Source organism: Paraburkholderia dipogonis (genome assembly GCF_046027395.1).
In the GTDB taxonomy this organism is placed as follows: Bacteria; Pseudomonadota; Gammaproteobacteria; order Burkholderiales; family Burkholderiaceae; genus Paraburkholderia; species Paraburkholderia dipogonis_A.
The window spans coordinates 1-56163 of the sequence record NZ_JAQQEG010000024.1; the positions used below are offsets into that span (position 1 = coordinate 1).

Annotated in this window: 54 protein-coding genes; 28 read left to right on the top strand and 26 right to left on the bottom strand. The window is 62.2% G+C overall.

The window, feature by feature from the left end:
- Positions 1-95: 95 nt before the first annotated feature.
- Entirely contained in the window at positions 96-701 is a 606-nt protein-coding gene (locus PQR32_RS24130; protein WP_132383355.1) for an MlaC/ttg2D family ABC transporter substrate-binding protein, read from the bottom strand.
- Positions 702-914: 213 nt separating this feature from the next.
- On the opposite strand from PQR32_RS24130, the gene hpnN reads away from it, so the two are divergent.
- Together hpnN and PQR32_RS24140 are read left to right on the top strand one after the other, a co-directional pair.
- Positions 915-3530, top strand: coding sequence for a hopanoid transporter HpnN (hpnN, locus tag PQR32_RS24135; protein WP_408232592.1), 2616 nt, complete (start codon positions 915-917; stop codon positions 3528-3530).
- 2 nt (positions 3531-3532) lie between these two features.
- A complete protein-coding gene (locus PQR32_RS24140) occupies positions 3533-4591 on the top strand; it encodes an MlaA family lipoprotein (protein WP_408232595.1) in 1059 nt (352 codons plus the stop codon).
- 140 nt (positions 4592-4731) lie between these two features.
- Here the strand turns inward: PQR32_RS24140 and PQR32_RS24145 are convergent, their stop codons facing one another.
- The 8 genes from PQR32_RS24145 to PQR32_RS24180 form a co-directional block, all read right to left on the bottom strand.
- A complete protein-coding gene (locus tag PQR32_RS24145; RefSeq protein WP_408232598.1) occupies positions 4732-5211 on the bottom strand; it encodes an acyl-CoA thioesterase in 480 nt (159 codons plus the stop codon).
- Between the two features lie 145 nt (positions 5212-5356).
- A complete protein-coding gene (locus PQR32_RS24150; protein WP_408232601.1) occupies positions 5357-6088 on the bottom strand; it encodes a phosphorylase in 732 nt (243 codons plus the stop codon).
- Positions 6089-6091: 3 nt separating this feature from the next.
- Positions 6092-8122 carry a squalene--hopene cyclase gene (gene shc / locus PQR32_RS24155; protein ID WP_408232603.1) on the bottom strand — a complete coding sequence of 677 codons (2031 nt, stop codon included), beginning with the start codon at positions 8120-8122 and terminating at the stop codon, positions 6092-6094.
- Positions 8119-9387, bottom strand: coding sequence for a hydroxysqualene dehydroxylase HpnE (gene hpnE, locus PQR32_RS24160; RefSeq protein WP_408232606.1), 1269 nt, complete (start codon positions 9385-9387; stop codon positions 8119-8121). Before hpnE ends, shc begins: the two co-directional genes overlap by 4 nt.
- 4 nt (positions 9388-9391) lie before the next feature.
- Positions 9392-10240 carry a presqualene diphosphate synthase HpnD gene (gene hpnD / locus PQR32_RS24165; protein WP_408232609.1) on the bottom strand — a complete coding sequence of 283 codons (849 nt, stop codon included), beginning with the start codon at positions 10238-10240 and terminating at the stop codon, positions 9392-9394.
- A 278-nt stretch (positions 10241-10518) separates the two neighbouring features.
- Positions 10519-11457 carry a sensor domain-containing diguanylate cyclase gene (locus PQR32_RS24170; RefSeq protein ID WP_408232612.1) on the bottom strand — a complete coding sequence of 313 codons (939 nt, stop codon included), beginning with the start codon at positions 11455-11457 and terminating at the stop codon, positions 10519-10521.
- Positions 11454-12077: a chemotaxis protein CheC gene (locus tag PQR32_RS24175; RefSeq protein WP_168789145.1), complete on the bottom strand. Its 624-nt coding sequence runs from the start codon at positions 12075-12077 to the stop codon at positions 11454-11456. The genes PQR32_RS24170 and PQR32_RS24175 overlap by 4 nt, the downstream gene beginning before the upstream one ends.
- Entirely contained in the window at positions 12070-12438 is a 369-nt protein-coding gene (locus PQR32_RS24180) for a response regulator (RefSeq protein WP_132383375.1), read from the bottom strand. The genes PQR32_RS24175 and PQR32_RS24180 overlap by 8 nt, the downstream gene beginning before the upstream one ends.
- A 207-nt stretch (positions 12439-12645) precedes the next feature.
- Between PQR32_RS24180 and PQR32_RS24185 the strand changes: the two genes are divergently transcribed.
- The 3 genes from PQR32_RS24185 (at position 12646) to PQR32_RS24195 (ending at position 16655) form a co-directional block, all read left to right on the top strand.
- Positions 12646-12897 carry a hypothetical protein gene (locus tag PQR32_RS24185; RefSeq protein ID WP_408232615.1) on the top strand — a complete coding sequence of 84 codons (252 nt, stop codon included), beginning with the start codon at positions 12646-12648 and terminating at the stop codon, positions 12895-12897.
- A gap of 231 nt (positions 12898-13128) precedes the next feature.
- Complete coding sequence (locus PQR32_RS24190; protein ID WP_408232618.1) at positions 13129-15414, top strand: hybrid sensor histidine kinase/response regulator family protein; 2286 nt, start codon at positions 13129-13131, stop codon at positions 15412-15414.
- Between the two features lie 224 nt (positions 15415-15638).
- Positions 15639-16655 carry a hypothetical protein gene (locus PQR32_RS24195; RefSeq protein ID WP_408232621.1) on the top strand — a complete coding sequence of 339 codons (1017 nt, stop codon included), beginning with the start codon at positions 15639-15641 and terminating at the stop codon, positions 16653-16655.
- Positions 16656-16750: 95 nt separating this feature from the next.
- Here the strand turns inward: PQR32_RS24195 and PQR32_RS24200 are convergent, their stop codons facing one another.
- Positions 16751-17305, bottom strand: coding sequence for an NADPH-dependent FMN reductase (locus tag PQR32_RS24200; RefSeq protein ID WP_408232624.1), 555 nt, complete (start codon positions 17303-17305; stop codon positions 16751-16753).
- A 364-nt stretch (positions 17306-17669) separates the two neighbouring features.
- Between PQR32_RS24200 and PQR32_RS24205 the strand changes: the two genes are divergently transcribed.
- Positions 17670-17876 (top strand): hypothetical protein, encoded by a 207-nt coding sequence (locus PQR32_RS24205; RefSeq protein WP_408177584.1) that lies wholly within the window; start codon positions 17670-17672, stop codon positions 17874-17876.
- 152 nt (positions 17877-18028) lie between these two features.
- Here PQR32_RS24205 and PQR32_RS24210 read toward each other — a convergent pair whose 3' ends face one another.
- The 3 genes from PQR32_RS24210 to PQR32_RS24220 form a co-directional block, all read right to left on the bottom strand.
- On the bottom strand, positions 18029-18298 hold the full coding sequence (locus PQR32_RS24210) for a DUF6723 family protein (protein ID WP_243658573.1): 270 nt from the start codon (positions 18296-18298) through the stop codon (positions 18029-18031).
- 11 nt (positions 18299-18309) lie between these two features.
- Positions 18310-18594 (bottom strand): hypothetical protein, encoded by a 285-nt coding sequence (locus PQR32_RS24215; protein WP_408232627.1) that lies wholly within the window; start codon positions 18592-18594, stop codon positions 18310-18312.
- 581 nt (positions 18595-19175) lie between these two features.
- Positions 19176-19307 carry a hypothetical protein gene (locus tag PQR32_RS24220; protein WP_013341997.1) on the bottom strand — a complete coding sequence of 44 codons (132 nt, stop codon included), beginning with the start codon at positions 19305-19307 and terminating at the stop codon, positions 19176-19178.
- Between the two features lie 446 nt (positions 19308-19753).
- Here PQR32_RS24220 and PQR32_RS24225 point away from each other — a divergent pair, with 446 nt between their 5' ends.
- The gene (locus tag PQR32_RS24225; protein WP_408232630.1) at positions 19754-20362 is read left to right on the top strand and encodes an RNA polymerase factor sigma-70; all 609 of its coding nucleotides are present in this window, start codon (positions 19754-19756) and stop codon (positions 20360-20362) included.
- Positions 20349-20552, top strand: a complete 204-nt coding sequence (locus tag PQR32_RS24230; protein WP_408232633.1) for a zf-HC2 domain-containing protein — start codon at positions 20349-20351, stop codon at positions 20550-20552. Before PQR32_RS24225 ends, PQR32_RS24230 begins: the two co-directional genes overlap by 14 nt.
- 26 nt (positions 20553-20578) lie before the next feature.
- Here PQR32_RS24230 and PQR32_RS24235 read toward each other — a convergent pair whose 3' ends face one another.
- Both PQR32_RS24235 and PQR32_RS24240 read right to left on the bottom strand, forming a co-directional pair.
- Positions 20579-20869 carry a DUF1272 domain-containing protein gene (locus PQR32_RS24235; RefSeq protein WP_408232636.1) on the bottom strand — a complete coding sequence of 97 codons (291 nt, stop codon included), beginning with the start codon at positions 20867-20869 and terminating at the stop codon, positions 20579-20581.
- Positions 20870-21003: 134 nt separating this feature from the next.
- Positions 21004-22380 (bottom strand): GntT/GntP/DsdX family permease, encoded by a 1377-nt coding sequence (locus PQR32_RS24240; protein ID WP_408232639.1) that lies wholly within the window; start codon positions 22378-22380, stop codon positions 21004-21006.
- Positions 22381-22607: 227 nt separating this feature from the next.
- Here PQR32_RS24240 and PQR32_RS24245 point away from each other — a divergent pair, with 227 nt between their 5' ends.
- Positions 22608-23594, top strand: coding sequence for a sulfonate ABC transporter substrate-binding protein (locus PQR32_RS24245; RefSeq protein WP_408232642.1), 987 nt, complete (start codon positions 22608-22610; stop codon positions 23592-23594).
- Between the two features lie 55 nt (positions 23595-23649).
- Here PQR32_RS24245 and arsC read toward each other — a convergent pair whose 3' ends face one another.
- The gene (arsC, locus tag PQR32_RS24250) at positions 23650-24009 is read right to left on the bottom strand and encodes an arsenate reductase (glutaredoxin) (protein ID WP_408232645.1); all 360 of its coding nucleotides are present in this window, start codon (positions 24007-24009) and stop codon (positions 23650-23652) included.
- 224 nt (positions 24010-24233) lie between these two features.
- Here arsC and PQR32_RS24255 point away from each other — a divergent pair, with 224 nt between their 5' ends.
- The 3 genes from PQR32_RS24255 (at position 24234) to PQR32_RS24265 (ending at position 27114) form a co-directional block, all read left to right on the top strand.
- Complete coding sequence (locus PQR32_RS24255) at positions 24234-24410, top strand: hypothetical protein (protein ID WP_408232648.1); 177 nt, start codon at positions 24234-24236, stop codon at positions 24408-24410.
- Positions 24411-25367: 957 nt separating this feature from the next.
- On the top strand, positions 25368-26030 hold the full coding sequence (gene parA, locus PQR32_RS24260; protein WP_012428795.1) for a ParA family partition ATPase: 663 nt from the start codon (positions 25368-25370) through the stop codon (positions 26028-26030).
- Positions 26031-26055: 25 nt separating this feature from the next.
- Positions 26056-27114, top strand: coding sequence for a ParB/RepB/Spo0J family partition protein (locus PQR32_RS24265; protein WP_408232650.1), 1059 nt, complete (start codon positions 26056-26058; stop codon positions 27112-27114).
- Between the two features lie 60 nt (positions 27115-27174).
- On the opposite strand, the gene PQR32_RS24270 is transcribed toward PQR32_RS24265, so the two are convergent.
- Positions 27175-28524: a replication initiation protein gene (locus tag PQR32_RS24270; RefSeq protein ID WP_408232653.1), complete on the bottom strand. Its 1350-nt coding sequence runs from the start codon at positions 28522-28524 to the stop codon at positions 27175-27177.
- A 2110-nt stretch (positions 28525-30634) separates the two neighbouring features.
- On the opposite strand from PQR32_RS24270, the gene PQR32_RS24275 reads away from it, so the two are divergent.
- Positions 30635-31840: a DNA-binding protein gene (locus PQR32_RS24275; RefSeq protein WP_408232656.1), complete on the top strand. Its 1206-nt coding sequence runs from the start codon at positions 30635-30637 to the stop codon at positions 31838-31840.
- Positions 31841-31911: 71 nt separating this feature from the next.
- Here the strand turns inward: PQR32_RS24275 and PQR32_RS24280 are convergent, their stop codons facing one another.
- The 3 genes from PQR32_RS24280 to PQR32_RS24290 all read right to left on the bottom strand — a co-directional run bounded on the left by PQR32_RS24280 (position 31912) and on the right by PQR32_RS24290 (position 34199).
- Entirely contained in the window at positions 31912-32994 is a 1083-nt protein-coding gene (locus tag PQR32_RS24280) for a tyrosine-type recombinase/integrase (RefSeq protein WP_408232659.1), read from the bottom strand.
- 62 nt (positions 32995-33056) lie between these two features.
- Positions 33057-33455 (bottom strand): DUF2471 family protein, encoded by a 399-nt coding sequence (locus PQR32_RS24285; protein ID WP_408232662.1) that lies wholly within the window; start codon positions 33453-33455, stop codon positions 33057-33059.
- A 105-nt stretch (positions 33456-33560) separates the two neighbouring features.
- The gene (locus tag PQR32_RS24290; RefSeq protein WP_408232665.1) at positions 33561-34199 is read right to left on the bottom strand and encodes a helix-turn-helix domain-containing protein; all 639 of its coding nucleotides are present in this window, start codon (positions 34197-34199) and stop codon (positions 33561-33563) included.
- 148 nt (positions 34200-34347) lie between these two features.
- Between PQR32_RS24290 and PQR32_RS24295 the strand changes: the two genes are divergently transcribed.
- Both PQR32_RS24295 and tdh read left to right on the top strand, forming a co-directional pair.
- Positions 34348-35547, top strand: a complete 1200-nt coding sequence (locus PQR32_RS24295) for a glycine C-acetyltransferase (protein WP_408232668.1) — start codon at positions 34348-34350, stop codon at positions 35545-35547.
- A 13-nt stretch (positions 35548-35560) separates the two neighbouring features.
- Positions 35561-36592, top strand: a complete 1032-nt coding sequence (gene tdh, locus PQR32_RS24300; RefSeq protein ID WP_408232671.1) for an L-threonine 3-dehydrogenase — start codon at positions 35561-35563, stop codon at positions 36590-36592.
- Between the two features lie 87 nt (positions 36593-36679).
- Here the strand turns inward: tdh and PQR32_RS24305 are convergent, their stop codons facing one another.
- Positions 36680-37330, bottom strand: coding sequence for a YceI family protein (locus tag PQR32_RS24305; RefSeq protein ID WP_408232674.1), 651 nt, complete (start codon positions 37328-37330; stop codon positions 36680-36682).
- A 108-nt stretch (positions 37331-37438) separates the two neighbouring features.
- Here PQR32_RS24305 and PQR32_RS24310 point away from each other — a divergent pair, with 108 nt between their 5' ends.
- The 4 genes from PQR32_RS24310 (at position 37439) to PQR32_RS24325 (ending at position 43755) form a co-directional block, all read left to right on the top strand.
- A complete protein-coding gene (locus PQR32_RS24310) occupies positions 37439-38104 on the top strand; it encodes a TetR/AcrR family transcriptional regulator (protein ID WP_408232677.1) in 666 nt (221 codons plus the stop codon).
- A 13-nt stretch (positions 38105-38117) separates the two neighbouring features.
- Positions 38118-38597, top strand: coding sequence for a nuclear transport factor 2 family protein (locus PQR32_RS24315; RefSeq protein ID WP_106281526.1), 480 nt, complete (start codon positions 38118-38120; stop codon positions 38595-38597).
- A gap of 213 nt (positions 38598-38810) precedes the next feature.
- Complete coding sequence (locus PQR32_RS24320) at positions 38811-39329, top strand: hypothetical protein (RefSeq protein WP_408232680.1); 519 nt, start codon at positions 38811-38813, stop codon at positions 39327-39329.
- A gap of 655 nt (positions 39330-39984) precedes the next feature.
- Positions 39985-43755: an enterotoxin A family protein gene (locus PQR32_RS24325; protein WP_408232683.1), complete on the top strand. Its 3771-nt coding sequence runs from the start codon at positions 39985-39987 to the stop codon at positions 43753-43755.
- Positions 43756-44243: 488 nt separating this feature from the next.
- On the opposite strand, the gene PQR32_RS24330 is transcribed toward PQR32_RS24325, so the two are convergent.
- From PQR32_RS24330 to PQR32_RS24340, 3 genes are all read right to left on the bottom strand, one after another.
- Positions 44244-44600 (bottom strand): superinfection immunity protein, encoded by a 357-nt coding sequence (locus PQR32_RS24330; RefSeq protein WP_408232686.1) that lies wholly within the window; start codon positions 44598-44600, stop codon positions 44244-44246.
- A gap of 43 nt (positions 44601-44643) precedes the next feature.
- On the bottom strand, positions 44644-44919 hold the full coding sequence (locus PQR32_RS24335) for a hypothetical protein (protein ID WP_408232689.1): 276 nt from the start codon (positions 44917-44919) through the stop codon (positions 44644-44646).
- A 71-nt stretch (positions 44920-44990) separates the two neighbouring features.
- On the bottom strand, positions 44991-45323 hold the full coding sequence (locus PQR32_RS24340) for a hypothetical protein (protein ID WP_408232691.1): 333 nt from the start codon (positions 45321-45323) through the stop codon (positions 44991-44993).
- A 287-nt stretch (positions 45324-45610) separates the two neighbouring features.
- Here PQR32_RS24340 and PQR32_RS24345 point away from each other — a divergent pair, with 287 nt between their 5' ends.
- The 9 genes from PQR32_RS24345 (at position 45611) to PQR32_RS24385 (ending at position 54178) form a co-directional block, all read left to right on the top strand.
- Positions 45611-45772: a hypothetical protein gene (locus PQR32_RS24345; protein WP_408232694.1), complete on the top strand. Its 162-nt coding sequence runs from the start codon at positions 45611-45613 to the stop codon at positions 45770-45772.
- 370 nt (positions 45773-46142) lie between these two features.
- A complete protein-coding gene (locus PQR32_RS24350; RefSeq protein ID WP_408232697.1) occupies positions 46143-46550 on the top strand; it encodes a DUF1398 domain-containing protein in 408 nt (135 codons plus the stop codon).
- A complete protein-coding gene (locus PQR32_RS24355) occupies positions 46547-47242 on the top strand; it encodes a DNA alkylation repair protein (protein ID WP_408232699.1) in 696 nt (231 codons plus the stop codon). The genes PQR32_RS24350 and PQR32_RS24355 overlap by 4 nt, the downstream gene beginning before the upstream one ends.
- 208 nt (positions 47243-47450) lie before the next feature.
- Complete coding sequence (locus PQR32_RS24360; RefSeq protein WP_408232702.1) at positions 47451-49841, top strand: HAMP domain-containing protein; 2391 nt, start codon at positions 47451-47453, stop codon at positions 49839-49841.
- A 45-nt stretch (positions 49842-49886) separates the two neighbouring features.
- Entirely contained in the window at positions 49887-50621 is a 735-nt protein-coding gene (locus PQR32_RS24365; protein WP_408232705.1) for a methyl-accepting chemotaxis protein, read from the top strand.
- Positions 50618-51160 carry a hypothetical protein gene (locus PQR32_RS24370; protein ID WP_408232708.1) on the top strand — a complete coding sequence of 181 codons (543 nt, stop codon included), beginning with the start codon at positions 50618-50620 and terminating at the stop codon, positions 51158-51160. The genes PQR32_RS24365 and PQR32_RS24370 overlap by 4 nt, the downstream gene beginning before the upstream one ends.
- Positions 51161-51197: 37 nt before the next feature.
- Complete coding sequence (locus PQR32_RS24375) at positions 51198-52169, top strand: chemotaxis protein CheX (protein WP_408232711.1); 972 nt, start codon at positions 51198-51200, stop codon at positions 52167-52169.
- Between the two features lie 20 nt (positions 52170-52189).
- A complete protein-coding gene (locus PQR32_RS24380; protein WP_007178665.1) occupies positions 52190-52555 on the top strand; it encodes a response regulator in 366 nt (121 codons plus the stop codon).
- An 876-nt stretch (positions 52556-53431) separates the two neighbouring features.
- Positions 53432-54178: a winged helix-turn-helix domain-containing protein gene (locus tag PQR32_RS24385; protein WP_408232714.1), complete on the top strand. Its 747-nt coding sequence runs from the start codon at positions 53432-53434 to the stop codon at positions 54176-54178.
- Positions 54179-54245: 67 nt separating this feature from the next.
- Here PQR32_RS24385 and PQR32_RS24390 read toward each other — a convergent pair whose 3' ends face one another.
- Together PQR32_RS24390 and PQR32_RS24395 are read right to left on the bottom strand one after the other, a co-directional pair.
- Positions 54246-55004 (bottom strand): SDR family oxidoreductase, encoded by a 759-nt coding sequence (locus PQR32_RS24390; RefSeq protein ID WP_408232717.1) that lies wholly within the window; start codon positions 55002-55004, stop codon positions 54246-54248.
- 98 nt (positions 55005-55102) lie between these two features.
- A complete protein-coding gene (locus PQR32_RS24395; RefSeq protein ID WP_408232720.1) occupies positions 55103-56062 on the bottom strand; it encodes a GlxA family transcriptional regulator in 960 nt (319 codons plus the stop codon).
- Positions 56063-56163: the final 101 nt, after the last annotated feature.

The following is a 56163-nucleotide window of genomic DNA, read 5'->3' on the forward strand; positions in this document are numbered from 1 at the left end:
CCCCGGGGGCCCCCCCCCCCCCCCGCGCGCGCCCCCCCCCCCCCCCCCGCTTTTTTATACCTCAGGCCTCACGCTCGACGTGAGACCATCAACCGTCACCCCGCGCTGCGCGCATTGTGGGCGGTCAAAAACTTGATCAACCCGTCGATGCCGCCTTTGGAAATCTGATCGGCGAATTGCGTCTGATACACCTGGATCAGCCAGGCGCCCATCATATTGATGTCGTAGACCTTCCAGCCAGCGGCACCCTTGGTCATGCGATAGTCGATCGCATCATCGCCGCCGTTGCTCAGCACGTGCGACTGCACGACAACGTCTTTGGCGCCGGCCGGAACGTTGACCGGCAAGAACTTGAACTTCACGTCCTGGTCACGCAGTTGCGACAGCGAGGCCGCGTAAGTGCGCGTGAGCAGCAGCGTAAACTGCTCGTACAGTTGCTTTTGCTGGTCGGGTGTCGCGGTAGCCCAGGCCTTGCCGACCGCGATCCGCGTGGTGCGCTGAAAGTCGGTGGCGGGCAGGAAGCGCGACTCCACCAGTTGGGTGATCTTCGCCATGTCGCCGCCGCGCGCCTGCGGGTCAGCCTTCATCGCGGCCACCGTGCCCTCGACAGCACTTTTTACCACCGCGTCGGGCGCGCTTTGCGCATATGCCGCGGTGGACACCACGGCCGCAGCCAGAAAAGCAGACAGATAACGTTTCATACGCTCGACAGAACCTGAAAGAAGTAAGCGCCGCCGGGCTTGCAAGCACGCGGCGAAAGCAGGATAGACCAGTATACCGAGATTGCGTTCCCGCCCCGAAGAGCGTGTGCGGGAGCCGCACTTGCTACCGAACCGGAGACTGACCGCTCCGGCTCTGTATACTTGTGCACTTTCGTCAAAAACAACAACCGTGATAAGGCCACGTTCGCCTACATGCTGAAGTCATCTATTGTCCGTCTCGTCGCCTATTCAGTGCGTCATCCGATGAGGATCGTCGCCCTGTCGCTCGTGCTCGCCGTTCTGAGCGGTTTCTACGTTGCCTATAACTTCAAGATCAACACGGACATCAGCCGTCTCATCGAGACCGACAAGCAATGGTCGTCGCTCGAAAATGCCATGGACCAGGCCTTCCCGGATCGCGGTCAAACCGTGCTGGTGGTCGTCGAAGCGCGCGCGCCGGAATTCGCCGACGCCGCCGCGCAAGCCCTGACCACGGCGCTCAAGGCCGATCCAAAGGAGTTCGTAGCGGTTTCGCAGCCGGCCGGCGGTCCGTTCTTCGAGCACAACGGCCTGCTGTTCCCGTCGACCGACGAAGTCATGTCGACCACCTCGCAGCTCGTCCAGTCGCGCCCGCTCGTCAATGCCCTCGCGCACGATCCGAGCTTGACCGGTCTTGCCGGCACGCTGACCACGAGTCTGTTGCTGCCGCTTCAGCTCGGCCAGGTGAAGCTCGGCGACATGAGCCACCTGCTGTCGCAAAGCGCGACCACACTCGACCGTGTGCTGGCCGGCCAGCCGGCCGCCTTCTCATGGCGTGCGTTAGTCGACAGGAGCGCGGCCACCGAGCCCGCGCGCGCCTTCGTCATCGTGCAGCCGGTCGTAAACTACGACGCGCTGGAGCCGGGCGCGACGGCCTCGAAGTCGATCCGCGACACCGCCGCCGCGCTGCACCTCGAGTCCCGCTACGGCGCCATCGTCCGTCTGACCGGCGAACAGCCGCTCGCGGACGAAGAGTTCGCGTCGGTCAAGGACGGCGCGGTGCTCAACGGCATCGGCACCTTCATCGTCGTGCTGATCATTTTGTGGCTGGCCCTGCGCTCGGGCCGCATGATCGCCGCCGTGTTCATCACGCTGTTCGTCGGGCTCGCGATCACCGCGGCGCTCGGCCTGATGCTGGTCGGCGCGCTGAACATGATTTCGGTCGCCTTCATGGTGCTGTTCGTCGGGCTCGGGGTCGATTTCGGCGTGCAGTTCGGCGTCAAGTATCGTGAGGAGCGCAATCGCGACAACCGTCTTTCCGCCGCGCTCATGCATACATCGCACAGCATCGGCGTGCCACTCACGCTCGCCGCGGTCGCCGTCGCGTTGAGCTTCTTCTCGTTCCTGCCGACGGCTTACCGTGGCGTGTCCGAGTTGGGCGAAATCGCGGGCGTCGGCATGTTCGTCGCGTATTTCACCAACATGACGCTGCTGCCGGCCCTGCTGAAGATCTTCAGGCCGCCCGGCGAAGCAGGTTCGCCAGGCTTCAAGCAGCTCGCGCCCGTCGACGATTTTCTCGACCACCATCGCAAGCCGGTGCTGATCGGCACGCTCATCGTCGTGATCGGCGCCACGCCGTTGCTCACGCATTTGCGCTTCGACTTCAACCCGCTTCATCTGAAGGATCCGCACACGGAATCGATGGCGACGCTGTTGTCGCTGAAGGATTCGCCTGAGGCGGCGGTCAACAACGTGCATGTGCTGGCGCCGTCGCTCGCCGAGGCCGACCGCATGGCCGCGCGTCTGCGTACGTTGCCGGAAGTGGGCCGCGTCAACACGCTCGACACCTTCGTTCCCGCCGATCAGCAGCAGAAGCTGATGCTGATCGCGAGCGCCGCGCAGCAGCTATTGCCCGCGCTGCAGCAACAGCCCGCGCAACAGGCGACGGATGCGGTGCGCGTCGCCGCGCTCAAGCGCGCGTCGAACCAGCTCTCGCTCGCCGCCGACGATCACCCGGGCCCAGGCGCCGCCGAAGCCAAGCATCTGTCCGCCACATTGCAGAAGTTAGCCGCCGCCGATGCCGCCACGCGCGATCGCGCCGAAACCGCGATGTCCGACACGCTGCGCATCGCGCTGAAGCAGTTGGCCAACCTGCTGCAACCCACCGAGATCACCCGCGAGAACCTCCCCAAGGAAATCTCCAAGGGTTGGGTCTCGAAGGACGGCCGCGCTCTCGTCGACATTTCGCCGAAGGTGAAACCCGGCACCGATCCGAACGACGACGTCATGCTCGCGCACTTCGCCCACGCGGTGAAGAAGGCGGAGCCGGGCGCGATCGGCGGGCCGATTTCGATCCTGCATTCGGCCGACACCATCATCAAGGCGTTCCTGCAGGCCGCCGGCTACGCGCTCGTGTCGATTGCGATCCTGCTGTGGATCGCGCTGCGGCGCGTCGGCGACATGCTGCGCACGCTGGTGCCGCTGCTCGTGTCGGCGCTCGTGACGCTCGAGTTGTGCGTGGTATTCGGCATGCCACTGAACTTTGCGAATATCATCGCTTTGCCGCTGATGCTCGGCGTCGGCGTAGCGTTCAAGATCTACTTCGTGATGGCGTGGCGCCACGGTCAGACCGGCCTCCTGCAGTCGAGCCTGACGCACGCTGTGCTGTTCAGTGCGGCGACCACGGCGACGGCGTTCGGCAGCCTCTGGCTATCGCACCATCCGGGGACGTCCAGTATGGGGCGCCTGCTGGCGCTCTCGTTGTTCTGCACGCTGATCGGCGCCGTGGTGTTTCAACCCGTGCTGATGGGCAAGCCGCGCTCACGTCGCGCGAAGCAAAAAGGAATATAAGCATGAAGCTGCGTAACAGCGCGCTGGCACTCGTCGCCGCCGGTTTGATTTCCGGCTGCGCCACCGGCCCCGACCGCAAGCCCGGCGACCCGTTCGAACCGGTGAACCGGGCCGTGTTCAATTTCAACGACGGGTTGGACCGCTATGTCGCCGTTCCGGTGGCGAAGGGTTACCAGAAGGTGACACCGCAACCGTTGCGCACTGCCGTGAGCAACTTCTTCTCGAATCTGGGCGATCTGACCAACGCCGCGAATGCGCTGCTGCAGTTGAAGATCACCGACGCAACCGAGGACCTCGTCCGTTTCGCGTTCAATTCGACCTTCGGTCTGGGCGGCCTGCTCGATTGGGCGACGCCGGCCGGGCTGCCCAAGCACCATCAGGATTTCGGCCTGACACTGGGTCACTGGGGCATTCCGTCGGGCCCGTACCTCGTCCTGCCGCTGTTCGGCCCGAGCACGGTGCGTGACAGCATGGGTCTTATCGTCGACGTGAAGTTCAATCCGCTGAACTACATGGAGCCGGCGGTGCGCAATCCGCTGTACGTGCTGCAGTTCGTGAGCGTGCGCTCCGACCTGCTGGGTGCGTCGGATCTGCTGCAACAGGCCGCGTTGGACAAGTACTCGTTCGTGCGCGACGCCTATACGCAGCAACGCCGTGCGCGACTGGGCGGCACCGGCGACAACGCCGCGCCGCTGCCGAACTATGACGATCAGGGCGATTCCGGCGCCTCGTCGGCACCCGCGGCGGGCGCGCCGGCGGCGGGCGCTCTGCCGAACTACGCGGATCCGGGCGACGCCGCGGAGGCTCCGAATGCGGCCTCGGGCGCCGCCACAGGGGCCCCGGCAGGTGTGCCCAACTACACCGATCCGGGAGAGACGCCCGCGAGCGGCGCAGCGGGCTCGACGCCGGCCGCGCCGGCAGGTGTGCCCAACTACAACGATCCAGGCGAGACGCCCGCTCCGGCTGCGACGCCCAGCGGCGCTTCAGGCACGGCCGCTCCGACGTCGCCCACAGCACCGGCCGACGGCACGCAGCCGGCTTCGGCGCCAGTCACGCAATAAACGCAAAATAAGTATTGGGATTCAGACAGGGCACCCAGAACGGGCGCCCCGTAAAGCCGGGCTAGACGCTGGCCAAGACAGGACGAACTCCAACCTCGGCGTGCAACGCGCCGCAGCCTGGGTTAGAGCCAATCACCGGCTCAATGCAGGCTATCCACCTCAGCGCGCGACGCAACCCGCTCTTCTTCGACGGCAACCGCGCCTTGCGGCACCGGCCGCGAATCCTCGCGATATCGGGCAAACGCCTCATCCGCATAACGAATCCGCGTGCGCCCGTGAGGCGCCGGCTCGCCGTTCTCGTCGAGATTGACGAACACCATCTTCTCGACGGTCAGGATGCTTTTGCGCGTGATCTTGTTACGCACTTCACAGCGCAGCGTGATCGACGTGCGGCCGAAATGCGTGGCGGTCATGCCGAGTTCGATGATGTCGCCCTGCCGCGCCGAACTGACGAAATTGATCTCGGACATGAACTTGGTCACGACGCGCTGATTGTCCATCTGGCAGATGGCATAGATCGCCGCTTCTTCGTCGATCCAGCGCAGAAGGCTGCCGCCGAACAGCGTGCCGTTGGGGTTCAGATCTTCGGGCTTGACCCACTTTCTGGTGTGGAAATTCATTTGGTACTCCGTGTTTGAGGCGCCTAGGCCGAACGCTTGGCGTTACGACATAGGGTTAACACTGACACTGTACCAAATATAAGGGTTTTCCCTAGTACTTCAACATCTGCTGAATAACAGGGAAAGCGCCGTCGCGACGCGCGCTTCAGATGGTGGCCATCCGCAAGGCCCCGGCCTCGCCCATCGCACGCCGTGCCTGGACCAGCGAGCGGCGCGCCGCCCGGGCATCGACGGCAACCTGGATCAGCGCGCCGAGCTGCGATGGCTGCCGGATCAATTCCCGCAGAATCGGCCCGAGCGCCGTGCTGCCGTCGTCGCGCAGACCGGCCGTGGCCGCGGAAGGCAGCGTGCGCCACGCCGGATCGACGATCGCGCGGCACACGGCAAACGGCACGCCATGCGCGGCGGCTTTCGCACCGGCAATGTGCGATTCCATATCCACCGCCAAAGCGCCGTTCGAACGATGCAGCACGTCCTTGTCGCCCGCCGTCACCAGGGGCGCGGTGACGGCCGCCATGAGACCGCGTCGCAAACGCGCGGAGGGCGGCCCGGCCGCCAGCGCGGCCGCGAGCCTGTCGGACCATGGCCGATCGGTCGGGAGGCGCCCAAATGGCCCCTCGACGGCGTCCGCGACGATCAGCGAGCCCGGCTCCAGATCCGGCGCCAAACCGCCCGCCGTGCCGAAACTGATGATGCCCGAACAGCCACGCGCCACTGCCGCGCTCAACGCGCGCTCCAGCAGATCGGCGCGCGCCGCGTAGACGACCTCGACGCCTTCGCCACGGGCGATGCGCGCCTCGAACGCCATGCCCGTCACCACGATCACCGGCAAGGGACTGCGGCCGTCATCGACTGACAGGCTTGTGGAAAGCGGCATCCGTTACATCCCGACCGCGACGCGCGTGAGGCCATTGCGCTTCAGATGACGGAAGCGCGCCAGCGCCCACAACGGGAAGAACTTGCGATAGCCGTGATAACGCAGATAGAACACGCGCGGGAAGCCGGTCGCGGTGAAACGCGTTTCGTCCCACAGGCCGTGCTCGCGCTGTTCACGCTGCAAGTATGCGACGCCGCGCGCGACCGCTTCGTGATTGACCTCGCCGGCCGCCATCAGGCCCATCAGGGCCCAAGCGGTTTGCGAAGCCGTGCTCGGCGCGCGCTCATAGCCGTGGTAGTCGAGCTTGTAGCTCTCGCCGCCCTCGCCCCAGCCGCCGTCTTCGTTCTGGATCGACAGGAGCCACTGCGCGGCGCGCTTCATACGCGGGTCGTCGTGCGACATGCCGGCTGCGCTCAGCGAACACAGCGCGGTCCAGGTGCCGTAGATGTAGTTCAGGCCCCAGCGGCCGTACCAGCTACCGTCCGATTCCTGTTCCTTCAGCATGTACGCGAACGCGCGTTGCGCCGGCTCGCTGTTCTGCGGCAGTTCGCCGAGTTGCGCGAGCATCGACAGGCAGCGGCCCGAGACGTCCGCGGTCGGCGGATCGAGCAGGGCGCCGTGATCGGAGAACGGAATGTTGTTCAGGTAGTACTGCGTGTTTTCCGGTTCGAACGCGCCCCAGCCGCCGTCGCTGCTCTGCATGCCGACCACCCATTCGCGTGCCCGCGCAATCGCTTCGCGATCGACATCCGATTGCGTGAGCGCTGCCGAGCGCTGCATCGCCATGGCGACCACCGCCGTATCGTCGACGTCCGGATAGTGCGCGTTGTTGTACTGGAACGCCCAACCACCTGGCCGCACATTCGGACGGCGCGAAATCCAGTCGCCGCGCACGTCGAGAATCTGCAGCGGACGCAGCCACGCAAGCCCGCGTTCGGCGGCCTGTTCGGCATACGCCTCGCCGGTTTCGAGCAGCGCGTGCGCCGCGAGCGACGTATCCCAGACCGGCGACAGACACGGCTGGCAATATGCTTCGTCATCCTTGATAACGAGCAGCTTGTCGATCGACTGACGAGCAATCGCGCGATTCGGATGATCGGCCGGATAACCGAGCACGTCGTACATCATCACCGAATTCGCCATGGCCGGGAAAATCGCGCCGAGGCCGTCTTCGCCATTGAGCCGTTCGTCGACGAAAGCTACCGCCTCGCGCACCGCGCGCTCGCGCGTGGCCTTCGGGAAAAGGCCGTCGACCGCGCGCAGCAGCACGTCCACGCCACTGAAAAAGCGGAACCAGCCGGCATGCTGATGTGGCGCCCGATCGCGCGGGCCGGTGTTGACCGGCGCGCCGCGGAACAGCTCGTCGATCCGCACGCGGCGCGGGTTGCGCGCCACCGGCCGCTTCGCGTTGAGCACGAGCAGCGGCACGATCACGGTACGCGCCCAGTACGACACCTTCGACAGATGGAACGGGAACCACATGGGCAACAGCATGATCTCGACGGGCATCATCGGCACCGCGCGCCAGGACACCGCGCCGAACAGCGCAAGCAGAATCCGCGTGAAGACGTTCACGGTTTCGGCACCGCCGTTGGCGAGAATCGCCTCGCGTGCGCGGACCATGTGCTCGGCGTCGACCGGGTCGCCGATCATCTTCAGTGCGAAATACGCCTTTACGCTGGCGCTGATGTCGAGCGCGCCGTCGGTGAATAGCGGCCAGCCACCGTCGGGCAACTGGATGCGGCGCAGATAGCGCGCGATCTTCTGTTCCAGCTCCACGTTCGGCGTTTCGCCGAGATAGTGGACCAGCAGCACGTATTCGGCGGGAATCGTCGCGTCGGCTTCGAGTTCGTAGACCCAGTGGCCGTCCGCCTTCTGCGCGGCGAGAATCGCGTCGGTCGCGCGCGTGATCGCGGCGTCGAGCGACGCTGCCGGCGCCTCGGCCACAACAGCGGGCGCGGGCGCATTCGGCGCTTCGTCGGCGAATTCGGGCAGGACGGCGTCCAGCGGCTGGGCTTGAGATAAATCGTTCATCGGCGTTCCATCGGTTCATTCAGCAACGTATCCGCGGCCTTCTGGCCGGAGCGGATCGCGCCTTCAATCGTCGCGGGCAGGCCGGTAGCCGTCCAGTCGCCCGCGAGCATCAAGTTATTCCAGCGAGTGCGCGTGCCGGGCCGCCGCGTTTCCTGATCCGGCAGCGCGGCGAACGTCGCACGTTTTTCCACGACGACTTGCCAGGCCGGCATCGGCGCGACCGGTAATCCGGCCGCCTGAGCCACTTCGGCCCAGACGGTGGCCGCGAGTGCGTCATGCGGCGTGTCGAGCAGCCGCTCAGCGCCGTTCACGGTCACCGACAAGCGGCCTTCGAAGGCGAACAGCCACTCGGCCGTGCCGTTGAGCAGCCCGGTGACCTGCGGCAAACCAAACGGCGGCTCGACCGCGAAATGCACGTTGACGGTCGCCGCGAAGCGCGTCGGTGCGCGCAAACCTTGCACGAGCGTTTGCGCGATGTCCGGCGATACCGCGAGAATCACGGCCTGGTTCGCGTCGAGCGCGATGCTTTCGGCGGCGAAATTCAGTGCTTGCACGCGGCGGTTGTCGGCGGCAAAGACGATTCCGTCCAGGCGCGAACCCAGCCGGATCGCCGCGCCGCCATGTTGCAGCAGCCGCAGTGCCGGATCGACGAACGCGCTGCCCAGCCCGTTGCGCGCCACCAGCGGCCGGCACGCGAGCCCGCCGGCAAGCAGGGCCTCGCGCACCATGGCGCCCGTCAGTTCCGCCGACGCTTCGCGCGGCTCGACGTTCAGCATGGCGTGAAACAGTGGCCGCAGCAGGCGGTCCCACAACGGTCCGTTGCAACGCATGGTCTGTGCGACGCTGCGCCCGGGTTTGGCGAACAGCAGCGGCGCGAGCGCCAGGTAGTCTCCCGGCCCGGTGTTCGGCACGCGCGCGTTTGGGTCGAAGACCCACCACGGCAGGTGCCCCGGCGACAGGCGCACGGTCCAGCGCGCCCGCGTGGCCAGATCCACGAACGGATATTCGGGCTGGGCCGGGCCGACCAGCTCGTCGGCGGCGCCGATCGCTCGCGCGTAGTTCAGCGTCGCGGCATTGCCCGACACCACCATGTGATTGCCGGTGTCGAGCGTCGCGCCCAGCTTGGCGTCGTAGTACGAACGGCAACGGCCGCCCGCCTGGGCAGCCGCTTCATGCAGCACGACGTGCGCGCCGCGCCGCTGCAACTGCACCGCGGCGGCCAGGCCGGCAAGGCCTGCGCCGACCACGTGTACGAGCTTTTGCATCAGCTCAGAAGAGCGCGTAACGCGCGACGATCCACAGCATGCGGAGCTTGGGCTTGCTGACCTTCGTCCGCGGAATGTCGAAGCCGCGCTCGAGCGTCCGTTCGAGCAGCACGCGATACACGCCCGACATGATGCGCGGCGCGCGCACGTGGTTGCGCGGCTCGCGGTCCATGATCGCGTCAGAGGCGGCGAAGTGTTCCTTGGCCCGCTCGGCGAGCGTGGCACACACGCGCGGCAGCGACGGGTCATCGGCGATCTGCGTGGGGTTCGTCACCGCGATGCCTTCACGCGCCAGCAGTTCGTGCGGCAGATAGCAGCGGTTGATGCCGGCGTCTTCGTCGATATCGCGCAGGATGTTGGTGAGCTGCAGCGCGCGGCCCAGATGATGCGCGAGCAAACGGCCGGGCTCTTCCTGCATCCCGAATATCCTCACCGATAGACGGCCCGCCGCACTGGCGACACGGTCGCAATAGAGGTCGAGCGTGTCTTCATCGGGGGCGCAGATGTCTTCGGCGGCGTCCATCGCCATGCCGTCGATCATCGCGTGAAAGTCTTCGCGTTGCAGATGAAACGTGTGAATGTGCCGCGTCAGCGCGCGCAGCGAAGCACGCGGCGCGCCGGCGTAGCACGCGTCGATATCGGCACGCCAGCGCTCGAGCGCGGCGGCGCGTTCGGCGCGCGGCAGGTCGCTGTCGGCGATATCGTCGACAGCGCGGCAGAAAGCGTAGACCTGATACATCGCATCGCGCTGCGCGGCCGGCAGGATGCGCATTGCGAGATAGAACGAGCTGCCGGATGTGGCGGCAGCGGCGTCGATTTCTGTATCGTCCACGACAAGATTGGAAACAGCCAAGACGATCTCCGCTGGAGGCGCCCGCTGAAAGGCGTTCAAGAAGTTTTATGCCTGCCCGCAGGGCCGGCGGCACGCGCGCGGGGACACGCGCGAAACACCCGGCTGGGAGGCCGGAAACGGCGAAAAGTATATCAACGTTTGTGAGATGCCGCAGTTTCGTCGGCGGATTTGGGGCCGGAAGGAAGCCCGGAAGCGGTAGGGCGGTGCGTCAGACGGCTTGCTGCAGGGCTTGCATGGCGCTTCGTGCGGGGCGGAAACGTCGCTGCCGCGTGGCGGCGTCAGACAAACGCGACCGAGCGATTGCGTCCTTGCCGCTTTGCGCTATAGAGCGCGGCGTCAGCTTCGTTGATGAGCACGTCATACGAAGGCACGCCGACCCGCGCCGACGCGCCGCCGACGCTCGCCGTCACCGGCACGCTCGTACCCTGCACTTCGACCGGCGTGTCGGCGATCGTGCAGCGAATCTTTTCCGCGACGCGCATCGCGTCGTCGAGCGGCGTGCAAGGCAGTAGCAACGCGAATTCCTCGCCGCCGAAACGCCCGAAGGTATCCTGCGCCCGCACCACCTCGACGACGCGTTGCGCCATCACGCGCAACACCGTATCGCCGACACCGTGGCCGAACTGGTCGTTGATCTTCTTGAAGTGATCGAGATCGAACAGCAGCACCGACATATCGCCGCCGTAGCGCTGCCAGCGCGTGTATTCGTCGCGCAGACGCGCTTCGAAGAAGCGTCGGTTGGCGATGCCCGTCAGACCGTCGCGGTCGGCATATTCCTGCAGCTTCGCGACCGCCTCTTCGCGTTCGCGCTGCACGATGCTCACGTGCGTAACGTCGGAAATGGTCACGCACACGGCCACCACTTCGCGCTCGCGCATGAGCGGCATGAAGGTGCAGTCCTGCTGCATGAAATCGACGCCGCCGGTAATCGGTCGGTCGTGATCGAACTTGAAGAGATACGGGCGCTGCTCCCACGAACTGAACGCAAAGCTGCCGAGCTGAAAAACACTTTCGATCTTGCGCGACAGCCACACGCGCGGCAGTTCCGGAAAATGCGTGTACAGCGACTTGCCGACCACCTGGTCCGGCGTCAGTCCGCTGTGATCCTGCATGAAGCGGTTCCACATGAGCACGTTCATGTCGCGGTCCAGCACGAAGATGCCGAAACCGACACGTTCCACCACCAGATCGCTCAACGAGTCCACGGGCACATTCATAGGCTCGACAGCAGCGCGTCGAGCGCGCCGTTCATGTGGCGAATCGATTCTTCGGCCATCAGCATCACGAGGTGCGCGCGGAAGCTCTGGTCCTCGAGCGCGAAATTCACTTCGACCAGCAAGGCGACTTCCCATTGCAGCACGCCGGGCTGGAACACCTCGTCGAGCGTCATGGCTTCGCCGAGCAAACCCGGCGCGGAGAAGATCGGCGTGCGGCCGAGCTGGTCGAGAATGCACGACACGCAGGCGCCGGTCAGCACGTTGGCCACATCGAACACCAGCTCTGTCTGGCTCACTGCCTCGTAGGTCGAGCGCGAGTACGGATCGCTGACGAGCGCACACAGTTGCTCGATGCTGTCGCTGCGGCAGATCACCAGCGCCTCGCCCTTGATATCGGAGCGGAAACCCTGGCGCACCGCGCTCACCGTGTCCTCGATCCCGGTCATCTCCCGCAGCGCCTGCGCCGCCTCGCTGACCGCCACCACCTTCACGCGCGGCACCGACAATTCGATGAACGCATCGAGCAGCCGCGCAAGACGCGTCGCGGCTTGGCCCATCGCCAGATTGGCGACCTCCTGCAGCGCGTCGCGCTGATCTTCGTTGAGGACTGGCTCAGACATACAACCCGTACTCCTTGAGGATGGGTAGTACCGCCTCGGGCGTCACGGGCTTCGCGATGAACGCCACGGCGCCGAGCGCGCGCACGCGCGACTGGGCCATCGGCTGAACATCGGCGGAGACGACGATGACGAAGGTGTTCAGATCCTCGTGCTGCAGCGCTTCCAGCACCTGATAGCCGGTCATGTCCGGCATGGTCAGGTCGAGGAACATCACCGACGCTTTGCCTTCACGATACAGAGCGAGCGCTTCGCGCCCGTTCGATGCGTAAGACACGTCGACCTCCCAGTCCGGCGGCAATGCCTTGGTGAGCACTTTGCGGGCAAGCAACGAATCATCGGCGATCACAATAGGCAAAGGCATGGGCGGGTCGGAAAGCGGAATTAGCTCATTCGCGTTAACGGCGGATCGAGGTGGATTCTTTAGCGCGAAGTCTGTCGACCAGCGGCAAAGCGGGCTGAAGCTTGCTGAAATCCGGATTGCAGGCGAGCGGGGAGCGCGCGCGGCGAGGCGCGATGGACGGAACCGGTGGGCACGCCTGAAAGCGTACGCGCACGGTGGACGACGGCTATGACCGGCATGTTCGAAGCCTACCCCGTAGATGAATCTGCGCGGCCTCGTGGATCGGGCTGGTCCCTTGCCGCGCGCGTGATCCGCGAGCGCCTTCCGCCACGCGTGGTACGCATGGCTTGGCTGGGTGCCCTCGCGGCAGATGCGTCCGAACATGGCGGACGCATTTTTATCATGGCGCTGATTCTCGAAGTAAAACGGCGGAAAGGCAACTCGCCAATTTCGCTTTCGTTAAAGAGATTTTCCCATTAAATACTATTTTTGAAAATATCTCGGTAGATTCGGAAGGAATTCTTTTACTTCTATCCTTTTGTGTACGTTTGCGCTTCTCGATTCGTCGCTGTTTTAAAAAGCAGACGATTGAGTCGTCAGTCGATGGCGGTCCGTTTGCCGCGGGTAACTTCTACCGCCGCTCCGTGTCTATGCTTCTCGTATGATGCTGACTCCCGGCCTCTGTCCCGAACGACCTTCGCATTATCGACAATGACACCAGACCGGTTCGAACCGCCGCCCGCGAGCCGCCTTGCCACTCATCGGCAGGATGAGGCCTTGTTCCCCGCCGTGCCGGAACAGAATTTTTATGTGCGGCGCATCACTTTGATCGCGCTGCTGATCGCGGCGATCGTCCTGCCCTGCGTGTATGTCGCGGCCATGGCGCTCAGCAATCTGCGCGTGCGCGAGGCCGACGCCACCGACATGACGTTGCGCACGGTCCGGATTGCCGAAGAACACGCGCTGAAAGTGTTCGACATGAACGAGACGCTCGACGCGCGCATCGTCGATCTGACCGAGGGTCTGGACGACGACGGCATTCGCGCCCGCGAAGCCGCCATTCACGAGAAGCTGCGCGTCATGGGCGGCGGCTATCCGCAAGTGGCCGCCGTATCGATCTTCGGGCGCGACGGCGCCCTGCTCGCCAGCAGCCGCTACCTGCCGTCGCCAGTCATTTCAGTCGGCGAGCGCGAGGATTTCACCGGCATTCGCGACGGCAAGGATCTCGAGCATGTGTCGAAGGTCATGACGGGGCACGTGGCCGGCGAACAGGTGTTCAACATGGGCGTCAAGCGGGCCAGCGCCGATGGCTCGTTCGCCGGCGTGGTCTCCGTCGCGCTGCGGCCGAGCTATTTCGACGCGTTCTACCGCGAACTGCTCGGCGGCAACAACAGCGGCACGCCGATGACCATGAGCCTCGTGCGCACCGACGGCTCCATCCTCGCGCACTATCCGCGCACGCCGCGCGAGCCCACCGCGATGGCGCCGCAAACGCCGTTCGCCGAAGCGCTCGCGCAGGGACGCCGGGCTGGCGTGGTGCGCATGCATTCGAATGTCGACGGCGAAGATCTGATCCTCGCGTTCCGCCACGTCGGTTCGTATCCCGTGTACGTGGTGTGCGGCTACCGTGCCTCGGCGATCTGGGCCGCATGGTACCGGCACCTCGGCGTGCTGATCCTGTCGATGTTCACGCCGTCCATCGCGCTGTGGTGCGTGATCTGGTTGTCGCTGCGCCGCCTCGGCGCCGAGCAGGAGGCGTGGGAGCGCTGGCAGGCCGAAGCGTCGATGCGCCGCTCGATCGAATCGGCGTATCGCCAGTCGCGCAAGATGGAAGCGCTGGGCACGCTGGTCGGCAGCGTCGCGCACGATTTCAACAACCTGCTGATGATCCTCTCGGCCAACGTGCAGATCGCGCGGCGGCGCGGCGTAACGGGTCTGGACCGCGAATTGTCGGCGATGGAACGGGCGCTCAAGAGCGGCCAGTCGCTCACACGGCAATTGCTCGGCGTGGCGCGCAAGCAGCCGCTGCGCAACGAGACGCTGTCGCTCAAACGCTGGCTGCCGGCGTGCCGCGAATTGCTGCGCGCCTCGCTCGGCGCGAAGGTGTCGCTGGTGATCGATATCGGCGTCGAGATCTGGCCGATGCGCGTCGACGTCGCCGAACTGGAGCTGGCGCTCATCAACGTTGCGGTGAACGCGCGCGACGCCATGCCGAACGGCGGCCGCTTCACGGTGCGCGCCACCAATATCCAATTCCGGCACGAAGACGGCTTTCCGCTGACGGGCGACTTCGTGCAACTGTCGCTCGAAGATACCGGCGTGGGCATGGCGCCCGAGGTGCTCGCGCGCGCCTTCGAACCGCTGTTCACGACCAAGCCGAAAGGCATGGGCACGGGCCTCGGCTTGCCGCAGGTTTTCGCGTTCTGCGAGCGTTCCGGCGGCCTCGCCGCGATCGACAGCGCGGTCGGCGCGGGCACTTCCGTGCGGCTCTATCTGCCACGCGCCACAGCTGAGCCGGAGGTCGACGGACCGCCCGAAACCGGCGCCGAGGAGAACGGCGCGCCGCCGGGCCTGCGCATTCTGCTGGTCGAAGACAACGAGGAAGTGGCCGCCGGCACGGAAGCCCTTCTGCAGATGATGGGCCACCAGGTGACGTGCGTCTTCAACGCCGACACCGCGCTGCGCCTGTTCGACGACGCCCACGCGCGGCAAGCGCGCACCGGCGAACCGCTGCCATTCGATCTGGTGCTGTCCGACATCCATATGCCCGGCACCATGAACGGCATCGATCTGGCCGAGGCGGTGCTCGCATTCAAGACCAAACTGCCGGTCATTCTCGTCACCGGCTACGCGGAAGAACTCGACCGGGCCCGCCACGTGGATGTGCGGGTACTCTCCAAGCCTTTCGATATCGGTTTGCTGGAAGAACTCCTGCAAGCGATCCAGCACGATCTGACGCAGACGGGCGCCGACCCGGCGGCGCATCCGGCGGAGTAAGCCTCGCGCTGGCGGGCGTCGGCCCAAGCCTGACATTACCGGCGGTTGTAAAAGCGCGGCGGCGGCATGCCGCGGTTTTTTGCGTCGCCGCCGCGCGTGGGTAGGCGTCGGCAGGCGCGCAGGCCCGTCGCACGGGCCCGGCACGATCGTTGCGGCGTACTAGGGTAAGGAGGGCGTCGCGTTGGCGCGTCGTCCGTTCTGCCTAAATACGTCGGGAGACAGCCATGCGACACACCGTGATTGGTTTATTCGACACCTACGCTCAAGCGGAAGCCGCGCGCGACACGCTCGTCCAGACCGGTTTTGGACGCGAGACGATCGAATTGCAGGCGACCCCGGAGCCGTCCGTCGGCTCCGCGACCGACGAAGTCGCCGGTTCGGGCGTGCTGGCGAATATTGAACGCTTTCTGTCGAGCCTGTTTGCAAGCGGCCCCCGTGCGCCGGAAACAGCGCGCTACGCCGAGGCCGTACGCCGCGGCGCGGTGCTGGTGTGCGTCAATGCGGCGAGCGAAGCCCATGCGGACCTCGCTCGCAGTACCTTGACGGGACTGGGCGCGACCGACATCGGCGAGCGCTCGCCCGACTGGGACACGCCAATCGACGAATCCGGGCGGGAGCATTCCGTCCTCGATGAACTCGGCATCGGCGCGGTGACGCCGGGCGCGCCGCGTACGTCGAGCGTATCGACGTCGTCGAGCGCGGCCGCCACTACGCGGCCTGCCACGATGGCTGATCCGCAGTACACCGTGCCTCCGGGCAGCACCGACGCCGAGCCGTTCGTGCCGCCGCCGCTTAGCGAGCGGCCGCTGATGGATCCGGTCAACGAACCGGTCACGGATCCGCTAGTCGGCGACGTGGGGCGTAGCGCGATCGCCGCGGGCTCGGTGCCGGGTTCGGGCGCGGTCATGCAGCCGTCCGAAGTCGTCTCCGAAGCGGGTCAGCCGGCCGCCGGTTTAGGCGGCCAGATGCCGAACGAATGTCTCGAGTACGAGGAAGACTTCCGCGCGCACTATGACGAGCAGTACGCCTCCGAAAACGCACGCTACGAAGACTACGTGCCGGCCTATCGCTATGGCGCGGAGATCGGTAAGGACATGCGTTATCGCGACCAGCCTTGGGACGACGTCGAACCGGAAGCACGACGTCATTGGGAAACCACCTCGCCGGACAGCACGTGGGAGCGTTTCAAGCTGGCCGTGCGTCACGGCTGGGAGCGGGTGACGGGACATCACCACGTCTGAGCGTGAGTGCATTCGTGGCGGCGGGCCGTGCGGTTACGGCATCGTCGCCGCGTTCAGTCGTCTGATCCGCCGCTCCTGTTACCGCACCTGCTGCGTCATGCCGCGGTTTGGTGCTTGACCCACGCGACGTAGCGATCGACGAAAGTCTGTAGGAATTTGCGTATGCCGTCGCTCAGGATCTCGCCTTTTTCGTTGATAACCGCCGCATCGTGCTTGATGAACACCTCGGGTTGACCGAGCGTCGCGACGTCGAGATACGCCAGCACATTGCGCAGATGCTGTTGCGCCAACGCCGTGCCGGTCGCGCCGAGCGACGTGCCGATCACGGCGCCGGGTTTGCCGCCCCATGAATTGGTGCCCCACGGGCGCGAACCCCAATCGAGCGCGTTTTTCAGCACACCGGGCATGGACCGGTTGTATTCGGGGGTGACGAACAGCAGCCCATCGGCGGCTTCAATGCGCTGCTTCAGGTGTTTGCCGGCTTCCGGGTAGTCGGCGTCGTAGTCCTGGCTGTAGAGTGGCAACGAGCCGATGTCGATGAATTCGAAGGTGAAGTCGGAGGGCGCCAGTGAGATCACGGCTTGCGCCAACTGCCGGTTGAACGACTCACGGCGCAAGCTGCCGACGACGACTGCAATGTGATGGGCCATGATTCGCTTCCTTGTTGTGAGGCGCTCGAGGCGCAGAACAGTACGAACTGTCCATCATAGGCAAAAGCTGGGCGGGCGGCGGCGACGGGCGCCAAAATACCGGCGCGCGACTATTGGGGCACGTACGACAGGGTGGCGTGCAGTGGATAACTTTGCATCCCGCAAAGTTATCCACAGATTCGCTGAATAACCTTGTGGATAACTGGTACTTTTGCCTTGTCAATCAAGCATGCTTTCGGTCTAGGACGTTTTGAGGCAAACAGGCGTTTGTGCCTGTCCTGCTCCGACAGAAATCGACGCGACGGGCATAAATGACCGATCACGCGTACCGCGTGAGCAAGTCTAGTTAATGGAGGATCGAGCGATGAGTCCGAATTACGCAGGCAAATCCCACGACGAAGCGGTCGCTGCTCGCAAGAAAGAAAAGCAGCGGGCGCAGGAACAGCCGGGCGGCGAGATGGCGGTCGACGGTACGGAAGCGGACGCCGTGCATAGCAGCGGCGAGTTGTCCGAACGCGGCAAGGAAGTGTGGCGCCGCGGTAGCGGCATGGATGGCGGCGGGAAGATTTAGTCGCCGGTAGCGCGGCGCGCCTGTTGTCTTGGGCCGTCGCGTTGTGCCTTGCGTTTGGCGCTTCGTGGTGGGTATCGTCAAACCATGAAGGCGAGGCGTTGTGATGCCTTGCTGCCTACGTCACGAGTTAGTCTCGCTCCGCATTAGCCGCGTTACTCCGGCACAGCAATGTCGCCGTCCACAAGTTGCCAGCCGTAGGTCTCGGCAAACAGCTGGGCCGCGTCGGCGTCTTCGAAAAAGGGCATGTCGGCGTGACCCTGGAACGGGTAGATCACCCGCTCGTCGCTCAAGCGGATCACTTTCAGTGTCGGCACCGTGCCGCTCGAGGTACGGCGGGAAGACGCCATCACCTGATAGTTCGCGCGGCCCGTCAGAGCCGGAAGATTCGCGCCCTGCGAGCGCCTGGAAGCTTGACTTGCCATTGGCGCGCGCATCAGAGCCCAGCGATCGACTGGCCGGCAACCATGCCGTCGATGACCTGCTCCGCGTAACTGGCTGAAGCGATGCGCGCGTCACCGGCCGCGCCGAACGGTGAACGACTCGGCACGCGAAACACGCGGCTGCTGGTCATCGTGTCGTCGGTGCCGCGCCGGCAGATTCGCACGGCGGCATCGAAGCCCGAATCGTAGTGGCGGGCGCCATCGAGACCGCTCGGCTGGTGCGGATACACCAACGGATAGATCTCTAGACCCCGGTAGCTTCTGATCGTATTACCCATGATGCTCGTCTCCGGTGAAGGCTTTCGTGGAACGCGACGTCGTCGTCGGGCGCAATGCCGGCCGGATCGCGGCGTACCAGCGAAACGTGGTGTTGATCGACGATGTGCGTACAGAGCGGCCGCTTCAATCAGGCCGGGCCGACGACATCGCAGAGCTGCGTAGAAGGAAGGGACCCCGTTGAGTTCAGGGCGCTGTGATGCGAGGCGTTTGCGTCAGAGACTGCGCGCGATGCGCAGGAGAACTGCAAGCTGTTGACCCACTGTAACACGTTAGTAGGGTGAACATTGAACGCATTTGTGTGCCGGGCGCGAGTGTTGCTTCGGAGTGCCGGGTATTGTTTTCCGCTGCTGTGATGCGCCGCGTCTCTTGGACCGTGTTTTTCTGGATTTTTATTGGCGGAGGGCACTCGCCGCTTTTGATTTTGGGCGTGTAGCGGGGTTGCCCGGAAGACCTCACGCCAGTATCGCGCAGCCGGTCTAATCTCTGGCTCAAAAGCAAAGGGCGCCACTATGAACTGGCGCCCTTCTTTTTTGACTTCGAGAAACTCTTTCGCGTCGACGGGTCCGCGCCCGTCAGCCGATCAGTTGCCGAAGAACACGTTGCAGTACGACGCCGGGCCGTTGCACTGCGACGGAGCGGCAGCGTGGGCGGCGCCGGAAGCGGCTGCAAACAGGGCGACGGAAGCGATCAGGGCGGAAAGAATGCGTTTCATGGTGCTGCTCCTCAGCGTTTGGTTCGCGATCTGGGGCGATCGATGGACTGAAGAATATCGACTGAGGGTCCGCCGACAAACAGCGAAGACAATAAGACTTTTTTTCAAATACTGAAATAATCCGGCCGGCCAGCCGGTGCAGTTTCGGGCGCCCATTGGCGGTGGGTATTGCTCGCCCGGCGATACACCGCCAGCGCCGCTCCCCTGCAATTTCACTTTTCGCAATAATCTATTGTCGTTGTCATAAGTGCCCGCACGGCGCGACCAAGCTCATCTGGTCATCGCTCATGGTCGGGCCTATGTTCAATACCGATTCGATTGCGCAGGCGCTCGCGGGAGAATGGCGCACGCGCTCAGCCACAGTGCGAGGAAAACCACCCGCTTATGAATCACTACGGTCCAGGAAAAAACGCGCGCCAGACGGCATCGCGCCAACGGGGCAGTCCATGGCGCAAGTAGGCGGCACGGCGCTCGACGATCCCGTTTATCTGGCGCAATTGCGGCGCGACCTGGTGCGCTTTGCCCGTTTGCAATTGCGCGATGCCGCCGCCGCGGAAGATGCCGTCCAGGAAGCGCTCGCTGCGGCATGGACGCAAGCCGATCGATTCGCCGCGCAGTCGGAACACAAGACCTGGGTGTTCGGCATCCTACGGCACAAACTCGTCGACACCCTGCGAGCCCGGCGACGCACGATCAACCTGTCGGCGCTCGAATCCGAACTCGACGGTGAAGCGTTGCTCGATCGCGAGCTGTTCAAGGACAACGGCCATTGGTCGCGCGAAACCAAGCCGCGCCCCTGGCCGACGCCGGAAACCGCGCTGCGTCAGCAACAGTTCTGGGCCTTGTTCGAGATGTGCCTCGAACACTTGCCGGAGCACATCGGACGCGTGTTCATGATGCGCGAATTCCTCGATCTCGATACCGAGGCGATTTGCGCCGAATTGCAGATGACCGCCAATCATTGCAGCGTGCTGATCTACCGCGCGCGGCTGCGCTTGCGCACTTGCCTGAGCGAAAAGGGCCTATCCAGCGAGGATGCGAATGGGGAAATGTAAGCACATCACGCGCTTGTTGTCCGACGCGCTCGACCGTTCGTTGACGACCGGCGAGTGGGTCGCGATCCGGCTGCATCTGCCGACCTGCAGTGGCTGTCGCAACTATCGCAAACAGATCCGTCTGCTGCGCGTGGCAGCGCATACGTTGAGTGGAATCGCGACGCCGGGTGCGGTGAATAGTGACGATTGAAGCGCGCGGTGAGCGCGCCACTTCGTCTAGCGCTCGCCGGGCGGCGTGTTCTGGTAGCGCCCGAAGAAACGCGCGTGCGATGCTTCGTCGATCGAAACGGGATGCGGCGTGGTGCCGGCCGGATGTTTCTCGAGCTGCGCGCGCGTGCGAATCGGCCGATGCTGGAAATTGCCGCCACAATTCGGACATACATTGCGCAGCGTAGTGAGCGCGCACACTTCGCAGAAGGTGCATTCGTACGTGCAGATCATGGCATCGGATGCGTTCGGCGGCAGTGACTTGCCGCATCCTTCGCAGGACGGTCTCAGTTCAAGCATGGTGACTCCGCGTTTTCAGGGAAGCGAGGTGCGGGACCGCAGCTCGCCTGCCAGGCAGTGTAGGCGGCGTCGGCCGCCCGGAATGGACAGCCGGGCATCAATTCCTGCCAACGCCGCGAGAGCCTGGCGCACCGTCACGTCAGCACGGTCCACAACACGAGCGTGAGCGCGAGGCCGACGACGGACACGATCGTCTGCAACACCGACCAGACCAGCACCGTCTGTTTCAGTTGCAGGCCGAAGTACTCGCGGACCATCCAGAAGCCTGCATCGTTCACGTGGCAGAAGAACACCGAGCCCGCGCCGATGGCGAGCGCCATCAGCGAATTGTGCGTCGTGCTCAGACCGGCGACGACCGGTGCGACGATGCCGGCCGTCGTCGTGGTGGCAACCGTCGCCGAGCCCGTCGCCTGGCGCAGCGCAACGGCGATCAGCCACGCCAGCAGAATCAGCGGCATGTGCGCGCCGATCGCGATCTTGCCGATGGTCGAGCTGATGCCGGCCACCACGAGCGCCTGCTTGAGACCGCCGCCGGCGCCGATGGTCAGCAGCAGCGCGGCGATCGGCGGCAAACTCTTGCGCAGAATGCCGCCGACGCGCTCGCGCGCCATGCCCCGCGACCAGCCGAGCGCCACCACGGCGAACAACACGGTGAGGCCGAGCGCGATCAACGGCTCACCCAGGAAATTCAACGTGTTGAACAGGAACGTTTCGGGCTGAAGCAGCAGTTTGGCGACGGTGCGCCCTAGCATCAACACGACGGGCAACAGGATCGTAATGAGCGAGATCGTGAAACTCGGCGGCTCGCCGGTGTCTTGCCTGGCGCTGAAGAGCTTGCCCATTTCCTCCGGTTCGACCACGTGCATCCGCTTGGATAACCAGATGCCATACAGCGGACCCGCGAGAATCACCGCCGGAATCGCGACGATCAGGCCGAGCCCGAGCGTCAGACCGAGATCGGCATGCAGTGCGCTCACCGCGATCAGCGGACCCGGATGCGGTGGCAGGAGTGCGTGCAGCGTGGTCATGCCGGCCAGCGCCGGAATTGCGATGCGCAGGATCGGCTGCTGCGAACGGCGCGCCATGACGAAGATGATCGGCACCATCATCACGAGGCCGACTTCGAAGAAGAGCGGCAAGCCGATGATCAGCGCGACGACTGCCATCATCCACGGCAGCGTGCGAGGCGTGGAGTGTTTGAGAATGGTCGAGACGAGCCGGTCGGCGGCGCCGGATTCGGCCATGAGCGCACCGAGCATGGCGCCGAGCGCAATGATGATGCCGACGTCGCCGAGCAAAGCGCCGGCGCCTTTACTGAATGCACTCGCGACGGCTTCGAGCGGCAGGCCGGCTGAAAAACCCGCGGCGAACGTGCCGACCAGAATCGACAGGAACGGCGCGAGTTTCAGCACGCTGATGAAAACGATGATCAGTGCGAGCCCGAGCACGCACGACAGAATGAGTTGGGTGTCGTGGGATGACCACGGCGCGAGTGTTGTCGTCAGATGCACGCTGTTCCTTTTTTGTCGAATGACGCAGCCGCGGCCGGGCGCGGATGACGAATTGTAGCGGCGGCTTCAGATTCGACGCAGTTAGGCAGGCAAAGCGCAGGCCGTCCTGCTTCGTTTCATTCGCGTGATTTGCTTATGCGAATTTATCGGTTCGTCCAGGCTTGCAGACGAATTATCGTCAGAGCCAATCGGTCCGTTTTGCGTCCGTCTTTTTTACGAGCCCTCTTATGTCACGTCATCCGCTGCTCACGCGCCGCGCGTTCATTGCCGGCGTGGGCGCAACGCTCGCCGCCGCCACGCTGCCCGTCATCTCCGCGTCCGCTTTTGCCGCCGAGGCGCACGCCAAGGAATTCCGCATCGGCTATCAGAAAGCCGCCAATACGCTGGTGTTGCTGAAGGCGCACGGTACGCTCGAAAAACGGCTCGCGCCGCTCGGCATCACCGTCAAATGGACCGAGTTTCCTGCGGGGCCGCAGTTACTGGAAGGACTGAATGTCGGCGCCATCGACTTCGGCTATGTCGGCGAGGCACCGCCCGTGTTCGCGCAGGCCGCCGGCGCGAACTTCGTCTACGTTGCCTATGAGATCCCGACGCCGCATGCCGAAGGCATCCTCGTGCATCAGGATGCGCCGATCAAAACGCTGGCCGATCTGAAGGGCAAGAAGATCGCCTTCAACAAGGGTTCGGATGTCCACTGGTTCCTGGTCGCCGCGCTGCAGAAGAGCGGCGTGAAGTACAGCGAGATTCAGCCGGTCTTTCTGGCGCCAGCCGATGCGCGCGCGGCCTTCGAACGCGGTGCGATCGATGCGTGGGCAATTTGGGATCCGTTCCTCGAAGCGGCGAAGCGGCAGTCGAACGCGCGCTTGCTCGCGGATGCCGACGGCATCGTCAGCCATCACCAGTTCTTCCTGAGCGCGCGGTCGTTCGCGCAACAGAACGCCGATGTGCTCGCGATTACGATGGACGAAGTGGGCAAAGAAGGCGCGTGGGTTCGGGAGCACTACAGCGAGGCTGCCGCGCAACTCGCGCCGATTCAGGGGCTCGACGCCGGCGTGATCGAAGCGGGCTTGCGGCACTACGCGCACGTCTACAAACCCGTCGATGCGAATGTGCTTGCAGAACAGCAGCGTATCGCAGACACCTTCAGTGAGCTGCGTATCATCCCGACGAAGATCGTTACCAAGGATGCGGCGTTGCCTGGTAGCAAGGTCTAGTCTGCAGGCTTAGCTTCATATACTCGGCTTCGATTTGAGAGCCTTCCTGCGTCATTCAGGCGAAAAGTGCGGCGACGTTTTCCGGCGGGCGGCCGATTACGGCTCGCCCGTTTCGCACGACGATCGGCCGTTGCAGAAGGATCGGATGTTTCGCCAATGCTTCGTATAACTGAGAGTCAGTCAAGGTAGTGTCGGCGAGTTGCAGTTCCTTGTATTCGGCTTCGTTGTCGCGAATCATCTCGCGGACAGTGCAGCCTAGTTGTGCGTTCAGTTGCTTGAGTTGTTCGACCGTGAGCGGATGCTTCAGGTATTCGACGATTTCTATTGCTTCGCTTGCGCCGTTGTAGGTGCTGGTGATTAGCTCGCATGCGGCGCGCGATTTTGAGCAGCGGGGGTTGTGGTAGATCGTGATCATGGGTTTTGGACTGGTGTGGGTGGTTCCGGAATGCGTGTGCGCGACGATAGTTGGTGGGATTTTAGCGGGTGGGGAGATGGCTGGGCGACGCGTTGCTGCAGAGATTTTTGTGGTTGCGGGGTTGCGCTACGGGCCGTGGATGCGGATGTAGATACGGAGAGCGGAGGCGTTCCGTAATCGCGTGACGCGCGTGATTACCGCTTTCGGCTTAGGCTTTCGCGTCGATGAAGTTTTTTTCTGTTCGCTTCACACCCGAAATCATTGAGCGTCTGCGGAATGATTCGGGCTCGGCAGGCCATGCCAGCTATTTGTGGATCACCTGTCCGGCGCTGCGTGAACGCGACCTGGCGGGCTTCCAAAAGATGAAGCGCCTGCGATCCATGAACTTCAGCGACTGGTAGGCAAAGGACTTGGCTAAGCGGCGGCTAGGTGTTGAACGGCGCCTGTGTTTGCAACGGTTTGATTTCGCGGTTTATGCGCATAAACCGTGCGACCCACTTTCCGCGATAGCCAGATCATTGAAGCGCAGCGAACTCGACCCTACGCACGCTGTGTACGCGCGTCCTCCGTGCTCGTGGATGTAATCGCTGGCCATGCTCCCCGGGTCCCCCGCTCTCGGGCTCTCGGGCTCTCGGGCTCTCGGGCTCTCGGGCTCTCGGGCTCTCGGGCTCTCGGGCTCTCGGGCTCTCGGCTCCCGGCTCCCGGCTCCCGGCTCCCGGCTCCCGGCTCCCGGCTCCCGGCTCCCGGCTCCCGGCTCCCGGCTCGAAGCTCTCAGCTCTCAGCTCTCAGCTCTCAGCTCTCAGCTCTCAGCTCTCAGCTCTCAGCTCTCAGCTCTCAGCTCTCAGCTCTCAGCTCGAAGCGCCGATCGCCTGTCGCCTGTCGCCGCGAACTACTGGCCGGCTCGCTCCGACGAAGAATCAGCGCAGGATGGCCTGTTGCGGGGACTTTATGCGCATAAATCTCGCAGCCAGTTCCGGCGCGTTATCACGCGCTCGCCGCCAGCGCATGTCACGTTGCCGACAACGCCCTGCTGAAAAATACAGCGATCCGAACACGGCGCGAACGCATTCGAATTGGCGCATGCCGGCCAATCCGCTTGAGCGCTCTGAGCGTCCAAGCGGCCATCAATCCGCAGCCACTCGCTGCCATTAGAGCGCGGCATCATCGACCAACCGCTCCCCGACACATCGCCCCCGCACCCTCTCTCAACCCCAACAGCGTCCCCATCACCGCGCGCCGTCCTTTATGCGCATAAACCTATCCCGAACGGCTAATCCTTCTAGTGTTTACACAAAAACGATTGAAATTCAAATTCATCCAGGTAGAATCCATCTGCGTCTAAAAAGAGGAGGTGAAGATTGGCAGCGGAAATCATCGCGGTAACTCAGCAGAAGGGCGGGGTCGGGAAGAGCACAATCGCGATGCACCTCGGCGCTGCATTTCATGAGAAAGGCAAACGCGTCCTCGTCGTAGACGCAGACGGTCAAAACACGCTGATCCATTGGGCCAGTGCATCATCAGACGGCGACACCGGCATCCCCTTTCCAGTCGTCAACCTCTCCGAAGCAGGCAGCCAGATCCACCGCGAGATCAAGAAGTTCGTGTCTGACTACGACATCATCGTCGTCGACTGCCCGCCTTCTATCACCGAGAAAGTCTCGGGCGTCGTCCTTCTCGCTGCGAGCGTCGCGGTGATCCCGACATCGTCATCGCCCGCCGACTACTGGTCGAGTATTGGATTGGTGAAGCTTGTCCAGCAGGCTCAGGTCATGAACGAAGACCTGCGTGCGGTCTTCCTGCTCAATAAGACCGAAGAAAAACGGATGCTGACGCGCGAACTGAAGCGCGCGTTGGAAGAGCTCGGGTTCCCGCTGCTCAAGACACAGATCCCGACTCGTGAGGCCTACAAGCAGGCCATGGCGTTAGGGCAAACAGTGCTTCAGATGAATGATCGCGGCGCCAAGCTGGCCGCCATCGAAGTACGGGCATGCGCGAATGAGATCGCCGCCTTGCTCCCGTGAAATTTATGCGCATAAAGGACCCTGAATGAAACCCTCCCAATTCGCCAAAGGCTTTCAAGCACGTCCTGATTCGACCAGCAGCGAAAAGCGAACCGCGCTCGATCGCCTGAATGCTATCGACGGCCTCGTCAAGAATGACCCGAAGAGTAGCGAGGCGGCGGGCCGTACCCTCGCGCCCATCCTGCCATCGCAAAGCGTTGCCGAAGTCGACGCCATTGACGCAGCCAATGAATCGGCGGCCTACCGTACGTGGCGCAACGAGCACGGCTACCGGCCGGGTCAAGTCATCGAGCTGGCGCTTAAGACGATCAAGCCGAGCCCGTTCAACCCTCGGCATTTCTATCTGAAGTCGTCGATTGCCGAGCTCGCTGTCAATCTGGCAAAGCAGGGACAGCAGCAGGCGATTCACGTCATCCCGGATTACGACAATCCCGGCACCTACTACGTCAGCGATGGCGGACGACGCGTGCGGGCCCTGAAAGAAGCGAACAAGGAAACGGTCAAGGCGATCGTCATCGATCTGCCGATCGGCATCCAGAGCTACAAGCTCGGCTACGACCTCAACGTCCAACGCGATTCGCAGACGGTGTTCGACAACGCGGTCGTATGGAAACGCTTTCTCGACGACCGGCATTTTCAGAGTCAGAAGGAACTTGCCGAACACCTTGGGTTAGATGAGTCGACCGTTGCGGTCGCCTTGTCGATCGCCAAATTGCCTGAGGTCGTCATGCATGAGATGGTCGCGCGACCAGACCGCTTCGGCTCGAACATGGCGTATCAGGTGGGTCGTTATCACACTGCCCGCGGCGCCGATGCAACGCTGCGTCTGATCAACAAAATCCTCTCGGACGATCTGAGTACGCGGCAGGTCGCGGACATCGTCAAGGGAAGGGCGAGCGCCCAGGAAAGCACCAAACCAGCGGGCCGGCAACGCTACGCGCAACGTCTGGAAATCAAACTCGACGGAGTGTCGGTCGGCGATCTCAAATCATACGGGGAAGATCGAATCGAACTGCGCCTGAAGGGGCTCACGCGTGAAAAGCGCGACGACATCCTTCGGCAGATTGAAAAGATGTTGAAGTAAGCAAGGCTGGCAAGGAGGTGGGGCAGGGCGGCAGCGACTCCGCCTCGCCCCGCTAGATGATTACGCAGCGCGCGATTGGCTCAGCGTGAAGGCAAGCAGATCACCGTCAGTAGGCTCGCCCCAGGTCTTGCGAGCCAGCCAGTCGAAGAATGCCGTTTCGACAATCTTCGAATCCAGCCCGCGACGGCGCCAGTCGTCGCGCATGTGCGTGCCGAGTCCCGGCAATTCATCTTCTTCAAACGACTGCCGCGCGATCTCCCGCTCGGACTCACCTTGTTCGTCGTACAACTCGCGCGCTTCCTTGCGGCGATACGCCGAGTACTCGCCGAGCAGGCGTGCCTTGAGGTCGTCGGCTGGCGCGGCAACCGCAGCCTTGCCGCCACCACCCGACGGCAGCGCTTCGACCGGCGGCGCGTAACCTTTCTTCAACGCGTCCTTGAACAATGCGGGCGCGCTGCGCACCGGCGGCAACGACGTGCTGCGCATGCGTTGCTCGGTCATCTGCAGCGCGGCGCGAATGCGATTTTCTTCGCTGTCGGCGTAGAGCGTTTGCGCTTCTTTCAGCGGGATGCCGATCTTCACCATCCGGTCGACCAACGTGCTGTCGAACACGTTCGGATGTTCGTCGAGCGCGAGCATCGGCTGCTTGCGTTCAGTCACCCGGAACTGGATCTCGGCGACCCGTCGCCCTTCCCGGTGCTCGATCAGTTCGACGAAGATGTTCGTAACGGCGTTGACCTCGGCGATGGCCGGGCGCAAGTAATCGCGTTTGAAGTATTTGTACTCGCGCTTCGCTTCATCGCCCGCTTCCGTGTCCGGCGTACCGGAGAGGATAGGGCGCCACCATTCCCACGTCTCGCGCATCGTCAGATGGCTCGGGTTGGTCAGGTAGCGCACGCAGATCTCGTACAGTGCGAGACCCGCGCTGCTGCGCAACTGGCTCTGGAACTGGAGACTCAGGCGGGCGTACTGAACCGGATCGAGCAGTTTCTTCTTGATCTTCGGCGCAAACGAGAATTCCACCCAGACACGGCGCGTGGTGGGGTCTTCGAGAATTTCCGCGTCGGCAATCAGCGTCGAAATACCCCATTTCCGGCCCGGCTTCTGACTGGACGTGCCGGTGCTCCATTCGACCTGCACCGACACCATGCGCCGCAAGTGCTCCTTGACGAGCGCAGTGTCGTTGGAATCAAACGCGGAGTTCGCGACGATATCGGACAGCAAGGCCCGATACGTGTCGCCGGATTCGTCCGCTTGCTGGGCCACGGCGAGGAGCACGTTGAACAGCTTGCGGGTAAGGAGCGTGATTTTGCCGCTTTTGGGCTGGATCGCGATCGCCTCGACGGCTTTGCGCAATTCGGCCGAGCTCGGGCTGACAACGTCGGTCTTCTTCGCGCGCTTCGTGGCCATGCGTCTGGTCGAGGAGGGATTTGGCGAGAGCATACCGGCTGCGGTGATACGCGTCTATAGCGTGCATCTCACCGTTGCGGGTGAAGCGAGTTTACGAGACGCAACTCACCTCGAACAACTCCCGAAAACCCTCACCTCAACCGTTTCGCGCCAGGTTCGGGCCATCCTTGCAGGTCGCGGGCCTGGCAAATACGGACCATTTCCGCGGCAGGCGCGAACCGAAGCCACCGGATCCCGAATCTTCTCACCTCAAAAAATATTGCGAGAATTTTGACGGATGCGCCCGCGGACCGGGTGCGCTGGCGGTCGACCAAATCGGTGCACAAGCTTCGAGCAATATTTGGCCGGTAGGGGAGGGCTGCGTCGGCGCAAAAACGTGGGTCGCTGACATGCGAGTGGTCGAATCATGCGAGTGGTCGAATCGACGCCACCTCAATGAGCAACGTCTGCGCATGCGCGTTGCACCCGTGCGGAGAGCACGCCAAGCACAGCTACAAGCCGGCCGCCCGCGTTCTTGAGACCGCCCCCGCACGCAGTCACGCATAGAGGCAATGCAGCAGCCCCACGGGCAATCTCTCCACCGCAGTCGCAAGCTTTCCAACCGTACACCCGGTCCAGATCGGCACCGCCAGAGCTTCGCGCATCGATGCAACTAGCAGTTGTGCAAAGGTTATCGACAGTGCTTGCGCAGGCCGTCCTGACTTGATGGGTTCGGCCCAACCCTCCCCAGACCTCCCGAAAAACCTCACCTTAATGTTAGCGGCGTGCTTGAAACGACGCGGCCTTCAGACGTGTTGAACTCCAAAAGCACGGAAAAACGGTCCCGAAAAACCTCACCATAGAGCCATCTGAGGGTTTCCAACCGCCTAAAAAAGAGCCCCCGAAAAACCTCACCTTTGCGAAATCCAACAAAAATATTCAATGATTTCAGCAACTTATAGATTGCACTTTAGCGGCACCGTCCGCGAACACTCCCGAAAAACCTCACCTCAAAGCCGATTTAGGTGAAATCTGGCATTTTTGATCGCGGTCGTCACGGCCCTGAAAAATCTCACCGTTCGATTTCCGCGACCGTAAAACGCAAACCCCTTCGGCAGCGTCAGTAGGGCTTTTCCGGGCGATGGAAGCTATTCTGGTCCCGTATTTCCTCACCTTGGCGGTCACCACGCACCCAAACGACTCCTGAAAAACCTCACCTTTGAGCCAAACCGGGGCATTTCGCGGACGGTACATGCGACAAAATCCGATCTCCCGAATTTCCTCACCTTTGACACGAGGCGATCGACCAACTCATCAGCGTCGCCCCGACATTCAGCCCGAAACCCGGCCTCGCTCCCGAAAACTCTCACCTTAGGCACCGGAATGCACAGAAATGAGGCAAAAATGCCACCCCTTCCCCGTAAAATCTCACCTTCGGTTCGCGTTTTCTCCCGACTTGACTCACCAATGAGGTTAACGAGCTCAAAATAAGGCCGAAATTGGGCGGACGAACACATCCCGAAAGCGCTCACCTTCGCCCCGGTCGGGCGTCGGACAGACTTTCGAGCGCTGCCGGGCGATCCCCGGCGTTCAGGTCCTGCAAAATCTCACCTTTGGTCATACCGCACTTTTGAGGTGGCTCCTGAACCCGCTCACGTTCTGTCCCGGACCCGCTCACCGAGGCCCCCGAACCTCATCACTCGACAGTCCCGCAAGACCTCACCACCTCTCCCGCAAAGCTTCACCTTACCGGGCTGGAACCCTTGCCAGATAAGGCTTTGCCGTGGCGTTAACGTTTTTAACATGGGTTCAAAGGTGTTTACTTTTATTACTCTCTAGCATTTCCCCGCGTGTCCTTCGGACAAAGCCTTCCAACCAAAGTAGCCATCATGAAGCGTTCGTGAAACAGTGCGCGATCGCTGTAAAACCTTTAAAAGCGCTTTCTTTACAAGACCTTATTGGCTATTCTTCGTTTTGTTTCACGGAAAAAACCAGCTAGCACAAATCCGCCGCCCCACGTCTGGCAGCAAAACACGCCTTTTCGCTAATCCGTGTTCCAGTCCAACAAATACGTAGCAAACAGTACGTAAATTGTTATGATTCATCCAATTCGAGCGACATCGAGGTATACATGAATCTGGATCAGGAACGGCAATCCATTCGAAACGAGCTTGAAGCGCTGCGAGCCAATGGGGCACGGCGACAAGAACTTTCGCTGCACGCATGCAAGCGTCTGTTTTTTGATCTGGGAATCCGGCCCTCCATGGCCGCCGTTCGTGATCTGACCCAGACCGGCAGCGCGAGCGACATTCCAAAAGATATTGACCACTTCTGGGAGCGCATCCGAAATGTGTCGCGCGTGAAAGTTGGCGCCGGTGCTATCCCCAAAGCACTCGAAGACCGTGCCGGCGAATTGCTGGGCGCACTTTTCGAAGAAGCCGTCGCTCATGCACACACAACGCTCGACGACGAGCGCGAGGAAATTCGCGCGCAAATCACCGCCGCCGACCAACGCGCTCGAGAAGCGGAAATTCGCCAGCAAGCATCGGAAGACGCGATCAAGCGCAGCGAATTGCGAGCGGAGGCCGCCTGGGAACGTGTTCGCGCGCTCGAAGCCGAGTTGTCGAACGCGACCACACACGGGAATGCTCACCAGGAAGGCTTACAGGCGACGGTGCGCCGACTCGATCACGAAAATGAAGCGCTTCGTCAACGCCTCGACAACGAACTCGCGACTAATGCGGCGCTGCGGGACCGGATCGACGCATTGCACGTCGAATTGCGCCAAAGTACCGAACACTATGCGCAGCAGATCAAGGACGCCGTCGCCGAAGCTGAGCGGCGTGTCAAGCCGATGCTGGTCGAGCTCGATTCCCTGCGCAGCATGGCGGGCACTTACCAGTCCGGGGTGCGCGACGCGAGCCGCAAAGAATTTGAGTTTATTCAGCAAATCGCCGCGGCCAAGGCGCGCGGCGACCGGCTCGACGCTCAGTTGCGCGAGCAATCCGACGAAGTGGACGCGCTCACGAAAGAAGTCGCCGTCCTGCGCGGTCAGCAAGGTATCGATCCGGCGATCGCGAGTCTGCTTTGCTCGCTGGTCGAAGCCCGCCGGTTGACGGGCGACGAATTAAAGGCGATCGGCACTGCGGCAGACGGCCATGTCGCCCTGCCGCTGCGGTGTCCAAAATGCGAGGAAGGTGAGCCGGAACTGTCGCAAGTGGATCACCGCTTCGAACTGCAATGTCCGGAGTGCGATCACTCGTCGGGTCTCGGGGAATCAAGGCTGGAGGCAGTTAGCCGGTTTTTGTCGAGCGACCCGATTGCGACGTCGGCGTGACGTTTGCCCCGGCGCAATAGCGGACAAATTGCCAAAGGTGAGGAAATTCGGGACTCGAAAGGTGAGGAATTTCAGGACTCGCTGGCTCCCCTTTTCCTCGTCAAACGCCCGTCGCGCCTAGGTGCTGGCAAAGGCGGAACAGCCGGATCCGGCACGTCCGCGGCAGGGGAATCCTGCTGATCCATCCAGTTTTGCCACGCGCGATACAGACGGTTCGCCGACACCGCCTGCACAAAACCCAGCCACTGCCCGACCAGTTCCGCCTCGACCCCACTCTCGAACAGATCGGCCGCAAACGTGTTACGCAATGTTTGCGGACTGGCTCGCGACGCCCGCGACTCGGCGATCCCGGCGCCGTCGATCAAGGCGTCGACCGCGCGCAGCATGGTGGCTTTATGCATCGGCCGTCCGGAAGGGGATGCCGGAAAAACCAGGTTACCCGCCAATTCCGACAGACGCCGTTCGGCGAGCCACGCGTCGAGAATAGCCGTGGCGAAAGGTGCGAGCCGGGTGCGCCGCGTCAGCATCGGGTTGGCTGACTCGATGGTCACCCAAGGTGATCCCGCATTCACGCAACTAACCGTAATTGCAGCAGCCTCGCCCGTCTTCAACCCGCCACCTAAAAACACAGCGATCAAAGCGCGGTCGCGCCGCTCTCTCCAACGTTGCGCCGCAGACAAATCCGGCAACGGCGAAAACAGATGCGCGATCAGCGCGGTTCGTTCGGCGTGGTTGAGAAAGCCGGTCGGCTCGTTATCGCGCGCGTTTCGCCACGCTGCTTCGCCATCCTGAGCAATGAAGCGCGCCGGATTGGTCGAAGCGGATTCGATTTCGCGCACATGATCGAGCACCCGCTCGATCAGCCGCAAATACCGCATACGCTGAGTCTTTTTGACGTCGAGCACAGCGACGAATTCGGCAATCGTGTGAGCGTCGACCGTGACCAGACTCTTCTGACGCACGCTCAGCCAATCGAGAAAAAGCCCCCATTGCGCCTGGTAGACTTCAGCGGAAGAACGGCGGAAATGTTGTTTGGCAAGCCATGCATCGAATGCGATTTGCGGGTCGCGGCGCCAGTCTTCACGTTGCTGATCGAAGAGATCCGTGGACGGCGCAGGACGCGGGCTTGGGTCGGTCAGATGAGGAGGTGACATGCGCTATTCTTCCGTTAGTTGCACACATTGTAGATGGCAACCGCTGGAAATGCAGCCCCGGTTCAGTCGCCCCAAGCGCGCGCGTGTTTCAGGGGCGCGTTCTCCGACGACGGCTGCGCAGCGCGGCGTGCGGCCTCCTCATAGGCACTGACTGCGAACGCGAACACCGCCGGCAGTGCCGTGGACGTGCCGAAGTCCACGGCCTCGTCCGTTTCCGGATACGGCAGGTCGGACGGCCGTTGAAAAAGGCCCAGCATCACCGCGTCATGTCGGCTGGCGAAGCCGAGATCCGCGAGCGCTTCGGCTTCGATGGCATGCAGCAAACGCCAGGTGAGCGGCACCTGCTGCACGATGTAGCGCGCAGCAATATTGCGCACGATGCGTTCGAGATCGCGCGCCGCGGTTTGATAGCGCAGCGCGGCCAGAGCGTGGTCAGTCGAGTCGGTTGTCAGCTTATTCATGATCGGCTCCAGTCGATACCCTGTACTGTACAAATATACAGTGTCGGACGCAACCTCGGCCGAAGTGCCGATTCCGCCAACTGCTAGCCACGGTGCGCCGGAAAATCAGCCGTGAATCACCACCAGCAGAGCCTTTGCCTCGCCCTTTCCGGCGTTGCGGATAGCATGCGGCTCGTCGGCGACATAGCGCGCGGTGTCCGCTGCCTTGAGCCGTTTCGTCGCGCCGGCCGCCTCGATTTCGACTGACCCTTGCAGCACGGTCAGATGTTCACGCGTGCCAGGCTCGTGCGCGTTCGACACCAGCGCCCCGCCCGGTTGCAGCGTCAACTCGTACCACTCGAACTTGCCGGCCAGCTCGATTGGCCCCCACACGCGCAACTGGTACTTCGCGTCGTGCCCGCTCAGCGTGGGAATCTCGTGCGGACCGGAGACGGCGATTGCTTCGGGCGTCTTTTGCGGCGCAAACAGCGAATCGAGGCTGACGCCGAGCGCATTCGTCAGCCGCCAGGCGACCGCAATGGTCGGATTCGCCTTGTCGCGTTCGATTTCCGAAAGCATCGATTTCGACACGCCGGCCGCGCGCGACAGATCGTCGAGCGTCATGCGCCGTTCGGCGCGCAAACGCTGAATCTGTTCGCCGACGCGCGGCGGCGCCGCGACTGCCGGGACCGAAGTTGCGCCTGGGATGGGCGCCGCGTTGGCCGCGGCGCGGCGGATACCCGAACTTGCCATTTCCTGACCCATCGTTTAGAGTTGTTCGACATACCGGATTTTAGTTCGGAAAAACGAAAATATCCGATAAAACTGACAGCCGACTATAACAGGCCGCCTCGTGGTCGCACATGCCGAACACGCCGACACGGGCGCTATCACCCTTTCAGGAGTCTGGTTCATGCGTGACCTATACCTCGCCCATCTGCGCGGCACCCTCGAGCAGATTCGCGCTGACGGCTTTTACAAGAACGAGCGCGTGATCGCCAGCCCGCAATCGGCCGACATTCGTCTGGCTAACGGCACCGACGTGCTGAACTTCTGCGCGAACAACTACCTCGGTCTCGCCGGCGACGCACGGCTGATCGACGCCGCCAAGCAAGGCCTCGACAACGATGGCTTCGGCATGGCGTCGGTGCGTTTCATCTGCGGCACGCAAACCGTGCACAAGGATCTGGAGCACGCACTCGCCGCGTTTCTGCAAACGGACGATTGCATCCTCTACTCCAGCTGCTTCGATGCGAACGGCGGCCTGTTCGAAACCCTGCTCGACGAAAACGACGCGATCATCAGCGACGAACTGAACCACGCGAGCATCATCGACGGCGTGCGGCTTTCGAAGGCGAAGCGCTTTCGCTACAAGAACAACGATCTCGCCGATCTCGAAGCGAAGCTGATCGAAGCGAAGGCCGCCGGCGCGCGCTTCACACTGATCGCGACCGACGGCGTGTTCTCCATGGACGGCATCATCGCCGACCTCGCCGGCATCTGCGATCTGGCCGACCGTTACGGCGCGCTCGTGATGGTCGACGACTCGCACGCAGTGGGTTTTGTCGGCGAACACGGGCGCGGCACGCCGGAACATTGTGGCGTGCTGTCGCGCATCGACATCATCACCGGCACGTTGGGGAAGGCGCTGGGCGGCGCATCGGGCGGCTACGTGGCCGCGCGTAAGGAGATCGTAGAGTTGCTGCGGCAGCGTTCGCGTCCCTATCTGTTCTCGAACACGCTGACGCCGAGCATTGCCGCCGCTTCGCTGAAAGTGCTGGAACTACTGGCGAGCGATGAAGGCGCGCAATTGCGCGCACGCGTGCGCGAAAACGGCGCGCACTTCCGCAGCAAGATGAGCGCGCTCGGTTTCACGCTCGTGCCCGGCGAACATCCGATCATTCCGGTCATGCTCGGCGACGCACAACTCGCTTCGAAAATGGCCGATGCAGTCCTGAAGGAAGGCGTGTACGTCATCGGCTTCTCGTTCCCGGTGGTGCCGAAAGGCCGCGCACGCATTCGCACACAGATGAGCGCCGCGCACACGCCCGAACAGATCGACCGCGCGGTGGATGCATTCGCCCGCGTCGGCCGTGAACTCGGTGTCATCTAATACGGAGGCGCACATGAAAGCATTGGCAAAACTCGAACGCGCTCCCGGCCTCACGCTTACGGACGTCAAGAAACCCGAAGTCGGCCACAACGACGTGATGATCCGCATCACGCGCACCGCGATTTGCGGCACCGATATTCACATCTGGAAGTGGGACGACTGGGCGCAAAAAACGATTCCCGTGCCGATGCACGTCGGTCACGAATACGTGGGTGAGATCGTCGAAATGGGCCAGGAAGTGCGTGGCTTTGCAATCGGCGATCGCGTGTCGGGCGAAGGGCATATCACCTGTGGCTTCTGCCGCAATTGTCGCGCGGGCCGCCGGCATTTGTGCCGCAATACGGTCGGCGTCGGCGTGAACCGTGAAGGCGCGTTTGCCGAGTATCTGGTGATTCCGGCGTTCAACGCATTCAAGATTCCGCCCGAGATTTCCGACGACCTCGCTGCGATTTTCGATCCGTTCGGCAACGCCACGCATACCGCGCTGTCGTTCAACCTGGTCGGCGAAGACGTGTTGATCACCGGCGCCGGACCCATCGGCATCATGGCGGTGGCGATCGCGAAACATGTGGGCGCGCGCAATGTCGTGATCACCGACGTCAACGACTATCGCCTCGACCTCGCGCGCAAGATGGGCGCGACGCGTGCGGTCAACGTCTCGCGTGAATCATTGCGCGACGTGATGGCGGACCTGCACATGACCGAAGGTTTCGACGTCGGCCTGGAAATGTCCGGCGTACCGAGCGCGTTCACCGGCATGCTCGAAGCGATGAACCACGGCGGCAAGATCGCGCTGCTCGGCATTCCGCCCGCGCAGACCGCGATCGACTGGACTCAGGTGATCTTCAAAGGCCTCGAAATCAAGGGCATTTATGGGCGCGAGATGTTCGAGACCTGGTACAAGATGGTCGCGATGCTGCAAAGCGGTCTCGATCTTTCGCCGATCCTCACGCACCATTTCAAGGTCGACGACTATCAGGAAGCGTTCGCCACCATGCTGTCAGGCGAGAGCGGCAAGGTGATTCTCGACTGGACGGCCGCGTGAGTTAGCATGTGAACATGCTTTAGCGCGCGCAATCGCAGCAGCGCGCACAACTCAAGAAAACGCTCAGGCAAAACGCCCGCACCGCGCTTACCCGTCTGCGGGCGTTTTAACGAACTCGGCCTGAATGCGCACATGAATATCGTCGCCGACGGCCGGATACCACGTCGCCAGGCCGAACTTGGCGCGACTGAAATGACCCTCGGCAGAAAAGCCCAGCGTGTCTTTCTTCGTGAGCGGATCCGGGGCAAAACCATTGAAGGTGACGTCGAGCGTGACCGGTTGCGTGACGCCGCGAATCGTCAGATCGCCGGTCAACATGCCGCGCGATTCACCCGTGCGCTCAAAACGCGTGCTGACGAAGCGAATCTCCGGATAGCGCTCCACGTCGAGCATGTTGGCGCTCTTCACCATCTTGTCGAGCAACGGAACATTCGTATCGACGCTCGCGGCGTCGATCGTTACCGATGCCGTGCTCTTGTCCAGACCGCCTTCGTTCCAGTCGAGCTGTCCCTTCTTGCGATCGAAGCGCGCTGTGAAGCGTGAATACTTGAAGTGATCGATGTCGAAGGTAATGCTGCAGTGATCCGGATCGATTTCGTAGCGGCCGGGCGGCACGCGCGTTTCGTTCTGGCTGACCGTATGCGTGAGCACTTGTACAGGCGTGCAGGCCGCCGCCGTCAGTAGCGTTGCGCTGAGCAAGGCGCGCACGAACGTGGCGCGGAGAATCAGTGTGCTCATGAAGTTCGTTCCCGTTGACCGATCGTGCCCAAGATAACAGTTCGCGCAGCCAACCTGCAAAAACGCAAAAGACTTGACGAGGGAGAATGATCGTTCTACCCTTCGTCCATGGCTACCGAAACTCACACTGAATCAGTCACACCCGGCAGCGCGCGCGAGCGGCTGCTGGACGCGGCTGAGGCGCTAATCTACGCCGGCGGCATTCATGCAACCGGCGTGGACGCGATCGTCAAGCAGTCCGGCACGGCGCGCAAAAGTTTTTACACGCATTTCGAATCGAAAGACGCGCTCGTGGCGGCCGCGCTCGACCGGCGCGACGAACGCTGGATGAACTGGTTCATCGCGGGCACGCAACGGCATGGCAAGACGGCGCGCAAACGCCTGCTCGGCATGTTCGAGGTGCTGCGCGAATGGTTTGCATCGGAGGACTTTCACGGTTGCGCGTTTCTGAATGCGTCCGGCGAGATTGCCTCCGCGGAGGACCCGATCCGGATCGTCGCGCGCCATCACAAGGAACGCCTGCTGGCGTTCGTGCGAACCGAATGCGATGCATTCGCGGCGGAGTCGGACATCGACGCCCGCCGCACGGCGCGCTTGTCGCGTCAATGGCTGATCTTGCTCGACGGCGCCATTGCCGTGGCGCTGGTGGGCGGCGAGCCCGATGCCGCGCTCGACGCGCAAGCTGCAGCCCAAGTCCTGCTCGACGCGGAGTGCCCGGGCGAGCCAGGCATACAGCCAAGCAAACGACCGCCATCCCGGCGAACCGCAACCTGACTGAGGAACTATCATGGCCGACTCGATTGAAACCCGCCCGCCGCTGCCGCCCTTCACACGCGAAACCGCGATCCAGAAAGTGCGCGCCGCGGAGGACGGCTGGAATACTCGCGACCCCGAGCGCGTGTCGCTCGCCTACACGGTGGATAGCGTATGGCGCAACCGCGCCGAATTCACGAATGGTCGCGCGGAGATTGTCGGCTTGTTGCGCCGTAAATGGGCGAGAGAACTCGATTACCGTTTGATCAAGGAACTGTGGGCGTTCACCGATAACCGCATCGCCGTGCGTTTTGCCTATGAATGGCACGACGATTCGAACAACTGGTTCCGCTCGTACGGCAACGAGAACTGGGAATTCGACGAGCACGGACTGATGGCGCGCCGTCACGCCAGCATCAACGATATGCCGATTCGCGAAGCGGACCGTCTTTATCATTGGCCGCTCGGCCGCCGCCCCGATGATCATCCGAGCCTGTCCGATCTCGGTCTCTGACTTTCCACAGGTGAACGCGTGATACGCGTTCACCGCTCTGCCATCGATTCTCCGTTACTGTTGTGTCTGCGCGGCCGGGCACGTCTTGTGCCCGCGCGCCCGAGCGTCTCCTCAACATCGCGTGTGCGGCTTGAGGTACAGTGCGCGACGGACGGCATGCAAGCATACCCAGAACATAGATGACGCCGGCGCTCGACCGGTGGCGGAGAGGACATGCATTTTCGGCAGATCAACAGGAACTTGCGACGTACTGCAATGGCGCTCGTTGCCAGCCTGGCCGCGGCGTCCGCCGCGCATGCGGGCAACTGGTGCGAGGGCGGCATATGGGTCGACGCCATGCTGGGTTCGTATCACATCAACCCCGACCCGAACACCCATTTCGAACAGTTCAACCCGGGCCTCGGCGTCGAATGCTGGCTCAATAACCAATGGGCGTTGACGGCCGGCGGTTTTCGCAACTCACTGCGCCGGCCTTCCTATTATGGCGGCGGTGTATGGGCGCCGGAGTTCGCGCACTGGGGTATCGTGCGGATCGCGGCGATCGGCGGGATCATCTCGGGTTATAACTATGGCAACTGGGGCTTGGGCCGCAATCATACGATCGGACCGGTGGTCGCGCCGATCGTCATGGTCGAATACAAGCGGGTGGGCGCGAACTTCATTGTGATTCCGCCAATCCCGTCAGATGATCTTCCGTTCACCATTGGGTTTCAGGTGAAGGTGAAGTTCTGATCGAGGTCTCAATTCACAAATAAGCCGTGACTTTTCAAGCCAGCCCGCGAGGGTGAGACGTTCCAGGAGATCGCGTACAAAAGGTGAGGTATCCCAGGAGGTGAGCCATCACTGCGATTCAAGCGCACCTGAACCTCACCTGAGCCGACGGTGAGGATTTCCAGGGAGTCCTCGCCATGATCGCCGACGGTGACATATCTTTTGCCCTGCACCTCACCGTGTAGTGGCGCGGCGCGATGCCGCGACCGTCAATCTGCTTACATCCTCTTCCATATACAAACAAAGCGCGAGCGCGCCGACGCGCCGCGCGTCCCTCGCGAGAACCGCTCGAACTGCGCAAGGCGACGCGCACCGAGGCGCAAGCGTGCGGCGATAGACATTGCTCGTTCAGGGTGTAACGGCTTCGTAAAACACGACCCCTTGCCGGTTGATAAGTTGCGGGTGACACGAGGTGTCTTACTCGAAACGCGAATGACGATGCCGATGACTGGCCGAACGGCCTGACAGTCAATGCTCCCGATAGCCACGGGTGACCACTCCGACACGCCATGCCCCGATACCACCTAGGTGCCAACCGTCACGCCTACGATTATCCGCAGGGATCTCCGGATCCCACGAGACATCCCTCAGCGTTTCATTTCCTGGAGCATTGAACATGCGCGTCTCCGGCATAAACCAAAGCTACATCACCAGCGAAAGCAACGACCCCTCGACCGATGAGCAGAACGCCGGCAACTCCGCGTCCAGTTCAGGCTCGGCTCAGGACAGCGCCAGGCAATGGAGCATGCGGGCCGCTAGCCCAAATGCTGCGGGTAGCAACGCGTCAGCGCCCTCGCCGGGCAACACAGGCAACCGCCCGCAGCGACCCGCCAAAGATACGGGTGGAACCCATGAGGCGCTGGCGAAAATGCGGAATGGCATCGCTCCTCGGGCTCACCTCACGACGAAGCGCCGCGCGAATCTTCACGCTCGTCAGCATGCGTCTGCCGCTCACGACGTAAGCACGTTGTCCACCGGGGTTATTCCGGAAGTAGGGAGAGCCGGCGTTAGAAACGAGTACCACCTTGGCTCGGTCATGCCTGCCGCCTTGCAACACACTGACGAGTCCGACAACGGCGGGCCGCGAGTGAAAAGGGGTCCAGTTTTCAGCAAATGCATCATGGATCGTGGCGGCAACGCTTTGAGGCGAAACTCCGTTGCCTTCGAACGATTCGATCAGGTCGATTATCCGGAGAGCCGCGGGCAGGCGAATGGCGGCCTATGTGAAGGCATGGTTCGAGAAGCCATGCGGCGGGTCGACCGCGCCCGAGGCGATCAGCCAACGACAACTGGATCTCAGGATCAGCGCACGTCGCCGTTAATGTCAGCCGTGCGCGACATGCATGCGGACGCCATTCCCTCCAGCACGCGGAGAGACATGTTCGATCGCATCCAGAACTTCCAGACCGGTAGAACCACGCTTGGCTTCAGCCACTATGTGCCGCAGCCATCGACCACCTTCAATAACCCCAACGTGTCGCGCGATACCCGGATCGACTGGTTCCTCGGCGACTTGAACACGTCGCTGCGCAATCCCAACGACATTGCGTATGTCCAATTGAGCTTGGAGGGGCCAGGGGATCGAAGGGACTACGGGCACGCTATTCTCATCCAGAGGGGAGCCAACGATCACTATTCGATTTTCGATCCCAACAATGGCGCATTCGAATATGCAAACTGGACCAGTACAGCAGAAGCGCTAAACCAATATATGGACTCCGCCTTCGGGGTCCGCTCCTCTTTCGACGAACTGCCCTTTTACGGAGCCGGGAGCGAGTATAAAGTCATGCCGTTCAAAATGCAGGTGTACTCCTCGACGCCGCAAGCAAATCCAGCGCCGCCGCCAGTTCTCGCACCGCAACGGGGAACGGCCGGTCATGGGCCGCCCGAGCCCGACTGTGAAAATCAGATCTATCAAGAGCATGCGGCCTCCTCAAACGGACTATCGCTCGACGCACTCTTTCCGAGCGGCGCGGAGCGATCCGGCCTCCGCAGTCCGGGCGAGAGCTTGGGAACCTATGTGCTACAGGAAGTCGCCAACGGGAGAGCGTCGCGCCTCACCGCCGCCACAGCCGCGTTGAGCCGCTCGCTGAGCGACCCGAATACACGCCAAGCCGTCGTCGCCGATCTGAATGCGCGTCACGAACAGTACCAGTCGGCGTCTACCGCAGCTTTGGTGAATCACACCCGGCACAGCGGCAGTTTCAGTACTTCAAATGCAGACGATCTCATCAACGATCTGAGAACAAACTTTAGGGATCCGTATGTTGGCGAAGGCTCAGCAGCCCATTTCCACAACGAATTCGCGGTCATCGATATGTCGCTGCCCTCCCAAACCGCCGGAACGTCCGGACGAGAACCTAGCCGACCGATCATCGTGCATCGGCTCGATCTCGCTCTCGACTTCGAGCACGCTCAATACGAGCTTTACGATCCCAATTTCGGGGTCTATACGTACCAGGGTTTTGAAGATCTGTCGGCCGCTATGCGCCGCATCTACAACGAAGGATATACGGCCGATGGCGGAATCATCCATGCCACGACCACGTGGTTCTCCGGCGAAACCGAGAATATTGACTGGTATGCCACGGGACCGGGGCTACCATGGTTGTCACACGCACGAAACTTTACCTTGGACCATGCAGAACAAATAGGGGGGCTGGCGCCGAGAGGTCCGCTCGTACCACCACGCGCGGACCTGCCAGACGCACCGGTCACCGACCGTCCTCCGCTTGCATCCTTGGCGCTGCGATTCGAACATAAACGTTCAACCAATTCGCAAACGAGCACGGAACCGCGGGTGCTCTTTAGACCATCGACGGAGACACCAGAGGGAGTCGCGAAAAGAGGCGGGTTCAGTTCCGGACAGACACCGCTGCGGGACGTCAATCTGCAAATGCACAATTTTGACATCGCGGCCCACGCAGGGGAGACAGACAGCGCCGGCTACCTCGGAACATTCGCAAGTTTAGTTGCCGCCGAGGAGCGTCAGCGACATCAGTCCGCCGACGGCTATATCTACATTGTCGCGCCGTCCCCCAACATGGTGGATGTGAACGCCAGCCTCGGCCCACACACCCTCTCGCCAAAAAACCAAGAATTTGCCGCCATGGGGCACATCGACAACACGCAGATAGTCGGTTGGTACCGGACGCAAGACCTGCAAAATCCGGATGTAAAGCGGTTGACGATCAACCCGGTTTTTCGCTGGGACGTGTATAACTTTACGCGGGCCCCAGGAGCGCAGCCCCAATTGGCCCGCTTCCCGATGAACAGCCCTGCCTGGCAGGAGCCCGCCTACAAGCCATTCTCGTCAACGGTCGAGCGCAAGGGAAAGATCTATACCGCCCCGAAGCAAGACCCCAACCTGACACAGGCTGACTTCTATCTCGGTGCCGCGTTGAAAGTCCATCAGGCCAGAATGCGACAGTCGATCAACAAAGATTATCGCGGCCCGATGACCCTGCAGGCTTACGGCGGAAACGGGTCGTACATACTTTATGCCGACGAAACTGACAGCCTCCATGTCTACCAGGCTTCCTACGCCTCCGGCATACGGCGAAGCGAAAGGCAATTCGCAATGGGCGACGACGGTCGTTTCCACTTTGTGAACAACTACCAGAAGGTCTTACGTGTCGGTAGCGATGGTTACCTCTTCGTGGGCCCGATCCCCCCGGATTCACGGAACCTGAACGGTGTTTTTCGCTACGGTGGCACCAAGCCCTTCCAGCTCATTCATCTCGAGGACCAAAAATACCTGACTGTAGGCAAGTCTGTGTCTACACCGTTTGTCACTGACTACTACGCCGGAGACAGGTCGAACTGGCAACTGACAGATCCAGCCGGCATTGCGGTCACACCGCCCGCCTCAAACAAAAACACCTACTACAGGGAGACCACGGTCGGCACTCGCGAACAGTTGTATCAGTTCGATCAGAACCCGGATTCCATCTTGCCCCCGGGGACCACGCACTTCGTTACGCAAGTGCTGCTTGACCCTTTCCTAGGTAACTTCAGCGACTATATCAAGTATCTGGAACGAGTCGGTACAGCCGAAGAGGCGATTGAGTCGCTGGCGTCGGAGAATGCAGCCTGGATCTTCCGGGACGGCTTCTACGCAGTCCCAACTAGCCCGAACCAACTCGAAGTGCGAACGCTCGGCGGTAAGGCTGTCTGGCGGGCGACGGTCAATCCGAACAATGGTCGCGAGTCGTATGAAAGTCTCGGTCCGACCCAGAGCAACTTCAGGATTAACGACGATGTCTGGAAGGACTTTCAGCTCCGGGAGAGGGAAAGCCTGGAACTGGAAGACAAGCTGCTGGGGTCGCAACGAAGCCCCGGCACACCTGCGGGGTTGCACGGCGCGCAGCCTCGATCCCCCTTGTGACGACCATGCCGCCATTGACTTCCCGGCAGTTGGAACGCCATCCGCCGCGACGGCCGTTGTGCGGCCGTTGTGCGGCGGTTGGCGAGCACACCGGAGGGATTCGCCGCTCGCCATCAGCGACGCCGAGCCCGCCGAAGCCCGCCGCGACCTGAGCACGCCGCTCGAGCAGCTATCCGACACGCAGCGCTTACCGATCGTGCACGTGAAGCCGCAGAGACTCTTCGTCCCTGAAACCACGAAGTTGACGGGATTGGCGGAACCAGCGATCAACGTCGGCGTGCATCGCCGACTAACAGCCCTGCTGGCCACGAAGATTCGAGGCACCGCATGAAAACGGATGAACGGGTTTCGCTTTTGTCGGCAGGCATCGCGCCTGTCGACCCAACGTCGTCGCGCGGTGTTTCGCACCGCCGATGCTCGTCGGCGGCGCCGGCTCGATCGTGCTGATGGCGCGCTGTTATGGCCTGCGACCCGAATAAGACGCCGAATTACATTTTCCGGCGATCACTATTTGCAGCAATGCGCGCGACTAGAGGCACCAGGCGAGGGTTGAACGCCGGAATCAAGCTATCACGACATTCAGCTCGAGCGACGATTGCATCAATGGTGACTCGTGCGACCGCGCGTTGTGCACGCTTCGCAAAGTGCTTCAGACGACGGTCACTGACCGGTTGCCGCGCCCATACCAGCGCTGCGAACCAACCGATCACCGTCCATCCGAGCAAGATGTTCACCATGGTCACCGCAAAGGCGTCTTTGCGTTCTCTGGCGTCCGCGATCATTGCGGGCGCCAGATAGAGCATCAACGCGCCCAGAACCACCGCACCTTCGATAATTTTCGACATTTCGACACCTCGCTACAGCCCTGGCCATCAGGCGACCGCCACATTAGTGACCTGAGTACAGACGACCAACAGACTCCGCAGGTTGACGGCTGCCAGACTGCGAAGATGACGCAACTACGCCACCGTATGAATCATTGACGGAGCCGACCGCATTGTTGCGTTCGGCTGCGACGGTTTGCGCGCTCTGGCCTCGCTGCGACGCCGGGGCGCCTACCGACGGGCGATAAGAAGGTGCCGGACCATAGCCGCTGGCAAACGCAGGAGCGGCGAAAGCGGTAGCGGCTGCGACGAGCAAAGCTGCAAGAAGTTTGCTTTTCATGATGAATCTCCAATGCGGTTTTTAAGAGCGCCGCGAGTCGAGTGAGACGCGCGCCGCTGACAAGGTTCAGTTTAGGCGGTGTCTATCTTTCTTCTATGCCGATAGCGTGAAATCACAATTGCTACAAACCGAACAATGGTGCAGCGGCGCTCATGGCGGGTTTCCGGCAGGAGTTCTGCTGCGATGTCGGAGACGGCGGAGCCCAGACGCCGGGCCAAAACTCTTGCGACGCAGCGTTTTCGTCGAAGGACGACGCGCTCACCGCGGCAGTGAGAGCCGTCCTCTGGCTTGTTGATATGGACGCGCGTCGAGGTGAGCGATTCCAGGATGGTGAGGAATTCCAGGAGATAGCGCCACACCGATGAACGGTGAGGAATTCCAGGAGGCGACACCACCACGAACAAAGGTGAGGAATTCCAGGAGACGACACCACCACGAACAAAGGTGAGGAATTCCAGGAGACGACCTCATCACGATCAACGGTGAAGCTTTCCAGGAGACAAGCGGATCAAACCTGATGACAGGTGAGCCGTCCTGAGAGTTAAAGCAGCACCTTCACCCCACACAAAAAAACGCCAAGGTGAGCCGTTCCAGGAGATCGCAAGCAAAGGTGTGCGATTCCAAGAGGTGAGTCGACGCCGCGCTGAATCCGCACTTGCGATAAGGTGAGGAGATCAGTCTGATCGCGACGGTGGCGACCGGCTATCTGACGTTGCTGTCCGATGAACGCCTGCTGCAGTTGACCGAAGACACGGTCAAGGCGGATCAGTCGACGTACGAGGTGACCCAGCGCGTTCGGAAACTGGGCAATTCTTCTCTTCTTCCTGAAGATCGAGTTGATAGCGACGGCTAGCACGTCGAGTTCGACGCTCTCAAGTCTGTTCGACGCGCAGCGCACGCTCTACACCGCGCAGCAGCAACTCGCGACCGATTCGCTGTCGCGGCAAGCCAATCTCGTACCTTGCACAAGGTGTTAGGCAGCGGTTGGGAGCAAGGGTGAGAGCGGAGAGGTGAGACTATTCGGGAGCCGGCGAGGTGAGAATCTGGCTACCTGTGCGCGCACTTCAAACACAAAGGTGAGGAAATTCGGGAGCAGAAGTCCGAACTGTCATCGAGTGAGTTTTTTCCATGAGCTTGACAGTGATTTCCTAGGAAACTAGTATTCGGTCAACGTTGATTCGATGCTTCCATCGAATAAACGCCCAACTCTGCTGGAGATCACCATGCCCACCAAGCTCGATGAAGCAAGCCATCGCGTTGCCGAAGACTGCGCGCAGCGCTCCCACGATGGCACGATCGACTTCGGCTCCGTCGTGCGCGCGCTCGGTGAGGCCGGCATCGAATCGTATTTCACCGATTACCGTCGCGGCGAGCATACGTACTACGCCGCCGGCGGCGGAACGCATGTGATCGCCTTGCCACTGCCGGACGTTGCCATCGCGGACGCGTTCGATGCCGACGCCGTCAACCGGGCTGTGCGTGGCGCGCAAAGCGGCGCGGTCAAATACGCCGAGTTCGTGCGCCGAACTCTGGCCGCCGGATGCGTTGGCTATTTTGTCTGGATCGCGGGACGCCAGGTGCAGTATTTCGGCCGACGCGGTGAAGTTCACGTCGAGCGCTTTCCTCAATGACGCCCCGCGCCTTCGCCAAGGAAATCAAGGCGGCACTCGTGCCGCACGCCGACGCAGAGCGCGCGCTCGCAATGCGTGCCTACATGCGTGATCAGTTCGAGTTTATCGGCGTGCCGACGCCGCTGCGGCGGCACGCTGTAACGCCGGTCTTCCGGCGGCTGCCGGTGGAGAACGCCGATCACTTGCTGGCGTGCGCCAATCTCCTATGGACGATGCCGGCGCGCGAATACCAGTACGTCGCGACGGATCTGCTGGCGCGCAACTGGAAGACGCTTGCGATGGCCGATATCGCGCATCTGCTGACCATCGCACAGCATGCTTCGTGGTGGGATTCGATCGATCCGCTCGCCGCTGTGGTCGGCGACGTGCTGAAAGCGGCGCGAGTCGAGACGCCGCAGGCGCAGGCCACGATGGACGCGGCGCTTCAGCACGAATCGCTGTGGGTGCGGCGCATCGCGATGATTCATCAACTCGGCTGGCGCGAGCATACCGACGAAGATCGCCTCTTCGGCTATGCGCGTTCGCTAGCAGCGGAAAGCGACTTCTTCATCCGCAAAGCCATCGGCTGGGCGTTACGGGATTACGCGCGGCACGCTCCCGAAGCGGTGAGCGGCTTTCTTTCGGCCTCACGAGACCTCATCTCCCCGCTCACGTTGCGCGAAGCGTCAAAGCATCTGCCGGCGATTCGCTGACATCGAAAAAGGCATAGATTAACGGCGTTTTATCCAGAAACTTTAGCAATAAATTTAACGCGTCGAATGCGCTCTAAAAGTCTGCAGTCATCGCTGAGTAACATGCGTGCGCAATACTCCGCAGCGCTGCAAGTCAGACCAAATTTCGCATAAAAACGCGCTGCTCCCAACGAGGGCTGACGCGAAGGCCAGACCCCGGGGGGTTTACATGACTATTCGTCATCGCATCACGCTATTGGTTGTTTTGATGTTTGTCGCCTTATCGGCGATCGGCGGCTACGCCGTCTATCAGACGCGCGGCAGCGCGGTCGAGGTGCGCAAGGTGACGGAAGGCGTCGTGCCTAGCGCGCTCGCTTCCGCCGACCTCGTGTCGCAAGTGAAGGATGTACAACTCGCCACGATGACGCTGGTCTACGCGCCCGACGCCAACATGGTCGCCCAGGCACAGGACGAACTGAAGAAGAAGCGGGCCTCGCTGCAACAGGCGCTCGCTCTGCAAGCCCAAGATGCCGCGAGCCATGCCCAGAAGGGTCTCGTCTCTCAGGCCAACGACAGCCTCGAGAACTATTTCTCCGCGATCGCCGAGACGGCCAAAATGAAGGCCGACGGCAAGAACGAACTCGCGCAGGCCTATCTGTTTGCCAACGTCGCGCAGTATCGCGACGAACTCGAAGGGATCGTCGAAACCCTGCGCGTCGAGAAGAATCGCGAGAAAGACGAGGCGATCAGCACGCTGAACACCACGCTCTCGACCACGACCACGGCAATCGCCGTCGTCACGGGCATCGCGATCATTCTGCTGACCTCCATCGGCTCGCTGCTCTACCGGCAGATCACGCGCCCGCTCAGCCGCATGCAAGCGATGATGAGCGAAATCGCTTCGAGCCAGGACTTCACGCGGCGCGTGCCGGTGGGCCGGCTCGACGAGATCGGCCATTCGATCGTCGCCTTCAACGGCATGATCGAGAGGATTCAGGAAAGCTCGGCGCAACTCAAGCAGAAAACCGCCGACATTCAGGCGATGTTGCAGAACATGCAGCAAGGCATTCTGACCGTAATCGACGGCGCCGTGATCCACGCAGAGTACTCGGCGTATCTGGAAGACATCTTCGAAACGAAGGATATTGCCGGGCGCGGTTTGATGGATCTGGTATTCGCGGACACCGATCTCGGTTCGGACGCGCTCTCGCAAGTCGATGCGGCCGCGCACGCGTGTCTCGGCGAAGACTGCATCAACTTCGCTTTCAATCAGCATCTGCTGGTCGGCGAGATTTCCAAACGCATGCCCGATGGCCGCGTGAAGATTCTCGACCTGAGCTGGTCGGCGATTACCGATGAAAACGACGTGATCATGCGCCTGATGCTCTGCGTGCGCGACGTCACCGAATTGCGCAAGCTCGCGGCGGAAGCCAGCGAGCAACGTCGCCGCCTCGATATGATCGGCGAGATTCTCGCGGTCAGCGAGGAGAAGTTCCACCACTTCATCGAAAGCTCGGCTGGCTTTATTAGCGAGAACGAGCGGATTATCCGCAAGCATTCGGAGGCGGATCACGCGGCGATTGCAGAACTGTTCCGCAACATGCACACCATCAAGGGCAATGCGCGGACCTACAACCTGCAGCATCTGACCAACGTCGTGCACGAAACCGAGCAGAGCTATCACGAACTGCGGCAACCGGACGCGGATCGTTCATGGGATCAGGAACATCTGATGCGCGAACTGACGCGCGTGCGCGAAGCCATCGAAAGCTACGCGAAGATCAACGAACAGAGCCTTGGCCGCAAGAACAAGAACCAGACGGACGCCGCGGCCAGCTCCGGCCACTACGTGATGGTCGCGAAGGACCATATCCAGCATACGCTTAGCATGCTGGAGCAGACCAACGCTGGCCAATTGCACGAACTTCAGTCGATGCGCGATGCACTGCGCCGCACGCTGCGTGCACTGGGCAGCGAAAGTGTGCGCGACGCGCTCGCCGGCGTGTTGGACTCGCTGCCGTCGCTCGCGAGCGAATTGGGCAAGCCTGCGCCGAACGTGCGTATCGACGACAACGGCTATCGTCTGCGTGGCCAGGCGGGCAGTACGCTGAACAATGTGTTCATGCATCTGCTGCGCAATTCGATGGATCACGGCATTGAAACCGCCGAGGCGCGCAGCGCCCACGGCAAAGCGCCGGCCGGCACGATTGCTGTCGAAGTCGGCGTCGGCAACGGCGCGCTACAGATCACGCTCAGCGACGACGGCCGCGGCCTCGCGCTCGAGCGCATTCGCGGCATCGCCATGGAGCGCGGCTGGATCGGCCGCGACGACACGCTGAGCGACGAAGCCATCGCCGATTTCATTTTCCGGCCGGGTTTCTCGACCGCGGAGACGGTCACGGAGTTGTCGGGCCGCGGTGTCGGTATGGATGCCGTGCGCGACTTCCTCAAGCGCGCGAACGGCAGCATCGAACTGCGCTTCACCGACGATCACAAGGGCGCGGCGTTCCGTCAGTTCCAGACGATCGTCTGCCTGCCGGACAGCCTTGCCGTCGATACGCTCGGCGTGGAAGCGCGTGGCGAAGCCGGCGCACTGCAACTCGACGCGATGGCCGACTGAGCGCCGCATCGGCGTACGTCGCGACGGAATTCGAAGGGAACGGTTGTGATTCAACAGTATGTATTGGCGGCGGCGGCAGGCAGCGCGATGACCGCGTTGCTGGCACTTGCCGCGCACAGGCTGCACAGCGCGAAGCTGACGGCACGGCTGCGCGCCGAAGCGCAAGCCAGCATCTCCAGGCTCGAGGCTGAGCGGGCCGATCACGGCGCAGCCATTCGCGAGCGAGAGCAGGCAGCGCATGAACTCCATGCCTTGACCGCGCAGTTGCGCGAGGAACTCGCGCAGCAATCAGGCAGCGCCGACGAACTGCGCGCCGCACTGAAAGCGGCCGCCGAGGACAAAGACCAGTTAGCGCATCAAGCGCGGCAGATCGCCGGCGAAGCCGAGCGTCTGAAGAGTCTCGGTGCGACGTTCGAGCGCTGGCACGAACAGATGATTTCGCTGATGACGCAAAACCACGACATGCACGCGAAAAATCAGGAGCTGTCGTCGATTGTGCGGCACGTGGTAATCGTCTCGCTGAACGCGTCGATCGAAGCGGCGCGCGCCGGTCCGGCCGGCCGTGGCTTCGCGGTGGTGGCGAGTGAAGTGCGCGCCCTCGCCGCGCGTTCCGAAGAGTTGTCGAAGAGCTATCGCGACAGTTTGCACCGCAACGACCTGACCACGACGTCCACGTTTCAGGACATTCAGGCGGGCGGCAAGATGATCGCGGCATCGCTCGCCAGCGTCGAGTCGCTGGCCCATCGGTTTCATTCGAAGCTGCACGAGGTGGCGGTGTGATCTCGGCCCACGCCAAGGACAGCTTCGACCGCATTTTCCGCACGGCCGCGCAGGCGCGTTTGCCGCCGGATTCAGGCGATCTGTGCGAGATCGAGCCGATAGCCTCAGCCAGCGCTGGTGCGTCGAAAGACACGCAAGTGGTCGTGCTGACCATTTCGTCGATCGTATTCAGACTGCTGCTGATTCTCCATTTCGACGAAGACGACAGCACGCGCAGCTACTACCTGAAAGACGCGGCCGACGAGCGACCCTTCCAGGAAGCCTTTCTGGAAATCTGCAACCTGTGTTGCGGGGCGATGAATCAGGAGTTGCTGCACTATTTCCCCGACCTCGGCATGTCGACGCCTTATGTGTTGAACGCGCGTTGCCTGCCGCATCTGCATGAATTGAAGCCGGCTCTGTTGTCGTCGTATTCGATCACGCTCGACGGCAGCGTGCGGCTTGCCGCGACGATATGCGTGTGCGCGCATGCGCCGCTCGACTTCGTCGCCGATACGAGCGCTGTCGAAGAAACCAGTGGCGAGCTGGAGTTGTTCTGACCGTGAAATGAATAGCCGCTGTGAGCAGGAGCGCGACATGAACATGAATGAGCCGGTCAGCAAAGTGCTGGTGCTGGACGACTGCCCGGCGCACAAAGAAGCGCTGAAGCGCTTTTGCGACGAGAACAATCTGGTCGGCGTGAAAGTCGGCAAGAACCGCTTGCAGTCGGTGCTGCGCTCGAACATCGATCTGGGCGCGGTGCTGTTTGCCGAAAGTTATGGCGGCTCGCCGGAAGCGAGCGCGGAGATCGCGATCAGGATCAACGCGGTGCGCCCCGAATTGCCGATCATCATGCGCCGGGATAACGACCCCGGCATGGACGGCTTGCCGGAGAGCTTGCGACGCGTGGTCTGCGCCGCGTACGTCGCGCACGATATGGCGCCGCTGCGCGAAGTGATCGACGACTACCTCTTCAGCCTGGATTATCCGAACGCGCTGGTGCGCGGCATCGCCGACATGACGCAGGCGATTCTCGGCGACGTGTTCAGGGACCTGACCATCACGTGCGACACGCCGTATATCGTGCGCGACCGCATCATCTTCGGCGAGGTGTTCAGTCTGATCCCGCTGGAAAGCGCATGGTGCCGCGGCTACATGATGATGCAGGCGGAAGAGACGCCGATCCTCGAACTGCTGGATCGTTATCAGATGATCGACAACGCGAGACATGGCGAAGCGGATTTCCGCGACCTGAACAGCGTGCTCGGTGAAGTGACGAATCTGATCTGGGGTTCGTTCAAGAACCGCTATGTCGGCGACGCGGACGCCTGGGCGCGCAGCCAGGTGCAGGTGCCGCTGCTGGTGAATCACAAGCACAAGTACATCTCGTTCGGCAGCGGCAATCCGCAACTGTGCTTCACGTACTGGCTGAAGGATCCGCAGTCGAGCCGTGCGGTCAAGCTGCATCAACGTTTTGTGTTCAGCCTGAGCTGGTCGCCGGAGGACTTCAAGGAAGTCACGGACGACGTCGGCGCAATGGTGGAGGCAGGTGAACTGGATCTGTTCTGAGTGTTGTCATAGGAAAAAACATGTCGAAAATTCTGGTGGTGGATGATTCGAGCACGGTGCGCGACGAAGTGGCCGGCTTTCTGAAGAAGAACGGTCTGGACGTCGACACGGCCGTGGACGGCAAGGACGGTCTCGCCAAGCTGAAGGCCAGCCCCGGTATCAAGCTGGTGATCAGCGACGTCAACATGCCGAATATGGACGGCCTGACGATGGTCGAGAAGATTCGCGGCGAACTCGCGAACAAGACCGTCAACGTCATCATGCTCACAACCGAGAGCAGCCCGGCGATGAAGGAGCGTGGCAAGGCAGCTGGTGTGAAAGGCTGGATCGTCAAGCCGTTCAAGGGCGATGCGGTGCTGGAAACGTTCCGCAAACTGGCGAGCTAAGCGCTTCTTTTGCTGCAAGCGAGCGCAAAGGTGAGAGTTTTCGGGAGCTTCGCGCCGAGGCGGTGTTTGAGCCTGGTTCGCGGTCACCGCGGCTGCCGAAACGCGGAAAAAACGCTAGTAAACCGGCTGACGAAGTGATCGAAGCGATGCCTCCCGCTGCCTCTGCTTGCTCAAAGGTGAGGATATTCGGGACCCTCCGAGTATTCGCATCATGCGCGCCGCAAAGTTTGGTTTATTGCGGCGTGCGCGGGACCATGCTGTTTTTTCCGCTCCGCGAGCCTCAGTGAGCCTTGATTGGAAGCGGTGAGCGGCAGAATCGCCTGGCACTCACCGCGGTCCTCTGTTTCGGCACGGCGGTGTCGGCCGCCGGCATACATAGCCATCGCAACACCCATTCCCCCGCGCGAATCGCGCATCTCCATCACCTGCAAAGCCCTGCACGTGCACGGCTGCTTACCTGGGTATGCAAATTACTCCACCGGCTTTAAAGGTGAGGGTTTGCGGGAGTGGCCTGTTCTGGAGTAGTCGAACCATGCCCAGCATGCCTTTGCGGCCTGCCCCCAAGCTCGAAAGGTGAGGGTTTTCGGGAGCAATCCGACTCGCATCTCGCCTCGAACCCCAAGCGCTCCGTGTCAAAGGTGAGGTTTTTCAGGAGCCGACCGGAAAAATCGTACGGTGCGCCAGACGCGCCGACTCATATCACGTTTCGAGCTGAAAGAGTTGGGAAGAAATTGGCAACCTAGGGGGCTGTTCCGCGTTTTGAGAACACCCGCATGCAGGGAAGATGGCGACGCGGACGACAGGGTGCGCGGATCGGCTATATCCGCATGCCAGATGCCTGTCTCTGGAAAACGATCGTCTCCTGGAATCAGTTGGATGAGTCAGCATATTCTTTTCGTGGGTGCCGACGCCGGCTTGACTGCCGTGGTGGGCGAATCATTGCGCGGGCAGGGCTGCGGCATGTCCGCGCGTCCGCCTGGCGCCGGGCTCAAGCACGTGGTCGAGACGGAGCGGCCTTCGTTGCTGGTGCTCGACATCTCGGCGCCGCACGGCGACGGCCTGGCTGTCTTGCGCGACTTGCGCATGAGCGGCAACGACGTGCCCGTGATTCTGCTATCGGCAAGCAGCAAAGCGATTGATCGGGTGATCGGTCTCGAACTCGGCGCCGACGACTTCATGAGCAAGCCCGCCGACCCGGCCGAACTGCTTGCGCGCATTCGCGTGCTGCTGCGACGGCGCGGTTCACTCGCGCCCGGCGCGCCGGAGACGCGGCCGCCTTATCGCTTCGGCCGCTGCGAACTGAACTTCTCCGCGCGCGAATTGCGCCGCGACAACGAGCACTTCGCGTTGCGCAGTTCCGAGTTCGCGTTGCTCAAGATCTTCGTCAATCACGCGATGACCGTGCTCACGCGCGTGCAGCTCAACGAGAAACTGCGCGGCAATAGCGTGTTGCATCAAGGGCGCAGCCTGGACGTGTCGATCTGGCGGCTGCGCCGGTTGATCGAAATCGATCCCTCCGAGCCGCGCTATGTGCAAACGGTGTGGGGACGCGGCTACGTGTTCGTGCCGCACGGCGAACTCGGTGCGGCCGAGCGCGATGTGATGGTCGCGCCCGGCGTGTAAATCCGCGGTGATTCGGGCGAAAGGTGAGGGTTTTCGGGAGCGCTCGATGCGCTCCGTTATCAGCGCATTACACCGCCTTCGCGATCTCGCGAATGTCCGCGACCGGCGTTTGGCCGAATGCATCGCTCAATGCGTAATCGAGTAACTGGATGGCACATTGTTCAGGCGTCGACAGTTGGCCGTTGCGCTTGAGCTCTTCGAATCTTTCGCGCATGGGGAACTGTTCGACGCCGCTGCCGCGAATCTCCGCCTGCATATTCGTATCGATCACACCCGGCGCCAGACTGCAGATACGCAACGCACGATTCGCGTCGAGTGCGACGGCGCGTGCGTGATGATCGAGCGCGGCCTTCGTCGCGCAATAGATGCTCCAGCCCGGATACGCATTGCGCGCTGCGCCGCTGGAAATGTGCACGATGCGCCGATCGGTTGCGTCGACGGCGGCTGCGGCAAGCGCGCTGGCCAGCATCAACGGTGTGGCGACATTGAGGCTCACGGCGGTCGCGATGGATGCCGCGTCTTGTCCTTCAATCGGGCCGATGGGCTGCACCATCCCCGCGTTGTTGATCAGCAGAACCGTTTGCGCGCCGCTGACGAATCCACGTAGCGCATCGCTCGCGATCCATTGCGCGACACGTGCGGTGTCGGCCAGTTCCAGTTCGATTTCTTCGAGCAGCGCCGGGAAGCGCGCTTTGAGCGCGTCATGACGCGAGCGGGACAAGCCCAGCACCGCGATCCCGCGAACCAGAAGTTGTTCGGCGAGCGCCGCGCCCAGACCGCGCGTGTGGCCGGTGACGATGGCGCGGATCGGAGAAGAAGTGGTCATGTCGGTCCTTGGGATCGTTGGCTTGGAAAGGGCGCTATTTTCTCACGCGACATTTTTCCGCGTGCGGCGGCCCTCACTGCCAGCGCGTGCGCTTCACTTCAAGCCGAGCGAAAGCGCTCGCGATACTGCATCGGCGTCGCGCCAATTCGTTTGGCGAAGACAATGCGCATGCGATCCGCCGTGCCGAAGCCGCAGTCGTACGCAATCGCCTTGAGCGCCGCAGCGCTGCTTTCGAGCAGCTTGCGCGCCGCATCCACGCGGGCCCGCTCGACGAATTCATGCGGCGTCACGCCGGTCTCCTGCACGAACACGCGCGCGAAGTTGCGTGCGCTCATGCCCGCGACGTCCGCGAGTTGCTTCACCGTGAAGCTCTCGCGAATCCGTTCCATCACGTGCGCCTGGACTTTGGCGACTGGCGAGGTGTCGTCGGCGGGCGCTGTCAGGTAGGGACTGAATTGCGACTGGCCGCCTTGCCGCTGCGCGAACACCACCAACCGTTTGGCGACGGCGAGCGCCGTGTGCGGACCGTGATCCTCGGCGACCAGAGCGAGCGACAGATCGATGCCCGCCGTCACGCCAGCCGACGTGACGAGTTGCCCATCACGCAGATAGATGCGGTCGAAGTCGACGCGCGCCTTCGGAAATTGCACCGCCAGTTGCGCCGCGTGCTGCCAATGCGTCGTGACGTTGCGGTCGTCGAGCAGGCCCGCATGACCGAGCGCGAATGCGCCGGTGCAGATCGAGCCATAGCGGCCGCACTTTGTGGCGACGTTCGCCAGCCACTCCAGCAGGGGCGCATCAGGCGTGGTGTCCGGCAGCGCGGGACCGCCCGCGACCAACGCAAGATCGAACGGGCCGCGTGCCTTCTCGAACGTAGCGTCGGCGACCAGCATCATGCCGTTGGACGCGCGCAGCGGTGCGGGTTCCGCGCTGAGCAACCTCACCTCGTAAGCATCCGCGGGCGCGATGAAACGGTTGGCTTCGGAAAACACGTCGACGGGACCGGCGACGTCGAGCGCCTGCACGCCGGGAAAGATCGCGATCGCGACGGTGGGCATCGGAAGACTTCCTTTGACGAGGGACGGGATCCGCGGGGGCACGACACCTATTTTTTGCATCTGGAGTCAGAATAGGCGGATCGCACAACAACGCGGCGTCC

Bases quoted from the DNA above. Each gene is read 5' to 3' on its own strand.
- PQR32_RS24280 (WP_408232659.1), bottom strand. From the start codon at position 32,994: ATGTCACCTCCTCATCTGACCGACCCAAGCCCGCGTCCTGCGCCGTCC.
- PQR32_RS24325 (WP_408232683.1), top strand. From the start codon at position 39,985: ATGCGCGTCTCCGGCATAAACCAAAGCTACATCACCAGCGAAAGCAAC.
- PQR32_RS24130 (WP_132383355.1), bottom strand. From the start codon at position 701: ATGAAACGTTATCTGTCTGCTTTTCTGGCTGCGGCCGTGGTGTCCACC.
- PQR32_RS24200 (WP_408232624.1), bottom strand. From the start codon at position 17,305: ATGGCCCATCACATTGCAGTCGTCGTCGGCAGCTTGCGCCGTGAGTCG.
- PQR32_RS24290 (WP_408232665.1), bottom strand. From the start codon at position 34,199: ATGGGTCAGGAAATGGCAAGTTCGGGTATCCGCCGCGCCGCGGCCAAC.
- PQR32_RS24190 (WP_408232618.1), top strand. From the start codon at position 13,129: ATGACACCAGACCGGTTCGAACCGCCGCCCGCGAGCCGCCTTGCCACT.
- PQR32_RS24225 (WP_408232630.1), top strand. From the start codon at position 19,754: ATGGCGCAAGTAGGCGGCACGGCGCTCGACGATCCCGTTTATCTGGCG.
- PQR32_RS24140 (WP_408232595.1), top strand. From the start codon at position 3,533: ATGAAGCTGCGTAACAGCGCGCTGGCACTCGTCGCCGCCGGTTTGATT.
- PQR32_RS24395 (WP_408232720.1), bottom strand. From the start codon at position 56,062: ATGCCCACCGTCGCGATCGCGATCTTTCCCGGCGTGCAGGCGCTCGAC.
- PQR32_RS24255 (WP_408232648.1), top strand. From the start codon at position 24,234: ATGAAGTTTTTTTCTGTTCGCTTCACACCCGAAATCATTGAGCGTCTG.
- PQR32_RS24380 (WP_007178665.1), top strand. From the start codon at position 52,190: ATGTCGAAAATTCTGGTGGTGGATGATTCGAGCACGGTGCGCGACGAA.
- hpnE (WP_408232606.1), bottom strand. From the start codon at position 9,387: ATGCAAAAGCTCGTACACGTGGTCGGCGCAGGCCTTGCCGGCCTGGCC.
- PQR32_RS24170 (WP_408232612.1), bottom strand. From the start codon at position 11,457: ATGAATGTGCCCGTGGACTCGTTGAGCGATCTGGTGGTGGAACGTGTC.
- shc (WP_408232603.1), bottom strand. From the start codon at position 8,122: ATGAACGATTTATCTCAAGCCCAGCCGCTGGACGCCGTCCTGCCCGAA.
- PQR32_RS24285 (WP_408232662.1), bottom strand. From the start codon at position 33,455: ATGAATAAGCTGACAACCGACTCGACTGACCACGCTCTGGCCGCGCTG.
- PQR32_RS24220 (WP_013341997.1), bottom strand. From the start codon at position 19,307: ATGAAACGCATTCTTTCCGCCCTGATCGCTTCCGTCGCCCTGTTTGCA.
- PQR32_RS24150 (WP_408232601.1), bottom strand. From the start codon at position 6,088: ATGCCGCTTTCCACAAGCCTGTCAGTCGATGACGGCCGCAGTCCCTTG.
- PQR32_RS24205 (WP_408177584.1), top strand. From the start codon at position 17,670: ATGAGTCCGAATTACGCAGGCAAATCCCACGACGAAGCGGTCGCTGCT.
- PQR32_RS24315 (WP_106281526.1), top strand. From the start codon at position 38,118: ATGGCCGACTCGATTGAAACCCGCCCGCCGCTGCCGCCCTTCACACGC.
- PQR32_RS24230 (WP_408232633.1), top strand. From the start codon at position 20,349: ATGGGGAAATGTAAGCACATCACGCGCTTGTTGTCCGACGCGCTCGAC.
- PQR32_RS24210 (WP_243658573.1), bottom strand. From the start codon at position 18,298: ATGGCAAGTCAAGCTTCCAGGCGCTCGCAGGGCGCGAATCTTCCGGCT.
- arsC (WP_408232645.1), bottom strand. From the start codon at position 24,009: ATGATCACGATCTACCACAACCCCCGCTGCTCAAAATCGCGCGCCGCA.
- PQR32_RS24185 (WP_408232615.1), top strand. From the start codon at position 12,646: ATGACCGGCATGTTCGAAGCCTACCCCGTAGATGAATCTGCGCGGCCT.
- PQR32_RS24335 (WP_408232689.1), bottom strand. From the start codon at position 44,919: ATGAAAAGCAAACTTCTTGCAGCTTTGCTCGTCGCAGCCGCTACCGCT.
- hpnN (WP_408232592.1), top strand. From the start codon at position 915: ATGCTGAAGTCATCTATTGTCCGTCTCGTCGCCTATTCAGTGCGTCAT.
- PQR32_RS24360 (WP_408232702.1), top strand. From the start codon at position 47,451: ATGACTATTCGTCATCGCATCACGCTATTGGTTGTTTTGATGTTTGTC.
- PQR32_RS24355 (WP_408232699.1), top strand. From the start codon at position 46,547: ATGACGCCCCGCGCCTTCGCCAAGGAAATCAAGGCGGCACTCGTGCCG.
- PQR32_RS24180 (WP_132383375.1), bottom strand. From the start codon at position 12,438: ATGCCTTTGCCTATTGTGATCGCCGATGATTCGTTGCTTGCCCGCAAA.
- PQR32_RS24145 (WP_408232598.1), bottom strand. From the start codon at position 5,211: ATGAATTTCCACACCAGAAAGTGGGTCAAGCCCGAAGATCTGAACCCC.
- PQR32_RS24375 (WP_408232711.1), top strand. From the start codon at position 51,198: ATGAACATGAATGAGCCGGTCAGCAAAGTGCTGGTGCTGGACGACTGC.
- PQR32_RS24235 (WP_408232636.1), bottom strand. From the start codon at position 20,869: ATGCTTGAACTGAGACCGTCCTGCGAAGGATGCGGCAAGTCACTGCCG.
- PQR32_RS24295 (WP_408232668.1), top strand. From the start codon at position 34,348: ATGCGTGACCTATACCTCGCCCATCTGCGCGGCACCCTCGAGCAGATT.
- PQR32_RS24270 (WP_408232653.1), bottom strand. From the start codon at position 28,524: ATGGCCACGAAGCGCGCGAAGAAGACCGACGTTGTCAGCCCGAGCTCG.
- PQR32_RS24330 (WP_408232686.1), bottom strand. From the start codon at position 44,600: ATGTCGAAAATTATCGAAGGTGCGGTGGTTCTGGGCGCGTTGATGCTC.
- PQR32_RS24310 (WP_408232677.1), top strand. From the start codon at position 37,439: ATGGCTACCGAAACTCACACTGAATCAGTCACACCCGGCAGCGCGCGC.
- PQR32_RS24175 (WP_168789145.1), bottom strand. From the start codon at position 12,077: ATGTCTGAGCCAGTCCTCAACGAAGATCAGCGCGACGCGCTGCAGGAG.
- PQR32_RS24305 (WP_408232674.1), bottom strand. From the start codon at position 37,330: ATGAGCACACTGATTCTCCGCGCCACGTTCGTGCGCGCCTTGCTCAGC.
- PQR32_RS24215 (WP_408232627.1), bottom strand. From the start codon at position 18,594: ATGGGTAATACGATCAGAAGCTACCGGGGTCTAGAGATCTATCCGTTG.
- PQR32_RS24390 (WP_408232717.1), bottom strand. From the start codon at position 55,004: ATGACCACTTCTTCTCCGATCCGCGCCATCGTCACCGGCCACACGCGC.
- tdh (WP_408232671.1), top strand. From the start codon at position 35,561: ATGAAAGCATTGGCAAAACTCGAACGCGCTCCCGGCCTCACGCTTACG.
- PQR32_RS24245 (WP_408232642.1), top strand. From the start codon at position 22,608: ATGTCACGTCATCCGCTGCTCACGCGCCGCGCGTTCATTGCCGGCGTG.
- PQR32_RS24320 (WP_408232680.1), top strand. From the start codon at position 38,811: ATGCATTTTCGGCAGATCAACAGGAACTTGCGACGTACTGCAATGGCG.
- PQR32_RS24275 (WP_408232656.1), top strand. From the start codon at position 30,635: ATGAATCTGGATCAGGAACGGCAATCCATTCGAAACGAGCTTGAAGCG.
- PQR32_RS24350 (WP_408232697.1), top strand. From the start codon at position 46,143: ATGCCCACCAAGCTCGATGAAGCAAGCCATCGCGTTGCCGAAGACTGC.
- PQR32_RS24195 (WP_408232621.1), top strand. From the start codon at position 15,639: ATGCGACACACCGTGATTGGTTTATTCGACACCTACGCTCAAGCGGAA.
- PQR32_RS24265 (WP_408232650.1), top strand. From the start codon at position 26,056: ATGAAACCCTCCCAATTCGCCAAAGGCTTTCAAGCACGTCCTGATTCG.
- PQR32_RS24385 (WP_408232714.1), top strand. From the start codon at position 53,432: ATGAGTCAGCATATTCTTTTCGTGGGTGCCGACGCCGGCTTGACTGCC.